52 protein-coding genes and 2 pseudogenes (1 of these 54 running past the window's edge) are annotated in these 57,671 nt (G+C 43.3%); 35 read left to right on the top strand and 19 right to left on the bottom strand.

The annotated features are described in order from the left end of the window. Together ACED60_RS13820 and ACED60_RS13815 are read left to right on the top strand one after the other, a co-directional pair. Positions 1–182, top strand: the 3' end of a protein-coding gene (locus ACED60_RS13820) for an ATP-binding protein (RefSeq protein WP_371727784.1). 2,164 nt of this gene lie to the left of the window's left edge; 182 of the gene's 2,346 nt are visible here — the last part of the coding sequence; its start codon lies beyond the left edge, outside the window; the stop codon is at positions 180–182. Position 183: 1 nt separating this feature from the next. Continuing rightward, positions 184–1,071: a mechanosensitive ion channel family protein gene (locus tag ACED60_RS13815; RefSeq protein ID WP_009846738.1), complete on the top strand. Its 888-nt coding sequence runs from the start codon at positions 184–186 to the stop codon at positions 1,069–1,071. A gap of 131 nt (positions 1,072–1,202) precedes the next feature. Here the strand turns inward: ACED60_RS13815 and ACED60_RS13810 are convergent, their stop codons facing one another. Both ACED60_RS13810 and ACED60_RS13805 read right to left on the bottom strand, forming a co-directional pair. Continuing rightward, the gene (locus ACED60_RS13810; protein WP_371727783.1) at positions 1,203–3,230 is read right to left on the bottom strand and encodes a cache domain-containing protein; all 2,028 of its coding nucleotides are present in this window, start codon (positions 3,228–3,230) and stop codon (positions 1,203–1,205) included. Then, positions 3,220–4,683 (bottom strand): sigma-54-dependent transcriptional regulator, encoded by a 1,464-nt coding sequence (locus tag ACED60_RS13805; protein ID WP_371695089.1) that lies wholly within the window; start codon positions 4,681–4,683, stop codon positions 3,220–3,222. Before ACED60_RS13805 ends, ACED60_RS13810 begins: the two co-directional genes overlap by 11 nt. Positions 4,684–4,986: 303 nt before the next feature. Here ACED60_RS13805 and ACED60_RS13800 point away from each other — a divergent pair, with 303 nt between their 5' ends. The 5 genes from ACED60_RS13800 to ACED60_RS13780 all read left to right on the top strand — a co-directional run bounded on the left by ACED60_RS13800 (position 4,987) and on the right by ACED60_RS13780 (position 9,878). After that, positions 4,987–5,793 (top strand): substrate-binding domain-containing protein, encoded by an 807-nt coding sequence (locus ACED60_RS13800; RefSeq protein WP_009846741.1) that lies wholly within the window; start codon positions 4,987–4,989, stop codon positions 5,791–5,793. A gap of 277 nt (positions 5,794–6,070) precedes the next feature. Beyond that, positions 6,071–6,769: an ABC transporter permease gene (locus tag ACED60_RS13795; RefSeq protein ID WP_009846742.1), complete on the top strand. Its 699-nt coding sequence runs from the start codon at positions 6,071–6,073 to the stop codon at positions 6,767–6,769. Positions 6,770–6,779: 10 nt separating this feature from the next. Next, on the top strand, positions 6,780–7,499 hold the full coding sequence (locus tag ACED60_RS13790; protein ID WP_009846743.1) for an energy-coupling factor ABC transporter ATP-binding protein: 720 nt from the start codon (positions 6,780–6,782) through the stop codon (positions 7,497–7,499). After that, positions 7,477–8,061: a molybdenum cofactor guanylyltransferase MobA gene (gene mobA, locus ACED60_RS13785; RefSeq protein ID WP_004733776.1), complete on the top strand. Its 585-nt coding sequence runs from the start codon at positions 7,477–7,479 to the stop codon at positions 8,059–8,061. The genes ACED60_RS13790 and mobA overlap by 23 nt, the downstream gene beginning before the upstream one ends. Then, positions 8,061–9,878: a bifunctional molybdopterin-guanine dinucleotide biosynthesis adaptor protein MobB/molybdopterin molybdotransferase MoeA gene (locus tag ACED60_RS13780; protein ID WP_371727782.1), complete on the top strand. Its 1,818-nt coding sequence runs from the start codon at positions 8,061–8,063 to the stop codon at positions 9,876–9,878. The genes mobA and ACED60_RS13780 overlap by 1 nt, the downstream gene beginning before the upstream one ends. 133 nt (positions 9,879–10,011) lie before the next feature. Here ACED60_RS13780 and ACED60_RS13775 read toward each other — a convergent pair whose 3' ends face one another. Continuing rightward, on the bottom strand, positions 10,012–12,159 hold the full coding sequence (locus tag ACED60_RS13775) for a diguanylate cyclase (RefSeq protein ID WP_371727780.1): 2,148 nt from the start codon (positions 12,157–12,159) through the stop codon (positions 10,012–10,014). 171 nt (positions 12,160–12,330) lie between these two features. On the opposite strand from ACED60_RS13775, the gene ACED60_RS13770 reads away from it, so the two are divergent. Then, entirely contained in the window at positions 12,331–12,597 is a 267-nt protein-coding gene (locus ACED60_RS13770; protein WP_371727778.1) for a DUF2960 family protein, read from the top strand. A gap of 179 nt (positions 12,598–12,776) precedes the next feature. On the opposite strand, the gene nagK is transcribed toward ACED60_RS13770, so the two are convergent. Both nagK and ACED60_RS13760 read right to left on the bottom strand, forming a co-directional pair. After that, a complete protein-coding gene (nagK, locus tag ACED60_RS13765; protein ID WP_012603950.1) occupies positions 12,777–13,685 on the bottom strand; it encodes an N-acetylglucosamine kinase in 909 nt (302 codons plus the stop codon). 163 nt (positions 13,686–13,848) lie between these two features. Next, a complete protein-coding gene (locus tag ACED60_RS13760) occupies positions 13,849–14,595 on the bottom strand; it encodes a tRNA-uridine aminocarboxypropyltransferase (protein ID WP_371727777.1) in 747 nt (248 codons plus the stop codon). Positions 14,596–14,663: 68 nt separating this feature from the next. Between ACED60_RS13760 and ACED60_RS13755 the strand changes: the two genes are divergently transcribed. Then, positions 14,664–15,467: a sterol desaturase family protein gene (locus tag ACED60_RS13755; protein WP_269336237.1), complete on the top strand. Its 804-nt coding sequence runs from the start codon at positions 14,664–14,666 to the stop codon at positions 15,465–15,467. 205 nt (positions 15,468–15,672) lie between these two features. Here the strand turns inward: ACED60_RS13755 and ACED60_RS13750 are convergent, their stop codons facing one another. After that, positions 15,673–17,718, bottom strand: coding sequence for a methyl-accepting chemotaxis protein (locus tag ACED60_RS13750; protein WP_371727776.1), 2,046 nt, complete (start codon positions 17,716–17,718; stop codon positions 15,673–15,675). 104 nt (positions 17,719–17,822) lie between these two features. Between ACED60_RS13750 and ACED60_RS13745 the strand changes: the two genes are divergently transcribed. Further along, entirely contained in the window at positions 17,823–18,308 is a 486-nt protein-coding gene (locus tag ACED60_RS13745) for a C40 family peptidase (protein WP_017103150.1), read from the top strand. A 91-nt stretch (positions 18,309–18,399) separates the two neighbouring features. Here ACED60_RS13745 and ACED60_RS13740 read toward each other — a convergent pair whose 3' ends face one another. Then, on the bottom strand, positions 18,400–18,744 hold the full coding sequence (locus tag ACED60_RS13740) for a DUF3802 family protein (protein ID WP_009846752.1): 345 nt from the start codon (positions 18,742–18,744) through the stop codon (positions 18,400–18,402). A 454-nt stretch (positions 18,745–19,198) separates the two neighbouring features. Between ACED60_RS13740 and ACED60_RS13735 the strand changes: the two genes are divergently transcribed. Both ACED60_RS13735 and ACED60_RS13730 read left to right on the top strand, forming a co-directional pair. Next, positions 19,199–20,065, top strand: a complete 867-nt coding sequence (locus tag ACED60_RS13735) for a fructosamine kinase family protein (protein ID WP_017100330.1) — start codon at positions 19,199–19,201, stop codon at positions 20,063–20,065. A gap of 115 nt (positions 20,066–20,180) precedes the next feature. After that, entirely contained in the window at positions 20,181–20,384 is a 204-nt protein-coding gene (locus tag ACED60_RS13730; protein WP_012603956.1) for a CPXCG motif-containing cysteine-rich protein, read from the top strand. A gap of 165 nt (positions 20,385–20,549) precedes the next feature. Here ACED60_RS13730 and ACED60_RS13725 read toward each other — a convergent pair whose 3' ends face one another. Further along, the gene (locus ACED60_RS13725; RefSeq protein ID WP_371709785.1) at positions 20,550–21,161 is read right to left on the bottom strand and encodes a riboflavin synthase subunit alpha; all 612 of its coding nucleotides are present in this window, start codon (positions 21,159–21,161) and stop codon (positions 20,550–20,552) included. Positions 21,162–21,601: 440 nt separating this feature from the next. On the opposite strand from ACED60_RS13725, the gene ACED60_RS13720 reads away from it, so the two are divergent. Next, positions 21,602–22,972: an MATE family efflux transporter gene (locus tag ACED60_RS13720; RefSeq protein WP_371727775.1), complete on the top strand. Its 1,371-nt coding sequence runs from the start codon at positions 21,602–21,604 to the stop codon at positions 22,970–22,972. A gap of 120 nt (positions 22,973–23,092) precedes the next feature. On the opposite strand, the gene ACED60_RS13715 is transcribed toward ACED60_RS13720, so the two are convergent. Continuing rightward, a complete protein-coding gene (locus tag ACED60_RS13715; protein WP_371727774.1) occupies positions 23,093–23,935 on the bottom strand; it encodes a DNA ligase in 843 nt (280 codons plus the stop codon). 311 nt (positions 23,936–24,246) lie between these two features. On the opposite strand from ACED60_RS13715, the gene ACED60_RS13710 reads away from it, so the two are divergent. From ACED60_RS13710 to ACED60_RS13610, 21 genes and pseudogenes are all read left to right on the top strand, one after another. Next, entirely contained in the window at positions 24,247–24,576 is a 330-nt protein-coding gene (locus ACED60_RS13710) for an STAS domain-containing protein (RefSeq protein ID WP_004733793.1), read from the top strand. Positions 24,577–24,638: 62 nt separating this feature from the next. Further along, positions 24,639–25,475 (top strand): OmpA family protein, encoded by an 837-nt coding sequence (locus ACED60_RS13705; RefSeq protein WP_017100333.1) that lies wholly within the window; start codon positions 24,639–24,641, stop codon positions 25,473–25,475. Next, entirely contained in the window at positions 25,472–27,571 is a 2,100-nt protein-coding gene (locus ACED60_RS13700) for an SLBB domain-containing protein (protein WP_135382557.1), read from the top strand. Before ACED60_RS13705 ends, ACED60_RS13700 begins: the two co-directional genes overlap by 4 nt. After that, complete coding sequence (locus ACED60_RS13695; RefSeq protein ID WP_012603963.1) at positions 27,571–28,260, top strand: tyrosine-protein kinase family protein; 690 nt, start codon at positions 27,571–27,573, stop codon at positions 28,258–28,260. Before ACED60_RS13700 ends, ACED60_RS13695 begins: the two co-directional genes overlap by 1 nt. A gap of 562 nt (positions 28,261–28,822) precedes the next feature. Beyond that, positions 28,823–29,815, top strand: a complete 993-nt coding sequence (locus tag ACED60_RS13690) for an ABC transporter substrate-binding protein (RefSeq protein WP_371727773.1) — start codon at positions 28,823–28,825, stop codon at positions 29,813–29,815. A 147-nt stretch (positions 29,816–29,962) separates the two neighbouring features. Next, on the top strand, positions 29,963–30,862 hold the full coding sequence (locus ACED60_RS13685) for an ABC transporter permease (RefSeq protein ID WP_371727772.1): 900 nt from the start codon (positions 29,963–29,965) through the stop codon (positions 30,860–30,862). Next, positions 30,855–32,087 carry a glycine betaine/L-proline ABC transporter ATP-binding protein gene (locus tag ACED60_RS13680; protein ID WP_009846762.1) on the top strand — a complete coding sequence of 411 codons (1,233 nt, stop codon included), beginning with the start codon at positions 30,855–30,857 and terminating at the stop codon, positions 32,085–32,087. Before ACED60_RS13685 ends, ACED60_RS13680 begins: the two co-directional genes overlap by 8 nt. A 404-nt stretch (positions 32,088–32,491) precedes the next feature. Then, a complete protein-coding gene (locus ACED60_RS13675; RefSeq protein ID WP_009846763.1) occupies positions 32,492–32,896 on the top strand; it encodes an Hpt domain-containing protein in 405 nt (134 codons plus the stop codon). Positions 32,897–33,118: 222 nt separating this feature from the next. Beyond that, a pseudogene (locus ACED60_RS13670) lies at positions 33,119–34,632 on the top strand (sigma-54-dependent transcriptional regulator). Continuing rightward, a complete protein-coding gene (locus ACED60_RS13665) occupies positions 34,613–35,719 on the top strand; it encodes a glycosyltransferase family 4 protein (RefSeq protein ID WP_371727770.1) in 1,107 nt (368 codons plus the stop codon). The pseudogene ACED60_RS13670 and the gene ACED60_RS13665 overlap by 20 nt, the downstream one beginning before the upstream one ends. 258 nt (positions 35,720–35,977) lie before the next feature. Next, positions 35,978–37,354 carry an O-antigen ligase family protein gene (locus ACED60_RS13660; RefSeq protein ID WP_371727802.1) on the top strand — a complete coding sequence of 459 codons (1,377 nt, stop codon included), beginning with the start codon at positions 35,978–35,980 and terminating at the stop codon, positions 37,352–37,354. 92 nt (positions 37,355–37,446) lie between these two features. Next, positions 37,447–38,232, top strand: a complete 786-nt coding sequence (locus tag ACED60_RS13655) for a DapH/DapD/GlmU-related protein (protein ID WP_371727769.1) — start codon at positions 37,447–37,449, stop codon at positions 38,230–38,232. Then, the gene (locus ACED60_RS13650) at positions 38,225–39,343 is read left to right on the top strand and encodes a glycosyltransferase (protein WP_371727768.1); all 1,119 of its coding nucleotides are present in this window, start codon (positions 38,225–38,227) and stop codon (positions 39,341–39,343) included. The genes ACED60_RS13655 and ACED60_RS13650 overlap by 8 nt, the downstream gene beginning before the upstream one ends. Next, positions 39,340–40,764, top strand: a complete 1,425-nt coding sequence (locus ACED60_RS13645; RefSeq protein ID WP_371727767.1) for a GumC family protein — start codon at positions 39,340–39,342, stop codon at positions 40,762–40,764. Before ACED60_RS13650 ends, ACED60_RS13645 begins: the two co-directional genes overlap by 4 nt. 371 nt (positions 40,765–41,135) lie before the next feature. Next, positions 41,136–42,236: a glycosyltransferase gene (locus ACED60_RS13640; protein WP_017100343.1), complete on the top strand. Its 1,101-nt coding sequence runs from the start codon at positions 41,136–41,138 to the stop codon at positions 42,234–42,236. Continuing rightward, positions 42,233–43,420, top strand: a complete 1,188-nt coding sequence (locus ACED60_RS13635) for a glycosyltransferase family 2 protein (RefSeq protein ID WP_017100344.1) — start codon at positions 42,233–42,235, stop codon at positions 43,418–43,420. Before ACED60_RS13640 ends, ACED60_RS13635 begins: the two co-directional genes overlap by 4 nt. Before the next feature lie 9 nt (positions 43,421–43,429). Continuing rightward, positions 43,430–44,089 (top strand): sugar transferase, encoded by a 660-nt coding sequence (locus ACED60_RS13630; protein WP_017100345.1) that lies wholly within the window; start codon positions 43,430–43,432, stop codon positions 44,087–44,089. A gap of 216 nt (positions 44,090–44,305) precedes the next feature. Beyond that, entirely contained in the window at positions 44,306–45,184 is an 879-nt protein-coding gene (locus ACED60_RS13625) for a LysR family transcriptional regulator (RefSeq protein WP_017097827.1), read from the top strand. A gap of 100 nt (positions 45,185–45,284) precedes the next feature. After that, positions 45,285–46,418: an efflux RND transporter periplasmic adaptor subunit gene (locus ACED60_RS13620; protein WP_371727766.1), complete on the top strand. Its 1,134-nt coding sequence runs from the start codon at positions 45,285–45,287 to the stop codon at positions 46,416–46,418. 10 nt (positions 46,419–46,428) lie between these two features. After that, positions 46,429–49,548 carry an efflux RND transporter permease subunit gene (locus tag ACED60_RS13615; protein ID WP_371727801.1) on the top strand — a complete coding sequence of 1,040 codons (3,120 nt, stop codon included), beginning with the start codon at positions 46,429–46,431 and terminating at the stop codon, positions 49,546–49,548. Between the two features lie 2 nt (positions 49,549–49,550). Continuing rightward, positions 49,551–51,059, top strand: a complete 1,509-nt coding sequence (locus tag ACED60_RS13610; protein WP_371727765.1) for an efflux transporter outer membrane subunit — start codon at positions 49,551–49,553, stop codon at positions 51,057–51,059. A gap of 149 nt (positions 51,060–51,208) precedes the next feature. On the opposite strand, the gene ACED60_RS13605 is transcribed toward ACED60_RS13610, so the two are convergent. From ACED60_RS13605 to ACED60_RS13560, 10 genes are all read right to left on the bottom strand, one after another. Further along, entirely contained in the window at positions 51,209–51,505 is a 297-nt protein-coding gene (locus ACED60_RS13605) for a hypothetical protein (protein WP_371727764.1), read from the bottom strand. A 92-nt stretch (positions 51,506–51,597) separates the two neighbouring features. Continuing rightward, entirely contained in the window at positions 51,598–51,846 is a 249-nt protein-coding gene (locus ACED60_RS13600; RefSeq protein WP_371727763.1) for a hypothetical protein, read from the bottom strand. 111 nt (positions 51,847–51,957) lie between these two features. Continuing rightward, positions 51,958–52,239 (bottom strand): hypothetical protein, encoded by a 282-nt coding sequence (locus ACED60_RS13595; protein WP_009846780.1) that lies wholly within the window; start codon positions 52,237–52,239, stop codon positions 51,958–51,960. A 60-nt stretch (positions 52,240–52,299) separates the two neighbouring features. Next, complete coding sequence (locus tag ACED60_RS13590; protein WP_371727762.1) at positions 52,300–52,632, bottom strand: hypothetical protein; 333 nt, start codon at positions 52,630–52,632, stop codon at positions 52,300–52,302. A 109-nt stretch (positions 52,633–52,741) separates the two neighbouring features. Then, positions 52,742–53,194, bottom strand: a complete 453-nt coding sequence (locus ACED60_RS13585) for a hypothetical protein (RefSeq protein ID WP_371727761.1) — start codon at positions 53,192–53,194, stop codon at positions 52,742–52,744. Between the two features lie 195 nt (positions 53,195–53,389). Next, positions 53,390–53,926 carry a GNAT family N-acetyltransferase gene (locus ACED60_RS13580; protein WP_371727800.1) on the bottom strand — a complete coding sequence of 179 codons (537 nt, stop codon included), beginning with the start codon at positions 53,924–53,926 and terminating at the stop codon, positions 53,390–53,392. A 207-nt stretch (positions 53,927–54,133) separates the two neighbouring features. Next, positions 54,134–54,631: a DUF2867 domain-containing protein gene (locus ACED60_RS13575; protein WP_041472808.1), complete on the bottom strand. Its 498-nt coding sequence runs from the start codon at positions 54,629–54,631 to the stop codon at positions 54,134–54,136. Positions 54,632–54,871: 240 nt separating this feature from the next. Further along, entirely contained in the window at positions 54,872–55,519 is a 648-nt protein-coding gene (locus ACED60_RS13570) for an HAD family hydrolase (protein ID WP_371727760.1), read from the bottom strand. 143 nt (positions 55,520–55,662) lie between these two features. Next, positions 55,663–56,001, bottom strand: a complete 339-nt coding sequence (locus ACED60_RS13565) for a hypothetical protein (protein WP_083994552.1) — start codon at positions 55,999–56,001, stop codon at positions 55,663–55,665. Positions 56,002–56,104: 103 nt separating this feature from the next. Next, on the bottom strand, positions 56,105–56,914 hold the full coding sequence (locus tag ACED60_RS13560) for a class I SAM-dependent methyltransferase (RefSeq protein ID WP_371727759.1): 810 nt from the start codon (positions 56,912–56,914) through the stop codon (positions 56,105–56,107). Between the two features lie 80 nt (positions 56,915–56,994). On the opposite strand from ACED60_RS13560, the pseudogene ACED60_RS13555 reads away from it, so the two are divergent. After that, positions 56,995–57,153 (top strand): annotated as a pseudogene (locus ACED60_RS13555) (IS110 family transposase); the annotation flags it as partial. Between the last annotated feature and the right edge of the window lie 518 nt (positions 57,154–57,671).

Here is a 57,671-nt window from a genome sequence, read left to right as displayed (position 1 = left end):
TCGCTTCTCCGGAAGTGTTGTCTGAATGTACACAGCTGAGCACGGCAGAGATAACGGGGATTCTACGTTACTTTGAAAGTCGTGGTTATATTGGTTGGCATGAAGAAAAGGCTCGAATTTCCGAGCACTGGTTCCGCCACATTACTAACGTTCTTGATCGTCAACATCTACTGGTGAAGTAAAATGAAGAAGTTATTTATCCTACTATTTGTTGGCTTGGCAAGTGCTGTCAGTTTCCCGACCTTTGCGACGGAAGAGTTAGCTAACGTAGAAAACATCTCTAAGATAGCGAGCTTGGTGCGATGGAGCGGCGTGTTCTTCTCCATGATCGTTATTGCCGCAATGTGGTTGTTGCTTAAGTTCATCAATTCGTTAGTGACCAGTTTTGGTAGTCAGTTCGTGCAATATCGAATGCTGCTACAAAAACTGCAATCGTTTACTCAGTTCTTTATCTACGTGAGCACCGGTCTTATCGTGTTCATGATGAGCTTTAGAATCAACGACCAAATTTTAGCTTTGATTGGTGGTACGCTCGCCGTGTCGGTCGGCTTTGCGCTAAAAGACTTGGCAGCATCATTTATCGCCGGCATCACTGTGATGATTGACAGACCCTTTCAGGTTGGTGACCGTGTCACGTTCGAAGGCAACTACGGCGACATCATCACCATTGGTTTACGTTCGGTACGAATGAGAACCCTGAACGATGACATCATTACTATTCCGAACAACAAGTTCTTAAATGAAGTGACCACCAGTGGTAACTATGGCGCATTGGACATGCAAGTGGTGATTCCGTTTTACGTCGGTATGAATGAAGACATCACCCTAGCCCGCGACCTGATTCAAGAAGCCGCGTCTTCAAGTCGTTACATACACTTACCAAAGCCTGTAACGGTTCTGGTTAAACAGACGATTACCGACAACTACCTAGCGATACAGTTGACGTGTAAGGCTTATGTGGTGGACACCGCGTATGAGAAATTGTTTGAAACCGACATTACCCTGCGTGTGATGAAAGAGTTTAAGAAGCACAACATCAACCCACCGAAGATTTCAGTGGCAGCGCATTAGGCTTTTCATATTTTAGACGCTTGTAATTGTTCGACATGGCTTGTAATTGTTTGAAATAACGGGCCATAAATAAAAACACCTCCGAACTTATCTTAAGTGCGGAGGTGTTTTTCTATTCGCGTTATGAACGATTAAAGGTTAGACACTAATAACTGGGGTGTGGCTTTTTGCTGAAGATAGATACTAAAGCGACTTCCTTTACCGACTTCGGATTCAACTCGTATTTCGCCGCCCGTTTGGCTCAAAATACTTTGAGAAACGGACAAACCTAAGCCTGTACCGTCTCTTTTGGTGGTATAGAAAGGCGAGAAAATACGTTTCAGTTGTTCTTCCTTAATACCACAGCCCTCATCTTCAACATGAACGATCGCACCATGAGATACACCGTTTTCCACCCAGTCTTCACTTGAGAGAGTCAATGTGCCCTGTCCGTCCATCGCGTGAATCGCGTTCATTTGCAGGTTAACTAGAATTTGCAGCAATTGGTTTCGGTTCACTTCGACTGAGGTTTTAGCATTCAACTGCGAGACATACACAATGCCTTTCTTTTTTGCGCCTGTTTTTACGAGCGTAATACTTTCATCGACAATTGGATTGATATGTTGCCAAGTGATTTCGTCTTGTACACCACCGTGTCGGCTGTATTGAAGTAAGCTTCGTGTGATGTTTCGGATTCGGTCGATCTGCTCCATAATGGCGTGGACTTCTTCGTCTACACGGGCCACTTCATCGCCGAGTTCAAACTTCATTAGTTCAACATTGCCAAGAATCACCGCCGTTGGGTTATTAATCTCATGGGCAATACCTGCGGTTAACTCACCTAATGCGGCTAATTTCTCGTTGACCACCAGCTTATCTCTAGCTTGGTTGAGAAGCTGGATGTGCAATTCGAGTTCTTCCGTTTTCTCTTTCAAACTGGCGGTACGAGAATGAACCTTACATTCGAGTTCAGACGCAGCTTGTTGAATCTCTTGATTACGCTCGTGGAGCAGATCTAACATTTTGTCGAACTGTTTCGCAAGCAACGTAAGTTCGTGTTGATCATCCAAACCCAACGTACCGATTCGCTTGTCTTGGCCCATTTGGACGAGCTTTACGACTTTATGGATGCGTTCAATTGGGTTGAAAAGATCGCGTGCACCACGGTGTACGATCAAACCTGAAGCTAACAGCAGCAGTATGATGGTGATGCTGATTTCACCAAGGTTAGTCAGATACGTCTCTACGAGTGGCCAGATTAGATAGCCGGTATAAAGCATGCCAATAACGTTATCAAACTGGTCGTGGATTGGTTGGTAAGCGGTGATGTACCAAGCGTCGTAGACATATGCTCGGTCTAACCACTTTTGCCCTTGATTCAATACTTTTGAATGAACCTCATGAGAAACGCGAGTACCAATTGCGCGCCCTGCACTGTCTTCACTGCTTAATGGCACATTAGTGCTGACACGTAGATCATCAAGGAATACGGTAACCGTGCCAATGCGGCGATTAAAACCATCACGTTGTGGATAGATCAAATTGCTGATCTGATCAACTAACTGTGTGCTGTTATTAAGGAGGATCCCGCCATCAAGAAAACCAATAACCTGATCATTCTTGTCTCGAATTGACACAACGGTCCGGCTAACTAAACCCCGAGTTTCAACGTTTTGATTATTGAGCATTGGGACTTCGGCTTGCTTTGCAAGGTTTTGGTCTAACTCGTTGAGTTCATTTTGGCTCAATACACTAAAGAACGATTCTTTGCGTGTCAGCTCGAGGTATTCACGCTTTTTCCCCATGCTCTCAACACTTCTCCAGCGTAAAAAGTCGAGCTCATAGCGAGATTTGTTTTCAGAAACCCAGCGAGTGAGCTCTTCCTTTGAAATATCACTCGTAAGTTTGATTCGGAAGTTGTAAGACTCAGCAAATGCTTGAACGTTATAGGCTTGTTGGTTCTGAATTAGATGGATACTGTTGTCAGCAACATCCAAACGCTCATCGACATCAATCAGAGCACCCTGCCACGTGTAATGTACTGACCAATACAGTGTTATAGCGACAAGCGCACATAAGGTAAGAATGATGGGAGCGGATGTTAGAAATAGCAGGCGATAACGCACCATGGTTTTGAACCGGAACGTCCACTTTGACCACCAATGACGTCTAATCGGCATATTCAGAGCCTTCTGTGTTCCAATCTTTATATTTACGCTCTAGCGTTTTCCGTGCAACGCCGAGGTCTCTTGCAGCTGCGGATTTATTACCATCATAAAAACTCACCAGTTGCTCGATGTGAGATTTTTCTACTTCTTTGAGTGTCCAAGTGTTGGGGTAACCTTCTGCAGCGTCTACGTTATTCAAGTTTGGTATTTCCGCTCCATGTGACACCGTCACTGAAATGCTGGTGGGCGCAGGATCGCCATTAATTTCGCGCCAATAGTGCGCTGGTGGCTTGTCTAAAAGAATGCATCTTTCGACTAGGTTCTTGAGTTCGCGAATATTTCCTGGCCATTCGTATTCATTCATCGCCAAAATGTCTTCATGCGCCCAGTTTGGGACCGGTACACTAAGTTCACTTGCTAAAAGACGAGTGAAATACGGAACAAGCTCAATTAAATCTGATGGACGTTCTCTCAATGGCACAACATCAATTTTAAGGACATTGAGTCGGTAGAATAGATCGCGACGGAAGTGCCCTTTTTCGACCTCTTGTTGAAGGTTTCGGTTAGTCGCCGCCACTACTCGTACGTCAACGGCAATTTCTTTCTCGCTACCGACTGGACGAATAGTGCGTTGCTCTAACACACGCAACAGCGCTGCTTGCATTGGTAGTGGCATTTCACCAATTTCGTCGAGGAACAAGGTGCCACCACTTGCGACTCTGAATAGACCTTCACGGTTTTTCTTCGCGCCGGTAAATGCGCCAGAGGTATGCCCGAATAGTTCACTTTCAAGAAGTTCTGGGGCGATTGCGCCACAGTTGATTGGCACAAATGGGCCTGTGCGTTTACTCGCTTCATGTACACCACGTGCAACTAGCTCTTTACCTGTACCTGACTCACCTTCTATAAGAACGGATGCTCGAGAGGGTGCAAATTGACTGATCAGCAATTTAAGCTGTTTGGTTTTATCTGAGTTACCGATTAACTCGGTCTTGATATGACGGCTAACATCACGCTTCAATGCGTATTGCATTCTTTGATCAAGGCGCTTATCCATACAACGTAGTACAGCTTGTATCATTTGTTCCAAATTGAAAGGTTTAAGAATGAAGTCTGAAGCGCCAAGCTTAAGCGCGGATATGGTCATCTCTAGATCAGCATAGCCAGTCATGAAAATAACATCAGCACGTTTGTCGTTGTCGTTAAAAGCCTCTTCCCACTCAATGCCAGAGCGTCCTGGCAGGTTGATATCAAGAACAATGAGATCAAAATGTTCGCTCGAACGCAGTATTTCAGCTTCTTCAACGGATCCTGCACTCGATACCTTGCCAAAGAACTTACCCAGAGCCTTCTTTAGAATAGCCTGCATCCCGACTTCATCGTCCACGACCAAGACGGAAAACGCTTGATATTGAGTCAATGTGTTTGGGTTGAGGTTCGATGCAGGTGAACTAGGTAAAGACATAATGATTAACCGATGGGGAAAGTTGGGACAGAGTGTACCAATTAACCTTTTGTGCGACAGGGACAATGTGCGACATTTTGTCCTAGCTCATATTTTAATGCATTTTGTTAGCCTAAATGACGCAGTTTTGTTCGATATAACAGCAATTTAATGAAATTTGATGCACTATTTATTGGCATTAAGCTTGCTTATTAGGTGTAGATTCCTAATTACAACAATTAGCGTCTTATGCACATGCCCTTCTTTGAGCCCTTTAAAAATAGAGGCATGTCATTCATTTATAACAGAATGGACATAATAATAATGAAAGCAATTCCCCTAACTATTGCAGCTCTATCTATCGTCAGTTACACGGCTAGCAGCGCGGAAGACACCACTCATATCAAATTGGCGACAACCACAAGTACCTACCACTCAGGCTTACTGGACTACTTATTGCCTGAGTTCGAAAAGGATTCTGGTATTAAGGTTGATGTTCTCGCTGCGGGTACGGGTAAATCACTTCGCATGGGTGAAAACGGTGATGTTGATTTGGTAATGACTCACGCACCAAAAGCTGAAGCGAACTTCGTTGAAAAAGGTTACGGCGTTTTACCTCGTAAGCTGATGTACAACGATTTTGTTATCGTTGGCCCACAAAGCGACCCTGCGAAGATTGAATCTCAAAAAGCAGTAGCTGATGTGTTCAAAGCAATCGCGAACAACAACGTGACGTTTGTTTCTCGTGGGGACGACTCTGGTACTCATAAGAAAGAGATGGGTATTTGGGCGCAAACTAAGATGGAGCCGAACTTTGGCGGCTATCGCAGCGTTGGTCAAGGAATGGGCCCAACTCTGAACATGGCGTCTGAAATGCAAGGCTACACCATGACAGACCGCGGTACTTGGTTAGCTTACCAAAACAAACTTGACCTTAAAGTGTTGTTCCAAGGCGACAAGAACCTATTTAACCCTTACCAAGTGATTCTTGTTAACCCAGAACGCTACCCAAGCATCAATTACCAAGCAGCGAAAGTATTCAGTGATTGGTTGGTTAACCCTAAAGGCCAGAAACTGATCAACGACTTTAAACTGCACGGCAAACAGCTATTTGTTGCAAACGCAGAATAGTTGGTTGCAAGCGCAGAATAGCTTGTTGTAAGAAATGAGTCTTGGGTTGTAAGTAAAGCGTAGCGTTGAAGGTTTAACCCTAACCAATTAGCGCTACGCTTAACTAAACAGTCAACGAGACCACCTAAATAATCACGTTTAAAAACCGTCTTGCTTTAAAGGCATTCACGCTTAGAAACAATCGCTGACCAATACAGGCTCAAATAGTTTGTGTCAGCTATGATTAACATCAGACACTACCGATAAAAGCCTATTATCGATTCAAACGAGATACTTCATGACCCTATGGCAAACAACGATTGATGCAATGAATCTACTGGTGAGTTTTGACCACGAATTGTGGCAAATCGTCGCGGTATCCTTCAGCGTATCTTTGTCCGCCATCTCATTAGTGATTGTTCCTGCAATCCTTATGGCTTTCTTACTGGCTTACACCGAATTCCCCGGTAAATGGGCTCTGCTTTCGGTGATCAACACCTTACAAGCGATACCGACCGTGGTAATTGGCTTGTTGATGTACATGATGCTCTCTCGTTCTGGTCCTTTAGGTGACTGGCAATTACTGTTCACGCAAAAGGCGATGATTCTAGGTCAGATGCTGATCTGTTTCCCTATCCTAGTTGCGATGATGCATGGCGCTCTGCAGGCCAGTGACCGCCGAGCAGTAGAAACAGCGCGCACTCTTGGCGTATCAACAACACGAGTCGCGTGTACCTTGATTTGGGAAACTCGTTTCCCTCTATTGGCTGCAACCATTGCTGCCTTCTCTCGTATCGTCACAGAAGTAGGTTGTTCAATGATGGTGGGTGGCAACATTATGGGGATGACAAGAAACATCCCAACAGCTATCGCCATGGAAAGCCACAAAGGCGCATTCGCTCAAGGCGTCGCCCTCGGTATGGTGTTATTAGCATTGGCATTAGCCCTTAACTTTTTCCTTTCCAGTGTGAGAGGAAAAGGCTATTTAAGAACTTAGGAACGCTGTCATGAGTATAAAAATAACAACGCAGCAAATTTCAATGCGCTACAAAGAGCGTGTTTTGTTCCACATTCCCGAATTGTCGATCGGCCCCAACGATGCCATTTATCTCAAAGGAGACAATGGCGTTGGCAAAACGACCCTACTTAAAATCTTATCAGGATTGATCAAGCCGAGCTCTGGCCGTATTCAGTCTCCGACACAAAGCTGGCAACATAGCCTGTTTCCTCGGTTAAAATTTAAAGACATCATCTATCTCCACCAAACCCCTTACCTTTTTGATGGCTCGGTGTACCAAAATGTCGCTTATGGCATTCGCTTTAATAAAGAGAGTCAAAAAGATAAGCGAGCTCAAATAATTAATGCATTAAGAATGGTAGGTTTAGAAACCTTGGCAGATGAGCACATTTCTGTGTTGTCTGGTGGTGAGCGCCAACGCGTGGCAATGGCCCGTGCTTGGATTCTTAAGCCTTCAATCTTGCTTATGGATGAACCAAGTGCTTCTTTAGACAAAGAATCTATTGAAAGATTGGTGATTATGGCCGAAGATCTTCTTCAGAGAGGCGCGAGTTTGGTCATCACTAGCCACCAAACTAACGCGTTAACCGATTTATGTAAGAAGCAGTGGTGGATCAAGGACAACACTTTGACTGAATCACCGCTTCTGCAAGTTATTAAAAAGAACAAAGCACAAGAGAATATTTATGCTGCTTCCAACGCAAACTAGTTGGGTTATTTTGGCTGGCGGACAAGCCAGCCGCATGGGCGGAAAAGATAAAGGACTCGTTGAGCTCAACGGTTCTCCGCTTATTCAATACGTTATTAACAAGCTGTCACAACAAGATGTCAGCATTACCATCAATGCCAACCGTAACTTAGACAGTTACCAAGCATTTGCACCGGTTGTTTCCGATTCTTTCCCTGACTACCCTGGCCCATTGGGTGGCATTCATGCTGGCCTTAAAAACGCGAGCACAGATTGGGTCGGCTTTGTCCCTTGCGACAGCCCACAAATCAGTGACGACCTTGTTGAGCGTTTTTGTTCTGCAGTAAAAGAAGACAGCGACATTCTTGTCGCGCATGATGGCGAATTTAAGCAACCTGTATTCACCCTATTCCACAAGCGTGTTCTGCCAAAGTTAGAAGCGTTTTTGGAACGTGGTGATCGTAAAATCATCTTGCTATACAAAGAGTGTGTCACCGAATACGTTGATTTCAGCGATTCTCCTAACTGCTTTGTTAATCTCAACACGCCAGAAGAACTCACCCAATTCGGAACGCTTCAATAATGAAAGATTCTAAACAACGCCCTAACCTTCCTTTATTGGGCTTTGCTGCTTATAGCGGTACAGGCAAAACGACCGTACTTGAAGCCCTACTTCCTCTGTTGACTGACGTGGGGTTAAAAGTTGGCGTGTTAAAACATGCTCACCACGATTTTGATGTCGATAAGCCGGGTAAAGACAGTTACCGCTTACGTAAAGCGGGCGCAAATCAAATGCTGATAGCTTCGCGTAACCGTCATGTGATGATGACTGAAACTCCAGAAGCGGAAGCCGATTTTGATTACCTGTTGACTCGCTTTGATACCAACACACTTGATCTGATTTTGGTTGAAGGCTGTAAGAACATTGCTTTCCCTAAAATCGAGCTTCACCGTGATGAAGTGGGTAAACCTTGGTTGTACCAAAACGATGACAACATCATTGCTATTGCTGCTGATAGCCACGTTGAATCTGACTTACCTCAAATGGCGATCAACGACTTAGAAGCGATTCGTGATTTCATCATCGATTACGCGCAGTCCTTTGACCTTTCCTCTACAACAGGCAAAGCAGCGTCATGCTCATCTTCAAAAGACGCAGCGCCCGCGGTGTGTTGTGATTCGTTCTCTCCTGCAGGTTTAACCGTTACTCAAGGTCAGCAAAAGATTGTTGATAGCATTGACGCGCTTGATCTCACAGAGAGTGTTGAATTACTGCAAGGCTACGGTCGTGTGTTAGCTGAAGATGTGATCTCGCCAATCAACGTCCCACAGAATACTAATTCTGCAATGGATGGCTACGCGATTCGTAGTGAAGATCTTGAATTGGATAGCTACAACATTGGTGCTGAAGTTATGGCTGGTCACAGCTACGACAAAACCGTTCAACAAGGTGAAGCTGTTAAGATCATGACGGGTGCACCAATGCCAGATGGCGTTGATGTTGTTGTGATGCGTGAGCAAGCCGTGCAAGATGGCGATAAAGTTAGCTTCCCAGATGCGAAAATCTCAGTTGGACAAAATGTCCGTATGGCCGGTGAAGATTTAGAAATTGGCCAACCTGTCTTTACGCGTGGCACACGCATCGAAGCACCAGAAATGGGTATGATGGCGTCGTTAGGTTTCGGTACCTGCCCTGTTCTGCGTAAAGTGAAGGTGGGTGTGTTCTCAACGGGTGATGAAGTTCAGGCACCGGGCGTTGAGCAAAAGCCAAACTCTATCTACGACTCGAACCGTTTCACGATCATCGGCATGCTTCAAAAGCTAGGTTGCGACATCGTTGATTACGGCATTATCGAAGATGACGAACAAAAGATGATGGATGTACTGCATTCAGCGTCGTTAGAGACCGATATGGTTCTGACGTCTGGTGGCGTGTCTGTTGGTGATGCTGACTACATCAAACTCGCGTTAGATAAGTTGGGTGAGATTAACTTCTGGCGTATCAACATGCGTCCAGGCCGCCCTCTTGCTTACGGCAAAATTGAAGACAAACCTTTCTTCGGTTTACCTGGCAACCCAGTAGCCGTGATGGTGTCGTTCATTAACTTTGTTGAGCCTGCGATCCGCAAGCTACAAGGTCAAACCAACTGGACACCTGTTAAAGCGAATGCGGTAGCGACAGAACAACTGCGCTCACGCCAAGGCCGTACTGAATTCAGTCGTGGTGTGTTTTCGATGAATGAATCAGGCGTGCTTGAAGTGAAAACGACGGGCAAGCAAGGTTCAGGTATTTTGCGTTCAATGAGCGAAGCAAACTGTCTAATCGAGATTTCACCAGCGGTAGACACTGTAAAAGCCGGTGAAACGGTGACGATCATTCCTTTGCAAGGCCGTGTGTAAATAAACAAGATTGTTAGCTTTAAGCGAACTTTAAGCTAGCAAATTCAGAGTAATACATACTCTAAATAGATGAAGCCCCTGATATTGGATATCAGGGGCTTTCTTTTTATGGGGGCTTGTATACAGAGTTGAATTAAACAAGCTCTACTTTAAGTAATCTGCAGTCGACCAAATTATAGTTGTTACGGCCATTTTCTTTGATTTGATAGAGCTGTTTGTCTGCAATATCACAAATCATTTTAAAGTTTCGATCCACATTGTCACTGGCTAAGTCGACGTTAACCCCACCAATAGAGAGTGTTAATTGTTCCGCATAGAGAGCTTTAGGGTTTGCTAATTTGACTTCATTTAGCATCTTTCGCAGAGTGACAACCTTATTTTCAATATCACCACTACTCTGTCCGAAGCAAATCGCCATGAACTCATCACCGCCATATCTGAAAAGGTAGTCATTCTTGGTTGTGAATGTTTTTTTAAGTAAGCGACTGATAATACGAAGCGCTTCGTCGCCCTCTAAATGCCCATGAAAATCGTTATAAGCTTTATACTCGTCAACATCGATCATAAGGACCGCTAGAGATTGTTTTTGGTAGTAAGCGTTATGTATTAAGACTGGCGTGATGTTATCTAATTGATATCTATTAGCTAGACCTGTTAGTGGGTCAGTAGTACTCAAGATTTCGAGTGTTTGATTCGCACTTTCTAGACGCTGTCGTTGCTTTTGATTTTCTAGCGACACGGCAATAAAGCTAGCTAAATGTTCTATAAGCTGACAGTGGTGTTCCTGATATTGGTTTGGTAGATGATGCTGAACTGACAGAAAGCCGATTAATTTTTCATTAAGAATGATTGGCGTTAGAATCATTGAGTTAGTATCAAGCTCGCCACGAAACGTAACGAAATTATCGTCTTGTGTGGTTTTACCGATATAGGGTTCTAGAGCCGCATCTGTCGCGCTATTAAAATGAACGGTAGCTCGCTTGCGAATCACATACGTACCAATGGTTTGGTTCTCTTGGCAAACTACTTTTAGGTTCGGTATTAATCCTTGAGTATCAACAAAATAGCGGTAGTCGAGTATGTCTGATTTATCGTCATACATAGCAATCCCAAACTCAGATGTTGGTAGAATCATATTTATCTTATGGAGTATCTCAGGCAGTACGCTTTCTAAATCTGCAGCGGTTGCTATGAATTGACCAATATCAGTGAGCGCACCCATATATTTTTGCATTTGAGTCAGAACGTCATTTTTCTTCTTACTCTGAATGGTACCTACCCCTTCTAGAATACGTTCGCTCTGTTCGCGCTCATAACTTCTCATGTGTTTTTCTAAAAGATCCACATGCTGAGTTTGAAGTGCCGCTAAACCAGACCAATCCTCTTCATCTCGAAAGAGCTTCGCCTTAGTTTGGGCATAGATAGCATAAGAACGGTAACTACTCTTTAGATCAAAATTCTGTTCGAGAAAAGCGCACCCTACTTTTGCTTGTTCTCGCTCTCCAATGCCTTCTAAGAATTGAAACCAGTAAACCAAATTTTCTTTTCGATTATGCTCATCTCTCGATTTTTTGAAGTGCTCTTCTGCCTGATAAAATGCATCTAATACATCACTATCATCGAAGCCTCCCCACAAGAGCATGGTTTGCCCTAGGTAACTATGACAAAGAGCTATCGTCCTGTGACTAGAAAGCGAGGTGCCTATTCTTTTCGCTTCCATAATGGCGCTAACCGCTTGCTCAAACTCATTTGTATGTGCACAGCTATAGGCTAGGTTTAAATGGCTGACAGCACAATCTAACAGGCGATTCGCATTTTGAGATGAAATAATGGCTTTACGAGCATATTGCTTCGCTTGTTCGTATTTTTCTAAGCTTAAGTGCAAGTCACTTAGATTACAGAATATAAGTGACTTAAAATTGTCATCAACTAGGTGTAAGTTTTCTAGTGTCTCTGAGTAACAAGCATACGCTGATTGATAATCACCACGAATGTTATGGGTAGACGCAAGTAACCCGATGACAAATACATATAGTTGAATTTCTTCAGGAGCAATGACGTTTAGGCAGGCTTTATAATGCTCAGCAGCGTCAGAAAGGTTATCGTGGCGATAGCTTGTGAAACCTTTAAGGAAAAGCGCGATTGAATCCGGGATCGGTTGATTATTAGCTTCGCATAGACTCGTTATTCTGTCTTCGACTTCTTTTAATCCTTTGATTCCAGGGTAGTTCTGGATTCGCGTTATAATTCCCATGATCTTTGGGTAAAGCGTATTGCTCATAAGTTCCGTTTAAGTCAGCCAGATTAAAAAATAACGAATATTATACCACAAAATGCTTATTACACATTCCATTCATGAGGCTAATAAGTGGTAATTTCCTATCATTATCTTGAGTGACGTACTGTTTTTATGTAGAGTGCGCGCAAAGTAATAATTATATTGGAGAGCACCATGGCTCGTACCATTCTGTACACTTATAAAGATGAAGACAAAGAGTTATTGTTTTCGAAACAAGAACACCGCACGATCCAAGAAGCTGTTGCAGCCGCTGAAGGTATCGACATCACTGAGTATCTAAAAACTGAGCAGCAGCTTGAGTTCATTTCTGATGCTAAAGCGGTTCGTAACTACCAAGACAACTATTTCCGTAAGCTAGGCTTTACTAAGCTTACGTTGAAGCAAAAAGACAACCTTGGCGTTGGCAAAAAGAAGAAGTAAGCCCTCTGGCTCTTTTTCTTGATATGTAGCTTCTAGCTTTTCGTTTGTAATTAGAGCTAAGAGCTGAAGAAACGAAAACACTGAACAATAAAAAATGCCGCAACCTCTTTCGAGATTGCGGCATTTTTATTTGTTCTTTTTAACTATCTAACCTTAGCTAGCTTAACGGTAAGTAACGATTACTTAATGTTAAGGAATGCAGCGCCACGAACGCCGCCTGAATCACCGTGTTTCGCTTTGATGATTTTCGGACACTTCGCTACAGACAATAGGTATTTAGGGATACGCTTTGGCATCTCTTCGTAGATAAGTTCGAAGTTTGAAAGTCCGCCACCCAGTGCAACTACGTGTGGGTCAAGACCCGTAAACAGGTTTGCAAAACAGATAGCCAATAGCTCCATAAAGCGATCTACGTGCTCAGCGGCTTTTGATTCGCCTTCGTTGTATGCTTGAATGATCTCGATCGCTTTCTTCTTCTCACCGAAGTAGTGCTCATAAATCAGTTCGAAGCCGCGACCCGATAAGTAACTGTCTAAACAACCTTTCTTGCCACAACCACAACCCAGTAGCGGTGCGTTGTCGCCAAGGTGGAACCATGCATCTAGAGGAAGGCGCATGTGACCTAATTCACCAGCAACGTGATTACGACCAGAGAACACTTTACCTTCGTAAACCAAACCGCCACCGAAGCCAGTACCTAGAATTAGGCCTGCTACTGATGGTTCGTCTTTAAGTTCATCATCCCACGCTTCTGAAAGCGCAAAACAGTTTGCATCATTTTCAATTTTCACACTACGACCAATAAGCGCTTCTAGGTCTTTGCGTAGTGGTTTCCCCGTTGAAGCTGGTACGTTAACAACCAGCATTGTGCCGTCGTCAGCATCTTCCATTCCAGGAAGACCAAGACCAATTTTGCCTTCGCAAGAAAATTCGTTGTCGTACTTCTTTACCAAACCGGCAATTGTATCAAGTAGCAGTTGATAATCTTCAGTGGGCGTTGGTACGCGTTCTGTCGCTACTCGCTCAAGTTTTTCATTGAACGCACCAAACTCAATCTTTGTGCCGCCAACATCGAAGCCGTAATACATGAAATCTCTCCAATTTTTCCCTAAATTCGGGCAAATAAATTTTTGTAAATAAACAACTAAAGAGCATTATCCATAACACTCCCCCTACAAACCGTGATAGATGACAAACTTATCCCGTGTTTGAGTTTGTTTGAACAACAAGTCAGCACAAAGCGGTTAAAGGTTAGAGTGACTTCTCACTTTTAGTATGATCTATGAAAGCATTCAGGCTCGGTTTGGTTGGATCTGACTTATAACGTGTCTTACTTAACATGTAACTTTCCCGAAATGTCTCAAACCATAGCTGTAAAGTCTTGGCACCCTGCTCTTCACCAGCCTGGTTCAAAACCAAGCTCGCCACTTCTGCTGTCGAAAGATGTTGTTCGTTGTCTGACTTTCGCATCATATATTGAGAAACTGACTCAGGCTCAATCGATAACACAGGTAAATCTTGCAGATATTCTGAGCGACGAAAAATTCGACGTGCCTCGCGCCAGCTACCATCAATAAAGATCAGCAATAGTGTTTTGTTTGGGTCACGCATTTGTGGCAGATCTTGAACCACGCGTGTTTTGTCGTCGGTATAGTCTTCAGGGAACACGATCACAGGTTGGTATTTGTCGTCTTTTAGAACATCCAACATCTCTTGATTGGGCTCTGTGCGATGCCATAGGTAAGCGTAACTGTCTTTCACTGTATCGAGAATCAATCGACCTGTATTACTTGGTTTCAATATTTCGTTATCTGACAAGATCAACATGGTCGCGACGTTCGTACTTACGTCTGGTTGATGTTCACAGATACAGCTGTCTTGTTTTATTTTACAGAACTCACATCGCACTACTTTACACCCGCGCGCATTAAATGGCTTAGTAGCAATGGATAAACGATGTTGATATAAACGGTGAAAAGCGTGGATTCTCATGGACAATAACGATAAATCTAGAAAAGTGGCACGATTGTACTTACAGTGTCCTTAGAATGATAGAAGGAATACCCATGCAAGACCCATCCCTGCTCCGCCTTGTTTGCTTTATCGTCGTTTTTGGATTGTGTGCGCTTTGGGAGTACCGCTTTCCCCGGAAAACACTGACTCAAAGCAAATGGTTTCGTTGGGGTAATAACTTTGCGTTGGTTGCTTTGAACAGCTTTCTATTAGCCACTCTAATTCCAATCGCAGCATTTCAAGCGGCGGTTATCGCACAAGAAAACCAATGGGGTCTGTTCAATACCCTGTCACTTCCTAAAGAACTCACCATTCTGTTCTGTGTCTTACTGTTAGATTGCGCTATTTACTTGCAGCACTTGGTGTTTCACCGTGTTTCATGGCTATGGAAGTTACACCGAGTTCATCATGCGGATCTAGATATTGATGTCACAACCGGAACTCGCTTTCATCCAATTGAGATGATTCTTTCAATGCTGATTAAAGTGAGTTTAGTGATCGCGCTTGGTGTACCTGTCATCGCTGTTGTCATTTTTGAAATTGTTCTTAACGCCAGTGCGATGTTTAACCACAGCAATGCGCGTCTGCCACTGTGGATTGATAAGCGATTGAGAAAAGTGATTGTGACACCAGACATGCACCGTGTTCATCACTCGATCATTGTTAAGGAAACGCACTCAAACTTTGGTTTTTTCTTATCGGTGTGGGACATTTGGTTCAAAACCTATCGCGCTCAACCTAAGCTTGGCCATGATAACGTTCAGATTGGCGTTCCAGAGATTCAAGATGGTAAAGAGCAACGGTTAGACTTAATGCTACGTCAGCCATTTGCACGATTCCCGACAACGAAAGACTAGGTTCGAACTCAGTTGAGTCTCAGTTTATATTGAGATCAAACCTATCTTAATAACAAACCCGTCTCCATAACAAACCAAGCTTAATACCAAAGCAAGTCGCCCTTAAATTCTTATGAGAACTTAAGGGCGTTTCTGTATCAATAGGAATTTAAGCGTAGCTAGTGCTTCAACTATTATGCTGTCAGGCTTAACTCAACACGCTCGTTTATTTCAACACGTATTTATGAAGCATAGCTTGTTGGTGTCCTGCTATCTCTCCGACTTGCTCTGAACTCTCGATCATGGATTCAAGCTGTAACTTAGTATTCTCGCCTTGTTCAGAAACACGAGTGATCGAATGTGTCACATCCACCGTTGCACGTGCTTGTTGCTCAGTCGCCACCATGATTTGCTCAACACGCCCTTTGATCTGGCTAACCGCGAATTCGATTTTCTCGAAGGCCTGCTTTACATCGCCACTGGTTTCCAGTGCATTCGCCATTTCGCTTCTCGATTCTGTTACAGAAGCGCGTGATCGGTCAGCGGCTGCCACCAATTCATTCATCATATTTCGTATATTAGTGGTTTGCTGAGAAGTATCGCTGGCAAGTTTTCTGACTTCATCGGCAACCACTGCAAAGCCTCGGCCTTGATCTCCTGCTCTCGCTGCTTCTATTGCTGCATTCAATGCGAGTAAGTTAGTGTTGTCAGCAATGCCACTGATCATGTCGACCATTTCGCGAATCTGTTTAACACGTCCGTCTAAGTCGGCCATCGATTCTTCATTCATGCTTAAAGAGTGTTCTAGTGCATGCAGTCGCTGCTGGTTAAGTCCAACAACTTGACTCCCTGTCACTGACTCATTTTCAGCAAGCTGGGCGTCATCATTTGAGGCGTTAGAAATACGTGCAATTTCACCAATAGATGCTTCAAGCTCTGTAATGGTGGTAATCATGTTCTGAAGTGATTCATTTTGCTCGTGTAAGCTTGAGTTAGTTTGCTCTGCGGCATCGTGACTGACTTCCGCTGTTTGATAAAGCGTTTCACAGTTTCGTGTTACCAAACGCACCGAATCAGCGGTTGAGTTGACAACAGAATTAAGTTTTGATGCGATAACTTGCAATTCCAATGGGCCAACTAATTGACTCTGTTTTGAAAAATCGTGTTCCGCGAGTAAGCTCATTTGTTGAGTAATGTTTCTGAGTCCTTTGTTCACCCAGCGACGTAACACCAACCATGAAATAGAAATGATGGCCGTTATCACTAATCCACTAATAAATAGTCCTTTGTCTATCGTCGCAATTGTCTGATTGACCACAAACTCGCTTTCATCAATTAAAATGGAAGCGGTGTTCGATAGTTGATTTAAGGTCCCTATCACGGTGTTGGCCAGATGGATGACTTTTGCTAAGTCGGCTTCTTGTTGCTCAACAAGTTCTAGCTTTTGCAGGATTTGTCTTAATACACCGTTATCTGCAAAGCCAGATTTAACCATCTCATAAGGCGCTGTTAAGCTTGCGAACTCTACGATGTCTGGATGCCATTCAGAAAAGTCATCATACGCGAGGTTAATGCCTGCAATTCGATTTCGAAGCTCTCTGTATTCGTCTTGCGCTTTTTCTAAGTCTGATTGCATCATCAACATTAGGAAGGTGTTCGCCATTGCAGAAGCACTCGCTGTGAATCGGTTAGCCGCATCGGAAGCCTCTGGGTTGTTCTGAACAAGGAAAGAACTGATACGGTTCATTTCAGGTCCGATGGAACTCACACCATAGCGAAACTCAGTGACTTGGCCATCGATGAGGTTTTGCTTATTCTGAATTTCAATTTGTGACGACAACACTTGGCTAGTCATCAATTGTAAGGTCGCCATGTTCTCGATTAAGTTTTGTTTTTGTTCAACGGAAATCGCGTCAGGAAAAGATTGGGATATGAAGAGGAGTTCTTCTAGCGTTTGGTTACTTTCGGCAACTAACACGTCGATCGAGTTGCCTGTTGTGCTAAGCGTATTTAGGTCGGTTGATTGGGTGCTATAAGTAAGAAGTTTTACCTGCTCCAACACGCTTTGTGTTAATTCGGCGTTGTTTAATGCAAGAGGTAATGCTTGTTCCGAAAGTGCTTCAAAATGGCCCCCGACCCGATCGACGCCTCGGAGACTGACCAAAGATAAAAAGATGACGAGTAAAAGAATGGAAATAAATACAGCGGTGACAGTTTGAATGAGCGAGAATGTATAACGTGAAGGTTTTATTGATAAATTTGTGTCGGGCATGTGAAATCCAGTTTGACTACGAAAAAAGATATCCTTAAGTTAGTTCGTATACTAGAAGTCCTTGATGACGTTTATATTTCAGTTTTTTGTCAGAAGAGTTACATATGAAATTCAGAAAAATGGCTGTAGTTACAATAACTTTAGCAACATTGGCTGCTTGTAGCTCTACGCCATCCCCTTCTCAGCTTAGTCAAACCGCACACAAGCCTCTGTCAAAGTTAGAGCAATCAACGACCAATGCGTATATGAGTGTGTATGAACAGTGGAAAGGTGTGCCATATCATTTCGGTGGGACTTCATTTAGAGGCGTAGATTGCTCTGCTTTCGTTCAAATCGCAGTGCAAACTGCGACCCAGCAAGCCTTACCGAGAACCACAAAAGCTCAAGTTAAAAAGGGAAAGGAAATAGCGTATGGACAGGCAATAAGTGGTGACTTGGTGTTTTTCAAAACATCGATGACGGTACGACACGTCGGTGTATATTTAGGAAACAATCAATTCCTACATGCTTCGACATCGAAAGGTGTCATTATATCGAGATTGGATAACCCTTATTGGGCCTCTAAGTTTTGGCATTTTAGGCGTTTATAGTGATTAAAAGATTAACTGATAACACAGTTGCTTTGAAGGTACTATTTAAACGCCTATCGCTGTTTAGCCTAGTAAATGTACTAGAAGCTAATTAGTCGTATTGAGCGACCGCAGTATCAAACAGATTCTTCACTAATGCGATGTATTCATCTAAGAATACAATTTGTTCGTTAGTCGCTTTTTTTGACCATACACCAGCTAACACTTCACCTAAATCAGCCACCACTGAATCCGCTTCTTTCAATAGTTGAAAACGAACGCTTGAATGTAACTCAGGGTTTTGCTCGAAAATAGCCATGATGTTTGTTGATATCATGTCAGTGATGATGTCTTCGACACTTTCATTTCCTGTATCACCATTACTATTAGTAAAGACATCTAGGTTAAATGATAAGTGTTCGATCAAAGCCAAATAGCCATCGGTTTCTACAACCACAATAAATCTCCGTTTAAGCTCAAGAGCAGATTAATATGTACCTACCTAATACTATGTATATGAGTCTGTTTGTCATCTCTTTATTACTAAAAACTGTATTAAAGTGATCCGAGTTAGCATTTAAGCTTAAATTTCAATCAAAACACCCTAACTTCACCAAACACACCTAAAATATAGTGAAAAATAATCTCAACCTATTTCTGCGATTCTATTGTATGAAAATCATCATGCCGTGAGATTAGTTCCAAACTATTTCCTTACATCGTTCTCAATTTTTGTTTTGATTTCAAAGGGCTTGAATCAGTTCGAGTTCACAAATCAGCCAATTGATTCTACATTAGTTGAAGAAGAGCCAAGAACATTGACGAGTGCGTCTATAAATTGCTCAGATTTATCCTAAACTATTGCTATTAAACAAACAGTATTTCTAACCTTCAGTCTTTGAGGATTTCCTATGTGGCAGGCCATTTCTCAACAACTTTCAGATACTCTTCTATTTAACTTCCAGATAACTGAACGAACAAAGGTTTCTGGTGGCGACATTAACGATTGCTATATGATTAGCGATGGTAACGAACGTTATTTTGTAAAAGTGAACCAGCGAGAATTTTTACCTAAGTTTGAAATTGAAGCTGAGAACTTACGCTTGTTAAGAGAAACTTCTACCGTTTATGTTCCTGAGTTGGTACTAATTGGTAAAACCAAAGAATGCTCGTTCATTATCCTTAATTACTTGCCGACCAAGCCGCTTGAAACAAGCAATAATAGCTATGACTTTGGCGTTCAACTTGCTCAATTGCATCAATGGGGTGAACAGAAAGAGTTTGGTTGTGACCAAGACAATTATATTGGTAGCACCCTTCAACCCAACCCTTGGCATAAGAAATGGGGGCGTTTTTTCTCTGAGCAACGCATTGGCTTCCAACTGCAATTGTTAAAAGAAAAAGGCATCGAATTCGGCGATATCGATGACATTGTTGATGTAGTGAATATGCGTCTTGCAGGCCACAACCCTCGCCCTTCTTTGCTTCATGGCGATCTTTGGAACGGTAATGTTGCTAACTCAGCCTTTGGGCCAATCTGTTACGATCCCGCTTGTTATTGGGGCGATCATGAATGTGATTTAGCGCTAACTGAACTGTTTGAAGGGTTTTCAAAAGAGTTTTATGAAGGTTACCAGAGCATCAATCCACTCGACGTTGGCTATACTGATCGGAAAGACATTTATAATTTGTACCATCTTCTCAACCACTGCAATCAATTTGGCGGCGAGTATTTAGCACAAACTGAGGCGTGTATTCAGAAGATACAGGCCGTTTAACACCAGTCACAGCTAGCTACTGCGATCGATATAAGTGCAACGTTCGATATCGCTATTTGTTACGCCCCATACAAGCTACTACGATTAGTGCAAGTTACAGTGAGGAGAATTCGCCATGCATAAATACACAGAGAAACATGTTTCTTGCCCCCATTGTGGTCATGCAATTAGCATAACGCTGGATGCTTCTAATGGGAGCCAAGATTTTTATGACGATTGCCCTGCATGTTGCAATGCTATTCATCTGGACATGCAGGTTGATGAATTGAGAGACAGAATCCATCTTTCAATTGATGCAGACGACGAACAAGTCTTCTAACACAATTACTCTCTTGTCGAGCTACACCTACACCTACACCTCGATTTTGAAGCTAGCCTAGAAAAACACAAAAATAAAAAAAGAGCACTTAATGTGCTCTTTTTTAATATCTTCGACTTTTACTTAGTCAACGCTTTTGGGGCAAGTGTTATTGATGAACCGCTACTACGACGTCTGGTTTGCTAGCACGCGCTCAACAGTATCAACAATCGCTTGTGTTTGAGGATCAAACTCAATATTTACTTGGTCGCCTACTTCGCGGCTGCCAAACAAAGTGCGATTTAGCGTTTCAGGAATCAAGTGTACAGAGAAACGGTTCTCTTCCACTTCACCTATCGTCAATGAACAACCATCAACGCCAATATAACCCTTGCTCAATACATACTTCATTGATTCCTGTGGCAACTCAAACCAAAGCGTGCGGTTGTTTTCAGTCTTGATCACATCCACTAAGTTCGCCATCAACGTAATGTGGCCAGACATACTATGCCCGCCAATTTCATCACCAAATTTTGCGGCTCGCTCAACATTCACTTTATCACCAACAGTCAGTTGGCCTAAGTTCGTCAATCGCAATGTGGCTTGCATCAAATCAAAAGCAATGTGGTTTCCTGAAATTTCCGTTACCGTTAAGCAACAACCGTTATGAGCTACTGAGGCACCAATCGCTAATCCCTCAACCATTTCGTTGCTTAGCTCAATGGTATGAGTCTGAAACAACTCTTTTTTGTTTATAGCAACCAGTGTTGCCATGCCTTGAACGATACCTGTAAACATAAGATTCCTATTTAGCATTCTAGGGCGTGTTGACCTATCGCGGTTAAATTTTGTTCGAGATAAAAGCGTTTTAATCGCGGCGAGGGGGAAGTAGCCTAGTATCCTAAGCAAATCTCCCTCAACAAAGAGTAAAACGCTTTTTGCGGGGGCGCCCAGCTCGAACCCTTCGGGCAGCGTTTGCTGGTCATTTTTACTACGTTATCGGCTTCTCATGTAGGCTAGCTACACATCAAAGCCTCTGCCTTGTATAAACACCCAGCAACTCGCTGCAAAAATCAGCTCGAAAGATCAACACGCCCTAATAACAGTTTTTCATAGCAGTTATTGTGACATTTCTTTATGATTCGTCCAGTGGAAGCTTAAGATCATTGTCTCTGATTCCTTCAGAATGTCCTTTCCTACACTATTATTCTAATTTTCCCTCTTATTTGGAGTTGTTTGTGCATCGTTACAAAGAAGAATCCTCGAATCTAATCAAACTTGCGACCCCAGTATTGATCGCATCTGTTGCACAAACTGGAATGGGTTTTGTCGATACCGTAATGGCCGGTGGTGTAAGTGCTATCGATATGGCGGCGGTTTCGATTGCAGCAAGTATCTGGCTACCATCAATCTTATTTGGTGTGGGTCTGTTGATGGCGTTGGTTCCTGTCGTTGCACAACTTCATGGTTCTGGTAGACAAGTAAAAATTCCATTTGAGATTCAACAAGGTGCGTTTTTAGCGCTTGTCATCTCCCTTCCAATCATTGGCGTACTTTTTCAGACACAACTGATATTGGAGTGGATGGACATAGAACAACTCATGGCAGAAAAAACCATCGGTTATATGAATGCGGTGATGTTTGCTGTCCCTGCATTTTTGTTGTTCCAAACATTGAGAAGCTTTACAGATGGTATGTCTTTAACTAAGCCTGCAATGGTGATTGGTTTTATTGGCTTGCTATTAAACATCCCGCTTAACTGGATGTTCGTATACGGAAAGCTTGGCGCTCCCGCTCTGGGTGGTGTTGGCTGTGGCGTTGCAACGGCTATCGTATATTGGGTGATGTTTGCTCTGCTGTTCGCTTACGTTTTAACATCAAAGCGTTTGGCTAAAATCAATATCTTCGGTACGTTCCACAAGCCTCAGCTCAAAGCACAAATTCGTTTGTTTAAACTAGGCTTTCCAGTTGCTGCTGCTATCTTCTTTGAGGTGACGCTATTTGCTGTTGTTTCTCTGTTGGTTGCCCCTCTTGGGTCTTTGGTTGTCGCCGCACACCAGGTTGCAATTAACTTCTCGTCACTGATATTTATGATACCAATGAGTATCGGTGCCGCCGTGAGTATTCGTGTTGGTCATAAGTTGGGTGAAAACAACACTGAAGGAGCGAAAATCGCGACACACGTGGGAATCATTGTTGGTTTAGTCACAGCCCTAATGACAGCTACATTGACGGTACTATTCAGAGAGCAAGTTTCGTTACTGTACACACAGAATACGGCGGTAATTACTGTTGCAATGCAATTACTATTGTTCGCTGCAGTTTATCAATGTACTGACGCAATCCAAGTTATCGCTGCAGGGGCTTTGCGTGGATACAAAGACATGCGTTCGATCTTCAACATTACTTTCGTTGCTTACTGGTTGCTTGGTCTTCCTATTGGCTACATTTTAGGAATGAAAGATTGGATTGTTGAGCCTATGGGCGCGCACGGTTTCTGGGTTGGGTTCATTGTTGGTCTAACGTCTGCAGCTATTATGCTAGGTATGCGTCTGCACTGGATGCACAAACAAGACGACGATGTGCAGTTAGAATTTAGCTCTCGCTGAGTTCTAACTCACTCAACCGGTATCCCTGATATTGAATACGAAAAAGAGCTCTGATATTCAGAGCTCTTTTTCGTTTACTGTGTGTGTATGACTATATTGTACTGAACAATCTGATTGGTATTAATACTCACTCTTTTCTCTAACGAAGCGCGCAAACTTGGGTTTTCCATTTTGAGTAAAGCCATTGTAGCGAAAGGTAATACGGCTGCCGATCTCAGGCGGCGCAAGTCTCATTTGATCGCTGAACCCGCTTCCAATATAAAACTCAACCCCTTCTTCCGTGTGAACCAAAATCGAACCCATCATCCCTTTGTACTTCCCTGTCCCGCCTTTGTAGCCAATAACTGTGGCTTCGGCATCGTGATGCCTTTTTAGTTTTAACAAGTCATTACTTCGACCTGCTTGATAACGACTGGTGATCTTTCTGAGCATCAAACCTTCGCCATTACGTTCATCGACATTGTCTAATTGATAAAACAGAGCTTCTTCATTTTGAATAGGTACATGTTCGATGTAGCTGATATGAGGTTCTCCAATCACACTTACCCAATGCAATATGTTGTAATAGCGCTTTTGATAATCGCCAGTAGCCCCTGGCATATCAAACAGCATCAAGTCTATTTGGCGCCACGCAGCATCACTAGGTGTGTGATCGAGGACGGTAGATTGGACTAAGTGGAACTTGCCTCTTCCTGCCCAGAGCTCCCCTTCAAGGTGTACCTTCGGTAAGTTTTTTGTAAACCACTTCGGTGAGTATATGCGATTACCGTTGCGTGTATAAAGATGCTGCCCGTCCCACAGCGCTCTAATCCCATCGAGTTTTTCACTCTTCCAGTATTTAGACACATCAATGCCTTGCTGGTATGTGTTTGCGAGCACCAGATGATCAGGCGGTAAATAGGATGAATGAGATGCAAGCGAACACGCCCATAGAGTGGCTATCGCCAATTTAGTTAATCTCATCATCTGCTCCGTATTGATATCTGTAGTGGTCAACAAATGCCTTTAATCCTAAGCGTTCTGACACGTAGGTAGACAACCTTTGCTAGAAGATGCGACCCACACATCAACCTTATTTAACTTTCAATTTCATTCATATAATTAATGACTTATGGGTCTCAAATGTTCACCCATTTTTAGTTCTCATATTGAGAAACCGACTTTCTCAATATGAGATAGAGATTAGCGCTCGAGTTAAGTTATTGAAAAATATAAACATAAAAGTTGGCACATTCAGTGCAATTGTTCATACATATTTAAAAGGAGATATCGCTATGGAACTACGTAAGATTGATTTGAATACAACCACACTAACTCTTTCTATCTTCGGTGATTTAGACGCAGCGGGAAGCCGTGATGCTCAGACTGATATTGACGATGTAATCTCAAATGACGGCCACCCTGAAATCGAAGTCGATTTTAGCCAAGTTGAGTTTTTAGATTCATCTGGTGTTGGCGCGATTGTTTACATGTTCAAACGCCTAACTGAACGCGAACGCAACATGCGACTTGAAAATGTGACTGGTCAGCCTCTTGAAATTATGAACTTGTTACGTATTGGCCACGCTATCCCAGTAAATTCAAAAAATCCTACAAATTCATGAAGATCCACTAAGCTAGAAGTAACAAAACATAATAATAAAAATTAAAAACATAGGACGTTGGCATGAAAATACTGAAAAGCTACATAGCCCTTTCTCTGTCTGCTTTAGTTCTAGGTGGCTGTACTAGCTACCCTGAACAAGGCACTGGCGGCTTGGCTGAAAGTTATGACTCTATTAATTACCAAAATTCCGACTTTTCTCCTGTCATGCCAGACGAACCTCTTGGTCCTGAACACGGATTACGTTTTGATTGGCAACTGGCCAAATTACATCTTGATGCCTTGATTCAAGAAGGCGCCCGCTGGTGCTTCCCCGCTGCTGTTGTGCAAGCGATAGAAAAGCAAAATCGTATCGCTCGCGAACTACAAGGTGGCCTGCTGCTAGATGCGGCTAACGACCTAGTCATTCAAAGAAAACGCTTAAACGAACTTGAAGTTCAATTGGACTACGTGACGTCACAAGCCCGTTGTGAACCACCAAAAAATGAAAACCAATTTAGAATGCAATTGTCGGTTATCGAGCAGTTGTACGACCTGCTTAATGTTGACAACCAATTCGCGGAAAACTCTACTGAAGTCAATCCCAAATACATGGGACGACTTGCCGAGGCAACGACGCTACTGAAAGAACATAAATCTCTAGACCTTGTTGTTACCGGCCATGCTGATGCCACGGGTACCGAAGAATATAACGATGACTTGGCACTTGGACGTGCTAAACAAGTCGAACGCTACCTAACGATTTTTGGCTTAGGTGCTCAGCGAATCAAAGCAGTGTCTGTTGGTGAAACGGTTCCTCTTTTTGAAGGCGAATCAGACGGTACGCGTTTAACCAACCGCAGAGTGAGTATCGAAGTTATCTCCCCTAAGAACGCTGAGAAAATGGGAGGTGGATTATGAAATTATTGATCGCTTTTATCATCACCCTATCGTTATGCCTTTCGAACCTCGTAAATGCTAACGAAGAGTTTTCAGACGCGGTTCAAGTCGGTGACCTTATCCAAGTTAACGTACCCGGTGAAAGTACGTTGAACAAAGGGTTCCAAGTGGATAAACGTGGCCGCATTACCCTTCCTGAAGTGGGCGCCGTATTTGTTGCGGGTTATAACAGTGAACAACTTAACAAAGTCGTTTTAGAGTCACTGGCTACCGCTTACAAAGATCTTTCAAACGCTTCTGTATATGTAAAAGAGCAGCAAATTATCATCTACGTGCAAGGTTATGTAGAACAACCCGGTGAATACACACTGGCGTTAGGCTCAAGTATCCAAATGGCACTTTACGCAGCAGGTGGATTACGTCCCGGCGCACAACTGGACAAATTGATACTTAAGCGAGGTGCGGACAAGAAAGAGTTTAACTACAAACGATTCCTTGATTCAGGTGATGAATCAACACTACCTACTCTGCAATCACTGGATTCATTATTCGTTCCAGCTTCCCCATTAGTCGGTAACATCGAGCAAGAGTTTGACGCAGCAAAGCTTGCAAACTCAGGTGACAGTGCTGACTCTCGCAATTCGATTAAAGTGTTTGGTGAGGTAAACGCGCCGGGTTCGTTCACTTACAAAGAGAACACCGACCTTGTCGACGTATTAATGCGTTCAGGCGGGGTAACTCGCTATGCCAGTGTTGAACAAATCCGTGTAATTTCAAATAATACGCCTACGCTGTTCAACCTTAAGCGTTATTTGGATTCTGGTGACGAAAGCCTACTTCCAATCTTACGCCCAGGTGCAACCATTTTTGTGCCGAAGCAAGAGGAAGAGATCAAATCCGGCGCAAACATGGTTTACGTTATGGGTGAAGTCGCTGCCCCTGGCGCTTTTGAAGGAAAGAGAGACGCGACCTTCATGGATATCCTTGCCAATGCTGGCGGCCCAACTCGATTTGCAGAGTCGCGTCAAATACGCGTAATCAAAGCGGATGGTCGAGTACTTAAATTCGATTTAGCGGCTTACACTGAAGGCTTGCCTAACTCTAACCCACCGAATATTAAAGCCGGTGACGCGATCTTTGTTCCTGAGAAAACCGACATGAACGAGAAATCTTGGTTAAAGATTGCACCAGACAGAGCAGTTAACGTGATCGGTGAGGTGAATCGACCTGGTCGTATAGAATGGTCAGATGAAATGAACTTCATGGGATTATTGGCACACGTCGGCGGCCCCACGCTACGCGCTGACACATCGAAAATTGAAGTCGTGACGGGTAGAAAGTTGGTTGTGTTTAATCTTGATGATTTCATCAGAAATGGTGCGCCACGAGATCTGATGCCACAAATTCGTGCAGGCTCTATCGTCCGTGTCCATGACTTACCACAAGATCCGTCAGACAATAAATCTCAATGGGTACGTCAAAGCTCTGATGCTTCGATCTACATCTTTGGACAAGTGAATGCACCGGGTCGTTACCGCTTCACCAAAGACATGCACTTTCTTGACATTTTGTCTGCAGCTGACGGGCCTACTAAGGATGCCGATATACACAACGTACGTGTAACGCACCGCGATAAAACCTACTCTAAAGTAAGCAAACTCAATTTATCGCTGTACTTCGAAACCGGTGACGAATCGTTACTGCCAAATGTAACCACAGGTGACACTATTTATATCCCAGAGAAAGGTAAAAACTGGTTAGATACACCGAAAGAAGAAACCGTTCGTGTACTTGGCGCGATTAACAACCCAGGACGTTATGTGTTCAATGACAACATGACCATTTTAGATATATTGGCAGAGGCGGCGGGCCCTACTGATAACGCTTACGTAGAGAAAATTACCATTGTGAATATGTCTTGTTGCCAAGGTCAAGCTCGTACCTTCGACCTTGTTGAATTCAGCAAAACAGCCAACATTTATAACCTACCAGTACTGCGCGCTGGTGACACTATCTACATCCCAGATCGCCGTGAGAGCTTTATGGAAAAAGCTCGTGTAGGTCTAGAAGACATATTACGTCTAACAACAATGATCGTCTTAATAGGAGCTTTATAATGACTATTTCAGCAATCCAAGCAGAAGTAGAACAACTGTATCTAGCTTCTGAACTTAACGGACAGAAATCGATTTGTGTGACTGCTTGTCACTCAGGTGACGGGGTAACCTCTGTTGCAACTGCATTAGCAGAACGTTTTCTCCTTGCTGGTCATTCTACGCTTTATGTTGACCTCAACTTATACAATCCTGCTTTTAAAGATTTGAACATGTTGGAAGACAATCAACAGGGACAGTTAATTGAACATGTCGAGTCTCATCGTACGTTTATCGGCGTCCCTGCTCCACAAATTGCATCAACGCAATTGGCTTATAAAGATCCGACAACGTTACAAAAAGTGGTGAACAAATGGTTAGACAAATACGACAGAGTCATCATTGATACCTCACCGCTTCTCAACATAAACAAAGGCAACATTCCGGCGCAATCTGTCGCGAGTGCTTGTGATAGTACATTGATGGTTGTCGCCTATGGTGAAACCTCTAGTCACCACCTAGAACAAGCGAAAAAGCTGCTTGATGCGCAGAGTATCAACCTTATGGGTTGTGTGATGAACATGAAACAAACACCTAGCTTTGCACAAGAGTTGGTAAGACAAATCAATCGCATGAAATTCCTTCCAACTAAACTTCGCGATAGCTTGGCCAATAAGCTTTACCAAAATGAGTTTTTAAACCTACCGATGTAACTTTTCTGTGCAACTATAGCTTTCTTGTGCAGCTGTATGGCTGTCATTAAACCCTGACAGCCACCGCTCCTATTGGACTTTACGCCCAAACACCCCAAAACCAAGTTGGGTGTTTTTGGCGAAATTATTGTTAAAAATACGATTTTAAAAACCAATCAACGCATTTCACACACTTCGATCGTGGTCTTACCACCTTTAAAACCCTTCAAAAATCAACCGCCCATGCCTAACTTTATCGGTAATGTGACACAGACGGTTAAAGTGCCATGTAAATCGCATCAAAGATGGAATTCGTACGATTATTCCCTAAGATTATAAATAAAGGTGGTTTTTGACGAATTTGTAATAGTTTGACAAAGTTATCCGATGGCTGTTGAAACACAGTGGATGAATTGGCAAATCACACTTCACTGACTTTGCACATTTATCTATTCAAACTTCACCCATCCCTCCTTCTGCTCAAATGGTTCAAATACACGAAAAGGATCACCATCGAGCAATTTAGATAATCAATTTACCTTGGTTACCTTAGTTGTATTATTAAAGAGAAAGGAAACTCAATATGAAATACAAGTTAAGCTCCGTATTTTTGTTAGTAGCAGCAGCCAGCGGTAATGCTAACGCTGGAGAATGTGGCAGCGTAACAATCGCAGATATGAACTGGAACTCTGCAACACTGATCGCTAATATCGACCAATTCATCCTAGAACATGGTTATGGGTGTGATGCCGAACTTATCCCTGGCGACACCATGCCAACAGGCACATCCATGATTGAAAAAGGCCAGCCTGATGTTGCACCTGAACTTTGGAGCAACAGCTTAAAAGACGCATTGGACAAGGGTGTCCAAGAAAAACGTCTTCGCTATGCAGGTAAAGCACTTGTGAATGGCGGTGAAGAAGGCTTTTGGGTTCCAGCTTACTTAGTTAAACAATACCCAGAGATGGCAACCATCGAAGGTGTACGTAAAAACGCTAGCTTATTTAAGCACCCTGAAGACCCAGATACATCAGCATTTTACAGTTGCCCAGCAGGCTGGAACTGTCAGATCAGTGCCGGAAACTTGTTTAACGCTCTTGAGCTGGAAGACAGTGGTTTCACGATTGTTGATCCAGGCTCGAGTGCCGGCTTATCTGGCTCTATCGCAAAAGCTTATGAGCGCGAAGAAGCTTGGTTTGGTTACTACTGGGCGCCAACTGCCGTTCTAGGCAAATACGACATGGTTAAAGTTGACTTTGGTAGTGGTGTTAATGAACAAGAGTTCTTAACTTGTACCACCAAAGAAGACTGTGATTCACCTAAAGCGACCATGTATCCGCCTTCACCCGTTCACACTATCACCACTGAGAGTTTTGCGTCACGTGCACCTGAAGCTTATGACTACTTCACTAAACGTGGCTTCACAAACGACAAAATGAACTCCCTACTTGCTTGGATGGAAGACAATCAAGCTGATGGTGAAGAAGCGAGCTTGCATTTTTTGAGTGAGTTCCCAGAAGTATGGCACCCATGGGTTTCTGAAGATGTGGCTAAGAAAGTTGAAGCCGAACTGTAAAAGCTTGGTTTAACAACAAGTAATTACGCTTCAACAATAGAACAGAAATAACGTCGCTATACTTGATGTTATTCATGATTCGGAGCCCTTTTCATAGGCGATTACCTCATCGTATGAACAAGTGGCTCCGAACTATAAGGATATAAAATGGCTGACACCAATTGGTTATCAACCTTCCCAGAGATGGAACGCGCTGATTTACGAACCATAAAAAAGACGCTAGATGGCGCATACCGTGAATTCTCTCGTGAATACGGTGAAATGATTGAATCTCTATTTGACCCTCTTCTTTCATTCCTGGTTTGGTTTGAAAAACTTCTTATCTCAACCCCTTGGATTATAGTCCTCGCTGTTTGTACAAGCCTTGTCTACGCCGCGAGTCGCTCTTGGAAACTGGCTTTAGGTTGTGTCGCTTCCCTGCTCCTTATTGGTTACTTTGGTATGTGGGAAGACACCATGCGTACGCTTAGTATCATCACTGTGTGTACCTTGGTTTCGATATTCTTAGGCATTCCGATTGGCATTGCGATGGCTCGCTCGAATCGAGCGCAATCTATCGTTACGCCGATGCTTGATATCATGCAAACCATGCCGGCATTCGTTTACTTGATCCCCGTGGTAATGCTACTCGGCATAGGTAAGATTCCAGGGCTGATCGCCGTGGTTATCTACGCGATTCCACCTGTAATTCGTTTAACCAACCTAGGCATACGCTTAGTCGACAAAGAAGTATTGGAAGCGGCTACCGCTTTTGGTGCGAGCAAAAAGCAACGCTTATGGGGTGTTCAACTACCGTTAGCAATGCCAACGATCATGGCGGGTATCAACCAAACCATCATGATGGCACTGTCTATGGTTGTGATCGCATCAATGATTGGTGTTAAAGGCCTAGGACAACCAGTTCTTAAATCCATTACCAACCAATACTTCACATTAGGCTTGATGAATGGTTTCGCCATTGTTGCCCTAGCAATCCTTTTTGACCGCGCTTCACAGGCGTACGCAAGAAGAACCAATGCGCACCTAGGAGGAATCAAGCATGACTAAACCATTGATTGAGATTAGTGGCCTATACAAAGTGTTTGGACCGAAACCGATGTCTGTTATGAACCGAGTTCAGAACGGCGAACACAAAGACCAGATTCTTGCTGACACGGGTCATACCGTTGGTTTGAAAGAGATTAACCTTGAGATTAACCGTGGCGAAATCTTCGTTATCATGGGGCTTTCTGGTTCAGGGAAGTCGACTTTGATTCGCCACTTCAACCGTTTGATAGATCCGACTCAAGGTAAAATCATGGTTGAAGGCATCGATGTGATGAGCCTCAATACCAAGCAATTAGAAGAGTTCCGTCGTCATAAAATGTCGATGGTATTCCAACGCTTTGGCTTAATGCCTCATCGCACCGTGGTAGAAAACGTTGCGTACGGGTTGGAAGTACAAGGTATCAAAAAAGAAGACCGTTTAGCGAAAGCCAATGAGTGGTTAGAAACGGTGGGGTTGAAAGGTTACGGCAAGCAGTACCCTGCCCAGCTTTCTGGCGGTCAACAACAACGTGTTGGTCTTTCTCGAGCTCTGTGTACTAATGCTGAAATCTTATTAATGGATGAAGCGTTTTCAGCGCTCGATCCTTTGATTCGAAGTGAAATGCAAGATCAACTCATTGAACTGCAAGAGAAGCTTCATAAGACGATTGTTTTCATCACCCACGATTTGGATGAAGCACTTCGTCTCGGCGACCGAATCGCAATTTTGAAAGATGGCGAGTTGGTACAACAAGGTACACCACATGAGATTCTGCTGAATCCAGCCGATGACTATGTAGAGGCATTCGTTAAAGACGTAAACCGTGCTCGTGCATTGACCGTTGAAACCGTTATGCAGCCCCCTCTCTATCGAATCACATCTGAAACGATTGAAGGTGCTTTGGCACAAATGAAGATGCTGAAAAATGACTACGCTTATCACGTAACGGATGAAGGCTATCAAGGTCTAGTCACACAAGAGAGCCTACAGGATGCAGTTGAAGATTCATCGGTGCATGACTTCAGTGAAGAGATATACGAAGAAGTTCCAGCCATTTTGCCTGATGCGGTGATTGAAGAAGTGCTACCAGACACTATGTCTTGTGACTATTCTCTTCCGGTTGTTGATGAGGACGGTAACCTAAAAGGTGAACTAGAGAGAAGCGCTGTTGCTGATATCTTCTCTGAAAGTAGCGAGGAAGAAGTAGAAACCGACCCAAAGCCAAAGATTGATAAAGCTTCGTAGTTCTACTTTTCGATATTTAAAGCACGGCTGTTTAAATTATCGCTATTTGGGTTATAGGGATGTGGGTTATAGCTACTTAGCTTAGCCCAAGCGAGTTAACCTGCTCTAAGACCACTGTTGTTAGTAACTGCAGTGGTCTTTTTTATGTGTATCGGCCTCGCTTTGTCCTGCACTCTCCCCTTTAAGCTTACTAGTACCCAGGCTAATAGGTGCCTAAGTTTATATTTCATAAGAGAAAACAAATTTAAATCAGTTCGTTAGGTTTGTCACAAGCATAGTGGCAATTCGGGCGAGAAGGCAATTAATTGCTTTGTTTATAAGGCAAGCAGTTGAAATTATTCTAGAAAATGACTAAAACTTAATAGTACTCACGGATATTACGCTCAACAAAAGGACTTAGTTTGATGAATTCCACTTTAGCGTCAGACACAGCTGCACATCTAAACTCACAAGAAGTTAGCGAGCTTGTTGATGAAAGCGTTCTAGAGCAAATGATTCGAGATACAAGTGCGGATATTATCCCGATCTTGATCGACCATTATGTCGAAGAATCACAAACACGCTTGGTCGCCATAAAAGAGGCTGTCGCTCAGCACGACGCTCAAACACTTGAGTTTGAGGTTCATACTCTTGGCAGCACCGCACTCTCATTAGGTAATCGCCCTTTGGGTGAGTTAGCTCGCGCTTTAGAGAAGCAGTGTCTAGAACAGAGTCACGATGCGGCATTTCTGCAAGTTGACGAATTACTAGAACTCGCAGAGCGTTCAATCAAAGCCTTGCTTGACAGGAAACAGGCAGGCTTCAGTTAACTTTGGATGTTCATATAAGTATCAGATAAAAACTCAACATAGTCGTTATTAATATAGTCGCCATAAAGGTGCGAACCAGTATGAGTAGCAATGCGGGAAATTATACACACCGCGCCTTAAAAGATTGCATGCGGTAGATAACAAATACACAAGACTCGTATTGATGGTTCCATATCACTATGTTATTGATTGGTTAGGATAAAGTTTCAAAAGGAATACACAATGCGCCCTAAGGTATTGTTAGTTGAAGACTCCACCTCACTCGCCGTACTCTACAAGCAGTACGTAAAAGACGAGCCCTACGATATCTTCCACGTCGAAACCGGCGCGGAAGCTAAGACCTTCATTGAAAGGCACTCTCCACAGCTTGTTATTCTTGACCTTAAGTTGCCCGACATGCCAGGGGAAGAAGTCTTAGATTGGATTAGTACGAACGAAATTCCAACCGCCGTCATTATCGCGACGGCACATGGCTCAGTAAACATTGCTGTAGACCTTATCCAGCGCGGTGCGGAAGACTTCTTAGAGAAGCCCATTCAAGCCGACCGACTAAAGACCTCTGTTCGCTTACATCTAAAAAGAGCTAAGCTAGAGAACCTTGTCGATGACATGCAAAGCAAGTTCGATCGTGACCGCTTTCATAATTTCATCGGCTCTTGCTTACCTATGCAAGCGGTTTACAAGATCATCGATTCGGTAGCACCAACTACCGCCAGCGTGTTTATTAACGGTGAAAGTGGTACGGGTAAAGAAGTCTGTGCGGAAGCGATTCACCAAGAGAGCCAACGCAACGGTAAGCCCTTCGTTGCTATTAACTGTGGTGCTATCCCTCGAGACCTAATGGAAAGTGAAATCTTCGGTCACGTTAAAGGTGCATTTACCGGTGCGACAACCGACCGTAAAGGTGCCGCACAATGCAAGCGCATGGCGGCACCCTATTTCTCGATGAGCTTTGTGAAATGGAACTGGAGATGCAGAAGAAGCTCCTACGATTTTTGCAAACCGGTACGTTTACCCCACTCGGTGGCAACCGCGAGATTAAAGTGGATGTCAGAATTATCTGTGCGACCAACCGCGATCCACTGGTTGAGGTAGAAGAAGGACGCTTTAGAGAAGACCTTTACTATCGTGTTCACGTTGTGCCTATCGAGATGCCACCGCTTCGTGAACGAGGAAGTGACATTGTCACCCTGTCTAATCACTTCTTGAAGCTGTACGCGAAGCAAGACAAGAAGAAGTTCAAATCAATAGACAAAGAAACGCAGAATCTACTTAAACGTTATGCGTGGCCGGGCAACGTACGTCAGTTGCAAAACATCATCCGTAACATCGTGGTGTTGAACAATGAAACGAGCGTGACCAAAGACATGTTACCGCCTCCGATTAATAAAGTAGACGCAGCTCAAGCCACGAAATCAGTGACACCTATTCGAGTAGCTGCGCCCCAAGCTGCTGTTGTGGAAGCACCAGAAGCTAAGTTGCCACCTATTACACCGGAAGAGTTGGAGCAATCCTCAGTTGTCCCCGCTAACAACGATCCGATGACGCCCGCATTTACAACAAGCGAAGGTGCTATTCGTCCAATGTGGCAAATAGAGCGCGAAGCTATTCAACATGCCATCAATCATTGCGATGGGAATGTGTTAAACGCTGCCGTGCTGTTAGAACTTAGCCCTTCTACTGTTTATCGTAAGAAACAGGCTTGGGAATCGGAAGATGAGTACAATCAAGCCTAGCCAAGGTGTACTCAACGTAAACCTTCACGAGATTTGGCTGTTGATCGACAGCCAAACTTTTGGAGGCATAGAAACGCATGTTTTAGAGTTAGCACAAGGCCTGATATCTGAAAGCGCTCAGTATTCAGAGGCTATTCGAATCGTTCTTTTGACTAAGTTTAATCCTGAAGCGATCATCGTTGAAAAGTTGAATGCGCTGAGCATCCCTTATAGTTACCTCTCCGATTTAGCCTCATACTCTGCAGATTCAAGCGGCAATAGCGCGACACAGCTTAAACGTGCAGCTCATTATTATGAGCCAAGACTTATCCATGCTCATGGTTACAAAGCCAGTTTGGTCAGCAAACTAATAAAGCTCCCACCTCGTTTAAACAACACCAAACAAATCACCACTTATCATGCCGGTGAAACCCCAACAGGCAAAGTATGGCTTTATGACTGGCTCGACCGTTACAGCAGCTTTCTTTCTGATCAGTCGCTCGTGGTCAGTGAGAAGATTAAAGCGAAAGTGCCGAGTAAAACCCATCAATTGAATAACTTCGTTAAAGTCCCAACTGGGTTAACAAACTCCCCTTCATCAAGCCCATTCCATGTTGGTTTTGTGGGCAGATTAAGCCATGAAAAAGCGCCTGATCGATTTGTCGCATTAGCCAAACAGTTTCCTGATGTTAGGTTTGAGCTTTTTGGTGACGGACCAGAAATGGACGCCTTAGCTAAATCGCAGCCTGATAATGTAACCTTTCATGGGCATCAGACCAATATGGACGACGTCTGGAGCCAAATCGATTTGTTAATCATCCCTTCCCGCTTTGAAGGCTTACCTATGGCGGCATTAGAAGCCATGATTCGCGGTATTCCCGTCCTCGCCACCTCAGTTGGTAACTTGCCTAAACTCATCGAGCACCAAGTTAACGGCTACCTCGCCAATTCAGAAGCTGAACTAGAACAGTTTTTATCTTTGTGGATATCATTGTCGATTGAACAACGTGACTTTCTCAGAAGTAACGCGATAAAAACCGTCAAAAACCAATATTCGCCACAAGCTGTTGTCCCGAAGTTGTTGAAAATCTACCAACTCGATCGTTAATCCTAGCCTTAGTAGATAACTGGTTATTTTAGCTTGATAATTTAGCCGTTCTAGTCAGTTTTATACTGATTCTCAAAATGACAAATCTCAACTTAAGATTATAGTCTTACTCAATAATCCATCATTAAATCAGTCGGTTAACTGAGATGCATAACTGGCACTCGCTTTGCAATCTTTAACATCAGGCGTCAATACGACTTTCAAATGTATAACGATAGAGAGCAGCCATGGATAGTTTACTCAGCAATAGAGATTACAATGCTCAGCCCTGAAGCCAATAGATTGCCAGTCATCATCACTATCAGCACCTTGTGTGTTGGGCTTGGTATTGTTTGGTACTTTGTTCCTCACCCTGCTGTCATTGTCGCGCTCGCTCTTGCGCCATTGGCCGGGTTATTCGTGTTAAACAAGACATTCTGGCTAGTTCTACTGTTCGTTGTCTTTTCATTTTTCCGAATTCACGAAGCCATACCTCAACTTTATTCGTTAAAAATACCGCTGATGCTTTCATTAGGTGCCCTGTCAGCTTTACTCTGGCATGCATTAATCAGTAAAGAGCTAAAAATCTTCTGGCACCCTTGTTTAAATTGGCTCGCCATATTTTGGGTATTGGTTTTCATTGGTATTATCTTCGCGTCTAACAGGCCTATAGCATTTGCAGAATTCAAAGGTGTTTATTGGAAAATAATCGTCATGACGCTTGCGATTACTTGGCTCGTGAATACCACGGAAAATCTCGCAAAAACCGCGATGACGATTATCTACGCTGGCGCTTTAGTCAGCTCTATTGCCGTGTACAACTCAGTAAATGGTATTGGGCTTGTTGAAGGCTCACGAGTGACTATTGGCCGCGATTTTGGATCTATGTTAGGTGACCCTAACGACTTAGCACTGGTACTGATGTTCCCACTTGCCTTTACGATAAGCCAAGCCACCACATCTGGCATTTCACGGTCCAAACGTTTAATCAGTGCCTTAGTCTGTCTGTTACTGCTTGCTGCCATTATTGCGACTCAAAGCCGTGGCGGATTACTGGGTTGTATTGCGGTGATTGGTATTTTTGCGTGGAAATTAGTGCGTTCTAAAGTCCTGTTAATCTCCGTAGGAACTATCGCGGCCATGGTGCTCTATTTAGTTGCTGGGATCTCAGACAGATCTTCTGGTGGTGCTGCTGAACAAGGTATCGATGAATCTGCAATGGGTCGAATATATGCCTGGGAAGCGGCAGTAAAAATGGCGGTTGAGAATCCACTGACAGGCGTAGGGCTGAACAACTTCTTCTCGAACTACTTCTTTTACAGTTCGCATTGGGACGGACTGAATCACGCCGTGCACAGTACGTGGTTTGGTGTGTTAGCAGAGACTGGCTTCATTGGTCTTATCATTTTTATCTGCCTTATCGTTTCTTTGATCAAAACCTCCCGATCCACACTCACCAGATTAAAAAACTCAACTACAGAAATCGCACCTGAACTAAATGCGGTCGCCTATGCGATCTATGCAGGTCTGATTGGAACAATCGTGTCGGGTACGTTTTTGACTCAAGGCTTCAATTGGCCGATTTATATCCTCGCAGCGCTCACAGTTTGCGTCTCTAACGTATCTCAAACTGCCTGTCAAAATGAGAAAACCTAAAACCCACACTTTAACTCGTTGAAAATATTATATTTATTAAATGGCACAGTATATGAAAGTACTTCTATATAACAAAATAGAGGATTTTCATTATGACGTCAGTATCTATACATCAATTCAAACATTGGCTTAAGTTTCATCCTAATTCTCGAATTAGAAATGTGTTTTTCATTTTGAAAGACATCAGAAGCGCAGAGCTACCTACCCCTCAAATACTTAATCGTTGCCTATATCAAGCGCACAAGCTAGTGGCGAATTTGGTTTCTGGCTTTACTCGATTCTTCTACTGGACACCGGCTTTCAAAGGTCGTGTCGCTCAGTGTGGTAAACGCCTCTACTTGTATGGTGGTCTGCCTTTCGTCAGCGGCCCGGTACAAATTACGATTGGCGACAACTGCCGTATCTCTGGCCACACGACATTCTCTGGTTGTACTCAACCACTTGAAGGCTTGGAACACCCATTATTGTCGATTGGCAACAACGTCGATATCGGTTGGCAGTCGACTATCGCTGTTGGCGGTAAAGTCGTTATCTCTGACAACGTACGAATCGCTGGCGGCGCCTTTCTATTTGGATACTCTGGTCACCCGCTAGATGCAAAACGTCGAGCGCAAGGTGAAGGTGATGACCCTCAGCAAATCGGCGACATCATTCTTGAACCTGACGTTTGGTTAGGAACCAATGTAACTGTAAAAGGCGGCGTAACTATCGGCGAAGGTGCAGTGATAGCCGCAGGAAGCGTGGTAACAAAGAATATCCCGGCCTTTGCAATCGCAGGTGGTAACCCAGCTCGAGTAGTCGGACAGATTAAATCCGTTGAAGTGACTGAATCCGATGTATTCGATTCATTAGAGACTCATGGAGGTGACCATGCGTGATTTAATCGTATTTGGTGAAGACTTTGGCGGCCTACCGTCATCAACTCAACATTTAGTGCGTCACCTTGCTAAGCAACACAAAGTCTTATGGGTCAACTCTATTGGCCTAAGACAACCGAAGCTGTCCGCTAAAGATGCAACACGAGCGTTCAACAAATTGTTTGGCAAAACCAAAGCCGTTACTCAAAATATGCTCGACTCTGAGGGACACGATAACATTACTATCGTTAACTTAAAGACAATCCCTGCGCCTGCTTCTCAATTTTCTAGAAAGTTGGCTCAGCAAATGATGTTGCACCAACTAAAAGCTGTGATTGCAGAGCTTAATCTTAACGCGCCTATCCTATGGACTTCTCTTCCGACTGCTGTTGATCTGTGCGGACACTTAGGCGAGTCAGCGGTTGTTTATTACTGTGGGGATGATTTTAGTGCACTTGCGGGCGTAGACCACAAGACGGTCGCAAAGCATGAATTAGAACTCATTGAAAAATCAGATTTGATCTTCGCTGCTAGTGAAAAGTTGATGGACAAATTCCCTAGCGAGAAAGCTCAGCTCTTACCACATGGTGTCGATGTCGGGCTATTTTCTACACCTGCACCAAGAGCAAAAGATTTACCAAGCAACCACCGCCCTATTGCTGGTTTTTATGGCAGCCTTTCTAAGTGGCTTGATTATGAAATGATTGATCATGTCGCGACAGCAATGCCGGAATGGGACTTTGTATTTATTGGCCCAAATGAGCTTGATACGATCATGCTGCCTGAGTTGAGTAACGTACATTACCTTGGCCCACGTCCGCACTATACGCTGCCAAGCTATTCTCAACACTGGGATGTGAGCTTGTTGCCGTTTGTTGATAACGAGCAGATCCGAGCTTGTAGCCCACTCAAACTAATGGAGTACCTTGCGGCCGGCACGCCAATTATCACAACTCAATTCCCAGCATTAAAGCCATATCAAGAACATGTCACCACAGTTGGTAGTGTAAACCAAATGATTTGGGCGCTTGATCATGCACGCCAGCTGAGCAATTCACCAATCTCTGTCGTCGAACAAGAGAGCTGGCAGAACCGTGGTAACTTCGTACATTGGATGTTGGAGCTTTTATGAATAATCTTAAGTTGCGCTTACTAGTCATCCTAAATGCCATGTGGCGCCAACGCTACGTTATTGTTCTCCCAATCTTTATTTTGCCCTTTGTTGGCTTCGGTGTGAGCAAGTTGGCCCCGACTAAATATGACGCGCATACCAGTATGTTGATTCAAGAAACAGCCAAGATGAATCCATTTTTGGAAGACATCGCCGTCTCTACCATGCTCAAAGATCGACTTAACGCATTGAGAACATTGCTTCACAGTCGACATGTTCTTTACTCGGTCGCTGATGAACTGCAATTAACTAGTCCAGATATGCCTGAGGTTGAGAAACAAGAGATCATTACTGACTTGTCTCAGCGTTTATCAGTTACTCAACTTGGAAAAGACTTTCTAAAGATAAGCTTAACGTCGAGCACTCCAAATGGAATGGAACAAACGCTTCGAGCGGTGAGTGAACATTTTATTGAACAGCTGCTCGCGCCGGAACGCTCGTCAATTGAGGACTCAAGTAATTTCTTGAAAATCCATATAGACAAACGTAGCGCGGAACTTGAAGAGGCAGAAGAAGCGCTAGCCGCATACATGAACGAAAACGTCCAATCGACGCCAGAAGTGCAAAGCCAAAGCTTGAATCGCTTAGCGTCACTCAAACAAACACTGGCGGAAAAAGAGGCGGAATTATCGGGTGTTGAAAAAAGTTTAGGGTCAATCGACCAACAACTTTCTAAAACAAATCCCGTGATAGGTCGAATCGAAGACCAGATCATCGACATTCGCAGTGAGCTGACTCTGCTGCAAGCCAAATACACAAATAAACACAGTGCCGTACAAGCTAAAGTCCGTGAATTAGACAGGCTTGAAAATGAGCGAAAAAGTTTGCTCGAGGTAACCCAGCCAACGATGAACAGCGACCAGCTTTGGGACATCGCAAGTAGCACGACACTAAACAAGCTTTCTGATACCCAACCTCTTCTGGTCACTCAATTACACAGCCTACAACTGGTTCGTGCTCGCTTTGAGTCTTTAACTGAAGAGACCAAAAGCCTTCGTACTATGATTTTCGAATTAGAACACAAGGCGAATAACTTCGGTGAAAATGCCAAAGAGATGTACCGCCTTAAACGTCAAGTTGAAATCAAGCGTCAACTATATGATGAACTGACAGAGCGTTATGAAATGGCTCAGCTAACGGGTTCGCTTGGTGTATTCGAGCAAAACAAACGTGTGAAGATTATCGATTTGCCTTTCACGCCTAGCATGAAATCTAACATGCCGACTTTTATCTTTATTCTGGCTGGATTTGTTGCGGGCATCGGATTGGGCATTGGTCTGGCGGTATTGTTCGAGCTGTTTGACTCTTCAATCAAGCGTAAAGACGAAATCGAAGAGATCTTAGGTGTCCCTGTGATAACGGTGATACCTAAAATGGGCTAGTCAGCCTCAAAAGCATTTTTAACTTGCTAGCCTCGTAGCTTCTTAGCTTCTTCTTATCTTTTTAGCTTCCTAACACTAAACGCCAACATTCGCTTGGCGTTTTTTTTGTCTAAAGCCTCAAGTTCTAACGCTACTTTCGATTAACCCAAGCCCTATGCTCCAAATAGCTATTCATTGATGTTTTGTTTTGATTCCCATTTTGAGAAACAAAAAACGCCCTATAGAACCATGATTTAAACGGTTGAAATATAAAGGTTATTTAATTGGCACAACTCCTGCAATCTCATTGTGTAGCTAAACGTTTTAAAGAAGTTACTTCAAGACAAATGTCAGAAAGGCGAAACAAGAATTATAAAGGCAGGGTCCAAATTATGAATACGCATTTAACGAAGCATGGTAAAAAGATCATACACGTTGTTCAACACCTCGCTCCCGGCGGATTAGAAACCCTAACGTTAGATTTGCTGCGCCTTGCTAAACCAACAGACCAAGTGTTGATTGTCAGTTTAGAGGGGACAAAAGAAGACTCGATCAACAACTGGCCGAAATTAAAGCAGTATCAAAATCAAATCGTCTTTTTGGACAAAGCACCAGGCGTACAATTCAGTATCATCATCAAATTGATGAAAGCATTTAACGGTATTCGACCCGATGTGGTTCATACCCACCATATTGGCCCCCTACTTTATGCTGGCTATGCGGCTCGCGTGACCGGAGTTCCAACTCGAATTCATACTGAACATGATGCTTGGCATTTGAACAACAACAAACGTCGTCGCTTACAAGCCCTTGCATTGAAAGCGGCTCAACCAACGTTAGTGGCCGATGCAACACGCGTTTACAATCAATTGCGTTGTGCGTTTTCATACAAAAACATCATCACGATTAAAAACGGCGTAGATTGTGAGAAGTTTAAACCGATGTCAAAAGCAGACGCGAGAGCAAAGCACAACCTACCAACCGACAAATACATCATTGGTTGTGCGGGGCGTTTAGAGCACGTGAAAGGTCAAGATCAGCTGATTAAGGCACTTGCTCTACTGCCATCAAACACCGTTGTCGCACTGGCTGGTGATGGTTCAAAACGCAATCAACTGGAACAACTCACTGACCGCTTGAATCTCAGCGACCGTGTGATCTTTCTCGGCCTAGTGGATGACATGACTACCTTTTACGGAGCGCTGGATACCTTCTGCCTACCTTCACGCCACGAAGGGCTTCCTCTTTCTACACTCGAAGCCCAAGCATGTAACATTCCAACCGTCGCGATGAACGTCGGTGCGGTTGATGAAACCTTATGTCCCATTAGCAGTTCCCTCGTCAAAAGTGGCAGCATTGCCGGATTAGCCAGTGCGCTATTAGAAAAACAAAATGAACGCTTTTTGTCACCTCGTCGTTACGTTCTCGACAACTTCGATATCATCAAAATGGTTTCGTCTTACAACGACATCTCAGAAGGAGTTTGCGCATGATCGACTGGTTGCTTGCAGGACTTTGCTTATTCTCTGGTGCGCTGATTGTCTACCATCACGCCGCCTATCCACTGTTACTACGTTGGTATGCGAAAAGTCACCCGGCGCGTCAGATTGAAGAGAGCCATCGTTGTTATAAAGACGAACAACAAGATTGCACACTACCCACCATCACCATTCTTGTACCGGCATTTAACGAAGAGCAATGGATCGCAGACAAGATCCGTAATCTTGCTTCACTCGATTACCCAAAAAAGAAGTTACAAGTGATTATTGCTTGTGATGGTTGTACTGATGACACGGTAAAAATCGCTCAAATGACGATTCAAGAAGCGATGTGCAGCGATATCTATTTCGAGATACATGACCACAAAACCAACCGAGGGAAAGTTGCGGTTATCAATGAAGAAGTGACAAGCATAAACAGCGACATCACGGCACTGAGTGATGTGTCAGCCCTTATTTCATTGGATGCGCTGCTTATTGCCGCCGCTCACTTTGAAAGTGACAAGGTTGGCGTGGTAAACGCAACGTATCAGCTTTGCCCAACAGGTAACGAAGGTGAAAATACCTATTGGCAGTATCAAACCGCCGTTAAAGAGTCAGAAGCTTCATTAGGTTCGAGCTTAGGTTCTCATGGCGCTTTCTACTTGTTTAGAACACACCTGTTCGAACTGCTTCCACTCAACACTATTAATGATGATTTCATCCTACCGATGCGAATCGTTAAACAAGGTTACATTGCAGAATACGAAACACAAATGGTCGCACTGGAACTAGAAGAATCAAATTTAGAAACAGATTTCAAAAGAAGACTTCGTATTTCAGCGGGTAACATGCAACAAGCGATTCGATTGTTTGGCTTGTTCAGCCCGAAGTTCAAAGGCATCGCGTTTGCGTTCTTCTCAGGAAAAGGACTTCGTCTACTCACTCCATATTTAATGATTGTGTGCTTGGTGTGCTCAATCTTGCTTAACAACTACTTGGTATTTGAAGTGTTGTTATGGGCTCAAGTTGCCGTTTATACCATTGGCGTACTTGGCTGCATCTTGCCAAAGCGTCTCGTAAATAAACCTATTTCATTAATCTCTTATTTGATAGTTGGACACTATGCCAACTTCATTGGTGGCATTCGTTACCTAGTCGGGCTAGAAAACTCACCTTGGACACGAGCGAATCATTAAGGACTTATTATGATGAACATTGAACAGCTATCTACTCAAAACTTATACCAATACAAAATCTCACGTGCTAAACGTACTTTCGATTTCGTGAGTTCACTGATTGCTTTGATTTTGCTAGCGCCAGTATTTCCATTGATTGCGATGGCTATTGTACTCACTTCTCGTGGCCCGATTTTCTACCGTCAACTGCGTGTTGGTAAATCGACACCGGAGAAAATGGAAATCTTTGAGATCATGAAATTCCGTAGTATGTACGAAGATGCAGAAACGCGTTCTGGTGCAGTTTGGGCTACGGCGAATGACCCTCGAATCACACCCGTTGGCCGATTTTTAAGAAAGACGCGTCTTGATGAGTTGCCACAACTGATCAATGTATTGAAAGGTGAGATGTCTCTAATTGGCCCACGTCCTGAACGCCCTACTTTTTACACCAAACTAGAGAACGAAATCCCCTACTTTGCTGACCGTACATACGGCGTAATGCCCGGTATTACTGGGCTAGCACAAGTAAATCAAGGTTATGATACCTGTATTGATGATGTACGTCGTAAAGTGGGCTTTGACCACAGTTATGCACTGAGTCTGTGCTCTATGAAATCTTGGATTGTGGCTGATCTCAGCATCATTTCTAAAACAATCATAGTAATGGTCGATGGACGAGGTCGTTAAACTGATATGGTGTGAGGCGAAAGAACAAGCTGTCTAGTCCAAGGTGAAAAATAGAGCAGTCTGTCCCATGCGAACACAAAGCCAGCTTTGATAATGATTTGTCAGCTGGCTTTTTACTGTCTTAAAACAAGCCAAACCCAAGAACGCTTCGATTTTAAAATCCAATTGGTATACGATGCCAACATACTGTTCTAAAAACGAATAAATGCCGTTGTTATGAAAATCGAAGATCTTAAGTTGTTCACCACCGTTGTCGAACTGGGTAGTTTTACTGCCGCCGCTAATGCTCTTGACCTTCCGCGAGCTAACGTTAGCCGTAGAATTAACGACCTTGAGAAGTCTCTCGGCATTCAACTGTTCTTTAGAACCACACGAAGCCTCTCCTTAACCAAATCTGGCGAGCTCTATTACAAAGAACTACTCAATGCATTAAGTGCGCTCGACAAAGCAAACCATGTCGCTTCCAACCTGTCAGAGGTTGCACACGGACAAATTAAGATTGGTCTATTGCCTGAAACCAGCGATATCATGCAGTCGACTCTGTTTAAATTCCAAGATATGTATCCTAAAGTTGAGCTTGATATTCGCAACATTAGTAACGGCTTTGTCGACATGTACCGTCAAGGGTTAGACCTCGCTATGCATGGTGGTACGTTGAGCGATGCAAACGTGGTTGCCCGTAAAGTGATGGTTCTTCAACGTATTTTTGTCGCAAGCCCTGAATTTATTGAGAAACAAGGCAAGCCTTCAAGCCTAAGAGAGCTCACTAATTACCCATTTGTTTGCTTCAGGTGGCCAAGTGGGGACATCGATAAAGAATGGGACATCAAAGATCACACCATCAAAGTAGAACCTTCGGTCGTCAGTGACAGCATTGGCTTTGTTAAAGGCGGTGTTATTCGACATAGAGGTATCGCGTTGTTACCAGAACTTTTAGTGCGACATCAACTCAAAGACGGTAGCTTGATTAACCTATTCCCCGACGACAATCTTCAAAAAGAAGAAGCATGGTTGCTCTACCCTCAGCGTAAAGCATTAAGCCATTCAGCACAGCTTTTGATTGATTTTCTATTACAAGAACTTCCGAAACTCTAACTATTGTAATGAATATTGTGACAGTGTTTCACGAGCAGGCTAGATTATCCTAACGAAATAGAAAGATAGAATCGCTTCATAAATTCAAGAGGAGCAATCCATGAAGCCTATCTTTCAACATTCATCTATTTTTCAACGTTCGTCTACTTTTAAACAGACACCTATATTCAAATATACAGTCATTGCACTAAGCTTAACCGCCCTGTTTGGCTGTAATGACTCTGAGGCGACTGCGCCTCAAAAACAAGCTCGACCAATTCAAGTGATTCAACTTGAGCCTCTTTCACATACGGCTGAAAAGTCTTTTACTGGCAAGATACAATCATCGGAAACGGCTGGCGTTGCGTTTCGTGTGCCTGGCACTATTCAAAATATGATGGTCTCTGTTGGTGATTCAGTAAAAAAAGGCCAACCCCTTGCGCAATTAGACCCTCATGACTATCAAGTCGCGTTAGAAGAGTTACAAGCACGAGCCCTTGAAGCTAAATCTGCACACAAATTGGCGACATCCGAACTTGTACGCGTAAAACAAGCCATCGCTGATAATGCGATTGCCGATGTTAACCTAGACCGTGCTATTAGCGGGTACGAGCGAAGTGAAGCAGCTGTTAAAGTCGTAGAACAGAATATACGCCGTGCGAAAGATTCGATTCGTTATACCCAATTGCTCGCCCCTTTCGATGGTGTGGTTGCGGCATCAAATTTTGACCAGTACGAACAAGTAATGCCGGGCATCTCGGTGTTCACAATCCACAATCCAGATAAACTTGAAGTTAAAATTCAAGTACCTGAAAATTTGATTCATGAGTTCAAACCAAATCAAAGTTCTGTCATAGATTGGTATGGTTCAGAGACTAAACTAATTGGTTATGCCGCTGAAATTTCGACGTCACCTCACCCAATCAAGCAGACCTATGCGGTTACTTACCATGTCGACTCCACTGACAAATCGGTATTACCTGGAAAAGCGGTCACATTGACGACTCAACTTGGAGAAGCGAGCAGTAATTTCTGTTTGCCCTATTCTGCGTTAGTCAATCAAACGAGTATCGAGCAAGTATTCACTGTTAAAAATGAACAAGCTCATGGCGTGACTGTGGATGTGATTTCTATGTCCAAAAACGCTGTGTGTGTTGAATCGACGCTCAACAATGGCGACTTCGTGGTCGTGAGTGGCGCGCAATACGTGGTGGAAGGACAATACTTCTCCTATATTCAAGTTAAAAGCCTGTAGGTGAACCATGATGAATCTAGCTGATTTTGCAATCAAACAACGCACCTTCATCCTGTTTTTCACTGCACTGAGTGTCATCGCAGGCCTGTTTTCTTATTTTGAGCTTGGAAAACTTGAAGACCCAAGCTTCACCATAAAAACGGCCGTCGTTGTAACGCTCTACCCTGGAGCTTCTGCGGAAGAAGTGGAACAACAAGTCACCGACACCGTCGAAACCAAACTCCAAGAAATGGCGACACTTAATCGGCTTCGATCTTTATCGCGCCCTGGCATGTCGATGGTATTTGTCGACCTAAAAGAGTCTCTTAATTCAAAAGCACTTCCTCAAGAGTGGGACTTATTACGCCGTAAAGTGTCTGATATGAAGTTATTGCTACCTTCAACTGCACAGATCAGTGTCGTACAAGACGAATTCTCTGAAGTCTACGGCATGCTTTTCTCTATCCACAGTAAAGATGCATCGCCAGCTGAACTAAGACGTTACGCAGAAGAGCTCCAACGCAGAATTAAAACCGTCGATGGTATTAAGAAGATTGAACTGCATGGTGTTCAACCACGCGTTGTTCATATCGATATCCCAGATGAAAGGTTGGCGCAATACGGGCTTTCTATCACACAAGTTTGGTCGCAGTTGAATACGCAAAACATGACGTTTGATGCGGGTAAGTTTTCACTAGGTACAGAGCGAATCCGAGTTCAACAGTCGAGCGAGTTTGCCTCGTTAGACGACATCAAAAACCTGATGATCAAAGGCGGCGTAAGTGAATTGGGAACCAGTTTAATTCGCTTAGGTGATATCGCTGACATCACAATGGGTTACCAAGAGCCAATGATGACAGAAAACCGCTACAACGGCGTACCTGCAGTCACATTAGCGATGAGCCCAGTCACCGGTGTTAACGTGGTATCACTTGGCGATGAAATCAATCAGATCGTCAACGATTTTCAAACAACCTTACCACTAGGTGTTGATATTGCGACAGTTGCTAACCAACCTGAAGAAGTTCAGAAATCGATCGACAACTTCGTAAGCAACTTATTAGAAAGTGTCGCGATTGTATTTATCGTCTTGTCGGTATTCATGGGATTAAAAAGCGCAACCATCGTCGGTTCGAGCCTCCTGCTGACTATCTTGTTGACGCTTATCTACATGAACATGACTTCGATTGACTTACACCGAGTTTCGCTAGGTACGTTCATTCTTGCCCTCGGCATGTTGGTAGATAACGCTATTGTCATCACCGACATGATGATTGTGAAAATCAACAAAGGCATCGACCGCACTAAAGCCGCGATTGACTCTGTTAAAGAGACAGCAACACCACTCTTTGGTGCGACAGTTATCGCTATCATGGGTGCGAGCCCTGTAATCTTTTCAAAAACCGATGCTGCTGAGTTCGCAAGCTCGGTATTCCTTATCATCGCGTCGTCATTGTTACTGTCTTGGCTAGTCGCGATGACGTTCACAGCCTTGATGTGTTGGTTCTTCATCAAGCCAACCAAGCAAGCTGATAACACCAAAGTCAGCTTATACCGTAAGAGTGTCAACTGGACTGTCGATAATCCGCTTAAAGCATTGAGCGCTTTGGTTCCGTTGATATTAGTGACTGCATTAGCTATCCCGAACATTGCCGTTAACTTTATTCCACAAGCCGACCGACCGATCCTATTTCTAGATTACTGGCTGCCGAACGGTGCCAAGGTAGAACAAACCTCAGAAGACATGAAGCGAATCGAACAATGGTTGTTGGAACAGCCGGAAGTCGAAAGTATTTCAACCTATGTTGGCGCAGGTGCTCCTCGCTTCTCCGTGACTATAGAGCCAGAACCGTTCGATCCGGCCTATGGTCAGATTTTGATTAACGCGACCGATTTTCCGTCACTAAGCCCATTGATCGCACGCGGTGATAAATGGTTAATGGAAGAGTTTCCGAACGCAGACCCTCGCTTTAGAAGCTTAAAATTGGCGACGGCGGATAAATTCAGCGTTGAAGCACGTTTCTCAGGCCCTGATGCCGAGATCTTACATGGCTTATCAGAGCAAGCAAAAGCAATCTTCGCAGAACACCCAGACACCAAGTACGTTCGTGACGACTGGCGACAGAAAAGTAAAGTATTTGAGCCTGTCATCAACCAAGAAAAGATGCGCACTGCAGGTATAAACCGTGCGGATATTGCGTTCGCGATGAAGCGAGCTTCAGAAGGCATGCCTTTGGGTCGTATGAACTTAAACGATGAACTGGTCACAATTCAACTGCGAGGCACAGAGAGTTCGATTCAGTCATTGGAAACGTTGCCCGTACGATCTCTGTTGGGCATCCACAGTGTTCCACTTGGCCAAGTTGTCGATGGATTTGAATTAAGCAGCGAAGAAACCATGATTTGGCGCCGTGACCGTGTAAAAACCATCACAGCACAAACAGGTGTCGGTCGTTACACCACACCAGCAGCGGTGAGGAACTCAATTAAAGATCAAATTGAAGCGATTCATTTGCCTGATGGTTATAGCCTTGAATGGGGTGGCGAATATTACGACGAGCACAAAGCCGTCAGCGATATTCTTAAACAGTTACCTAAAGCAATCTTGTTAATGATCATCATTTTGGTGGCGATGTTTAACGGATTCAAACAACCAGTAATCATCTTCACTACCCTACCGCTTGCAGCGACGGGTGCCACATTCAGCTTATTGCTATTGGATAAACCATTCGGATTTATGGCATTGATTGGCGCCGTAACCTTAACAGGTATGATCATCAAAAACGGCATTGTATTGATGGACCAAATAGAACTTGAACGTAAGAACGGGCGCTCACTATCTGATGCCATCAAAGAAGCAACCGTGAACCGTACAATGGCGATTTCAATGGGGGCACTTACTACGGCGCTTGGCATGATTCCGTTACTAAGCGACCTACTGTTTGACCAGATGGCGGCAACCATTATCGGTGGCTTAGCTGCAGCAACCGTGCTGTCTCTGTTTGTGATGCCTGCGCTGTACAAGCTTTTCTATCGAACTGAAGAAAAAAAGTCAGTAGCAGAAGCAATCAAAGACGCTGTGATTGTGCTTGATGCAACACCTCAGCCTTCAAACAGCGGCAATACAACTTCATTCAACAAGGAGCAATAAACATGCATCCATTAACTAAGTTTAAAGTCGCTCCTATAGCGCTCGCCTTGTTGCTGACAGGTTGCGCGGTTGGTCCAGATTACGAAGAAACTCAAACAACCATGGCAGAGACCTTCTTGTATAGCCAAGGTGATGTGAACCAAAACGGTGTGAGCCAAAACGAACAGCATAATCATTGGTGGACACAGTTCAATGATCCAACGCTCAATCAGTTAGTGACCGATGTTCAAAACCAGAACATCCCACTTAAACTGGCAGCCGAGCGAATCAACATGGCGAACTCATACAAAAGCGTGGTCGAATCATTCAAGGTTCCGACCATTAACGTCGGTGGTGGTTATTACAACTACCAACTGAGTGAGAACGACTCCCTACTTGGCCCGGTATTTGGTGCCTCTGATGCGGTTGAGTCAGCAACGGGCATGTCGTTACTTGAAGCCCAGCACGATGGTGGGTTCTTAGGTGCGAGCATCGCGTGGGAAATGGACTTGTTTGGACGTATCGAAAAACAATCAAACGTAGCGACGATTCGAGTTGAACAAGCCGAGATATTCCAATCAGGCTTGAACACCTTGATCACTGCCGATGTCATTCACAACTACCTGCAATATCGTGGCGCGCAAGAGCGAAAAATGATCGCACTAGAGAATATAGCCGACCAAAAGCAGACTTTAGAATTGGTCACCAAAGTGGTTCGCAGCGGCTACGGGTCTGAGTTAGATCTTGCTCAAGCCAAAGCCATGCTTGCGGCGACTGAATCTATTGTTCCTCAACTTGAAATAGCAGAGCAAGTTCACAAACAACGTATGGCGGTGTTGTTAGGGGAATCACTCACGAGCGTAAACCGACGTTTAGTCGGTGAATTCACCCTTCCGCGAATGAACGATGTAATTCCGACAGGCTTACCTTCTGACTTATTAGAACGACGCCCAGATATCCGAATCGCAGAACGCGAAATGGCAGCCATTAACGAAGAACTTGGTGCAAGCATTGCTAATCGCTATCCAAAGTTCTTCCTAACGGGTACGCCAGGTGTGACGGCTGGAAGCTTTGATGATCTGTTCAGTAGCGACTCATTCGGTTGGGCTGCATCTGCCGGTATCAGTTGGAATGTATTCGATGGTGGCCGAGGCGAAGCCATGGTGAAAATGAACGAAGCAAGGTTCCGTTCTGCAGCGCTTAACTACCAACACTCTGTCGACAGCGCCTTTGCAGAAGTCGATTCAAGCTTGTTTGCCTATGGCCGTAGCCAAGAGAACCAAAAGCGCATCGATGAAGCTACCCTTGCCGTTGATAACGCGGTGAGCAAGGCAAAGTCGCTATACAAAGCGGGGCTAGTCGATTACTTGTCGGTGTTAGACGCACAAAAACAACAAAAAGCGATGCAAGATCGCCAAGTAGCTGCCAAACTGCAAACCGCCAATACTACGATTGCAGTATATAAAGCCTTAGGTGGAGATTGGAAAGTGGCGAACGAAACGCAGAGTGTCGAATTAGCTCACATTAACTAGTCTTTCTGCTCTATGTTCTCTGCTGAATGCTCTGTGGTTCTGTGCTGAATAATGTAATAAGCGTAATAAAAAATACCGCCGTTGATTAAGGCGGTATTTTTATGAATTCGTTAACTGGCTAATGAGCTTACCAACAAGATAACCCGTGACTAGGAATTAGACGCTTCGTTGCTGTCTGTATCTACGGTTTTGATCAAAGGGCCAGCACACTCGACAAAATCACCGATATCGAAAGTCTCTGGCGCATCGGCTCCACCCGTCACCCCAAAACTACCAGTAACCGTTGGATCCTTCTCAGTCTTATCTACGTCTAAAATGATCTCTACTTTATAAGTGTGACCGTCAGGAAGGAGTTTGGCACACTCTTCGAGTGTCGAAGCGGTAGCGCCCATGCTAAGACCGAATAAACACACCGCAAGTACACTACTTGTCATTTTCAACATCATAAAACCTCTCGAAGACTATAGAAACATCATACCAATAATCTGCAAATCTTCACGATAAACGTTGAGAAGTGAGTTCATAGTAACAAGGCCAACTAGCCCCAACCATGGGGAGCGCTTTCGCTATCATTGTACTCTGCATGACAAACCGAGCACTTGAAGTAGCTAATTTTAGATTCTGATTTATGTGAACCCAACAACACACCGAATACAATATTTAGAATTCGCGACTTTAAGCTGTTCTTCTCTTGCTGTTTCAACTTCACTTCGGACGCGCTTAACCTGATGTGTGACGTTTCCTTATTGCAGTTTCCACATGGTAATACAGTGTCATTTTCTTGCATTTCCCTATTCCTTTAAGTGCGTATATAGACAGTTTCGTTATAACCTAAGTTCGCTGACTGAATTAGGTTCCAAACCGACATTAATAAATAAACGCTTAGACTCAAAGCAAACTAAAGAACCGTCACGCCTTCAACTTCAATCACTGAGTTAACATTCGCTCGCTCGATTATCTTGAGTAACGTTGTCTGGATTAACTCATTATCTCGAATTTCTGTTTCGCAAGAGAAACGCTCCTCTTGAACACCATCGCTCTCACCCAACATAAATTGAACCGAAACTTCCGTTGCGAGATCTTTTGTCGTTCCGTAATACGCTAGCGTGATTTTTGGGTATCCGTTGTCGCCTTTTTTAACCTGCTTTGCGATGCGTTTTTTAGCTTTATCTAAATTCATACAACTTCCTTTTAAGGCTGAAACTAAAAATGAACAAACGTCTGGCATATCGTAGTTTTACTATAAAGCATTACCACATCCACTACATGATTTTATGGATGCTAATCCTCTTTTTCTTACGTTAGTTTTTCCACAAAAAACACAAAACTTCAGTGAGTGGATATTGTAAATAGACATGAAAGTAACCAGCGGAATCCAGACCAATAATTCTGCCCCATTACCACCTGAGCAATAGATAAAACCAATCAAGAAGATACCAAAAACAACAGACTGCAAAGTCCACAATGTTTGTTTGTACTTCGCACCTTTGATAATAAAAAACGTAAAAAAGCCAATTGTGCTACTGATAAGCCCATAAACCGCAAACCCTATAAAGGCTTCTTGTTGATTCATAACTCTCCCTGTCAACATCACGTTTACGGTCCGAGCAACGCTACTGCCCAAAACCATATGACCTTAAACATTAGTCAAACTTTAAACGAAAAGTGCCAAGCCTCGTAAATCACTTTTGAGTTATCTGTTCGTTAGCAGCTTTCAAGGCCGTATTTAAACCGTCTGTATCCTTACAACCAATGTAAACATGCTGTCCATTGCTTAAACTTAACTTCAGCGCTGAACCTATCGATACATTATACAACCAACCATCGCTCAACATGCGGATGCCAATACCTTGATACCACTTGCTTTGATAAAACGATGTCTCCGTTATGTCTGACACTTCTACATTCTTACGCCAAAAACCAAAACCGAAATACCAGCTCAATACATTGCCTTTGACTTCAATTGTCATGGAGAAAAAGAGCAAAGCAATTAACCCGTTGATGGCGTGAGCGACGAATGTTCCGGGGTTATTATCAGACGTAATGACAATGAAAGCACTTATCGAAACAAGGATGAGCAGTAACCCCTTGTTGTATTCCTTACTATAAAACACAGTTATATCTCCTATAGACAACGAACAACCAATTACCTAGCCAACAGCTATCTTACTGTGGCCTTTCTAAATAATCGTGGCAAGTAATGAAAGCAGATTCCCCAAAACCAAGTAGCTTCACCTTGATACTACCGAATCAAAGTATCAAACCAGATAACCTTGTTCCGGATCTAAGCCTTGTTTGTAAAGCGTATCGAATCTACATTAGTCACTTGGCTATGCCTTGACCCATTCGGCTCGCAGGACAGCCAAAACTACGGTATCCCACCACCGCCCTTTGAAAAAACGATGCTCTCTAAAGTGCGCTTCTTTACGCATACCTAAAGACTTACAAAGCTTAATGGCAGGTAAATTCTTACTGATTGTCTCCGCATAAATGCGGTGTACACCCAATGTTGAAAAACCAAAATCAGCCAAAGTGAGAGCCGCTTCATTGCTTAACTTATGACCTTGATGCGATCTTGAAAACGCACACCCCATTGAAGCTTGCTGATTGTCTTCTAAACGCAAACAAACAGTACCAATGAACTGCCCTGTGCTCTTATATTCAACTGCGAGTTGATATGATTTCCTTGGTTCTTCAGACGCCTGGGCTATAAACAAGTTGGTTAACTCTTTATATTTAATAGGATCACAGTCACTTTCATCATAGAAACGCTGATATTTAGCATCTTGAGACATCGCTACGAAGGCATCTTCATCGCTAGGATTCATATCCCTAATAATCAGTCTCTTTGTCTCAATTTTAAACATCAAACGTTCCTTTTCATCTTTGTAAGCTAACGCCCAATAACGTAACCAAACACACTCAAATCTACCATCTAAATCACTAAAGCAAAGCCGAACTGCAACTGCAACTGCCAAGTGTTAACTGTCGGCTTAAATTACTAGCTATATTTCTTGATTTATAGCTTTCACCTGCTCAATTAGAGTATCGTATTCATACTCAATCCCTATTTGTTATGCCTGTTCTAACCCTTTCAGGGAGCTTGGTACTATTATTTTATGAAATGGCGTAACGAAGAACATATAGGTCTTACCAAACACATTGTTCACATGAACCACGGTATTTGCGTGAACAATTGCGGTTTCTCCTTCAGGCTCAATAAGAAAAGAAACTCGGACATTAAGATGTTTATCACAGTCTTCTAATACAACTTCATTCTCAGTTGAACTGACCAGTGTAAAAATGCCGACTCGTTCGCCTACTACGTATTCTGAACCTAATTTGTCTCGGGATACATCTTGTAGACCACCCAAATTTTTTAAACCGAGTTTCGATACAACCCAGTTTCTCGTAGACATCAGAAATGCAATCCAAGTCGGTGTTTGAGTTGCTATTTCAAGAAATACTTCAATAGCAGTTTGGTTGTTGTATTTTATTTTTTTCGAAAAGCTATCACAGAAATATGAGTTTTTAGAATACTCGCTCAATAGTGACTTCTTGGGTATAGACATAAACTCTCCTTGATGATGAAAAGTCGACAATGCGCCATAGCGAATAATATGGGCTCCCCCTCCTGAGGAACTGCCACACTTAAGTGGGATTACACCGGAGGTAACATGTCTGATGATTCTTACTTCAGCGGTATCACTCTAACTAAAAAACACTTTAGCCTTCATGCCGCAGAGCAACATGGCAAGGCAATACTGAGAAGTCAGTTACCCGGTCTTAATTACTAATCCCATACTCGTTTTTTATACGGGCAATTCCTCATATGTACTGATTACTTTAACTGCACCGCTTAGATCATTTTTACCATTAAAGCTATGCTTAACAGCAATGACGTCACAGCCACTAGATTTACCAGCACGAATACCCGCTGTGGAATCTTCAAACACAATTGTTTGGCCAGGTGAAGCCGCTAATCTACCAAGAGCTAAAGTATAGGCTTCAGGATCCGGTTTATGCTTAGTTACATGCTCCTGTGTGATAACAAGGTCAAAAGCATTCTCTAGCTGCAACGAGATTAAAATATTATCAACCATCCATGTTGCTGCTGAACTAACAACTCCACACTTTTTCCCTGCTAGTTTTAACTGTTCTATGTAAGCCTTAGCCCCAACATTTAGCTCAAGATCATCATTGAGCATCTGTTCGTAATAAGCTCGAAAGTGGCAATTAAACTCTTCTAAGTCAGGAGCAATATTTGCATTTTCAAAAAAGTGACCCGTTACAACCTGCCAACTTTCCCCCATAACATCTTTGTAAATGTTGTGGTCTACGTGTGCGCCATAATCTAAACAAGCTAATGCTAACGCTTTGCCCTTTAAAGGCTCTGAATTTACTAATGTTCCGTCCATATCGAACAGATAAACTTCGTAATCTTTCAATTCACTCTCCATGTTATATTTTTCAAGCTCGTATAAGCCTAGTTAACTAGTGAAAAATGCAACCAAACTAATATGACTACCTTACCCACAAAAGCCGACCATTACAAAAGTGCCGAGCGTTTTGGAATCCAGTTAAACAATCTATTAGGTGATGGCTACGATAGTAGGCAATAAAGTAGTGGCAACAAACTAGCGAGCAATAAGCTGTGCCCAACAGACGTACTCTCTAATTTTGTCACAATGGTTGATTTAGCAGACTCGTTTTCAATTAACGAACTAGCAGAAACGCCAGCCATGTTACTAGGGTCACTATATCCGACCTTATGACCGGAAAAAGACAAAAGTGAACCCAGAGCAAGAAGAATTAGCATTGAATAGAACGCATAATCACTAGAAAATGCTAGTTTCAAATAGCCTGTGAAATACTCGAAAGTAACCACAATTAGCAGTGCTAATAAATTTGATAGCACTATCAACCTTACGAATTTAAACATATTCCCTCTGATACCAATAGAACAGCTAACGTCCCAATAAACGGTGAGTGTACGTGTGCCATAATGAAGCGAAACGGAATCGGCACACGCTTATGAATCCGACTTAACTGCTTTGTGAACTGGCTTTTCTAGCGATCACTAAACCATGATTACTTGATCCCAAAAGGCTTGCTTCATCGCAATTTGTCAAATGATAATCTAACCATGTCTGATATTGAGATGGCGTAAAGTTATTAACACCGTTAGATATGTAACGTCCAAATCCATCTGTTGCTGCGTGTCCAATTACATTAAACCCATTTTTGTTTACAAGATTTTCAATTTCACTAGGCGTTGCGAAATACCCGACCTTGAAAAAACTATCGGCTTTAGCGTTTGATACCGTGCCATGTTTATTTAACTCTAAAAGTACCTCCGGAGTGACTAGCTCTGGAAATTGTTGGGCAAACATACCAGCGACAAAAAAACGTGAAATATAGGCTATGGCTAGTACACCATTTGGCTTTAAAATCCTTAGTGCTTCATTAACCGCAAGCTCTCTTTCATGCAGAGTTTTTAGGTGGTACAAGGGCCCAAGAATTACACAAACGTCTTGAGAATTACTTTCGATAAATGACACATCACAAGCATTACCCTCAAACACTTTTAACTCAATACCTTCAGATTTTACTTTAGTATTTAAAATCTTCACTTGGTCAGGCGCAAGTTCTACTGCTGTAACATCACAACCTAATTTTGCAAAATGTAAGGAATAGCGCCCCGTTGCTGCTCCTAACTCACATACTGATTTCCCTTTAAGTAAATAAGGTGTGAGTTTATGTATCGTAGTATCAAACTCTAACTGAGCAATATATTGCCGAGTTAGCCTTTCATCTTCGTTTGCACCCGTATATTGGGCTATCAATTCTTCCATTGATCAACATCTCCTTTGCCAGTTAGCACCCAATTAAGTAGCTGACAACGCTACCACTACACAGTCGACTTAAATTTGTTATTAGAACGATACTTAAAGGTATCGCCCTAACAAAAAACCACTTTAGTCTTCATGCCGAAGACCCAGATGGTAAAGTTATACTTCATAAGTAAGTAACCCTAACTAAACTATTGACTACAATAGCAAATATGCCACTCATGCGTATAGGCATTGAAGCGAGTAGTGAAAATAGCTAACTGGTCTATAAAATTGCATCGCTTGTTATAAGCGAACTAGCTTGACCGTATTACTTATTTTTATTGTTCAGCCCAGACTCTAGTGCTGCTGCCTTAGTTTTAGCTGACTCTTCATAAGCATTAAATACATCGCTATTTTTACGACCGCTAAAGTGCAGAAAACTATGAATAATAAGCATAAAGAAGGATATCAACACAACAAATATGGGCGCTAAACCGAACCCATCAATGTTCGTTGACAAAAGACCTAGAACAAAAAATACACTCGATATAAGTGCAACCGATTTACTGCGAGATGATGAGCCCATAAGTAACCCGCTTTACATAACTAAAGAAAGAATATTACTGAGAACCTTTTACGCATACTTTGAAATACTTAACAAATGCAATAGCTTATAACGAAAATTTAAAGCGTGAACAACGCAATACCGAAGCAGCCACATTCGTAAGCGCGTCATGAACCCCGCATTCTAATTAACCGGCACGAAGAATAAGATCAT

Source organism: Vibrio sp. 1F279, from assembly GCF_041439815.1.
Taxonomy (GTDB): domain Bacteria; phylum Pseudomonadota; class Gammaproteobacteria; order Enterobacterales; family Vibrionaceae; genus Vibrio; species Vibrio tasmaniensis_A.
This window is presented reverse-complemented; position numbering and strand designations above follow the sequence as displayed.

Bases quoted from the DNA above. Each gene is read 5' to 3' on its own strand.
- ACED60_RS13625 (WP_017097827.1), top strand. From the start codon at position 44,306: ATGAAAATCGAAGATCTTAAGTTGTTCACCACCGTTGTCGAACTGGGT.
- ACED60_RS13815 (WP_009846738.1), top strand. From the start codon at position 184: ATGAAGAAGTTATTTATCCTACTATTTGTTGGCTTGGCAAGTGCTGTC.
- ACED60_RS13615 (WP_371727801.1), top strand. From the start codon at position 46,429: ATGAATCTAGCTGATTTTGCAATCAAACAACGCACCTTCATCCTGTTT.
- ACED60_RS13680 (WP_009846762.1), top strand. From the start codon at position 30,855: ATGACTAAACCATTGATTGAGATTAGTGGCCTATACAAAGTGTTTGGA.
- ACED60_RS13735 (WP_017100330.1), top strand. From the start codon at position 19,199: ATGTGGCAGGCCATTTCTCAACAACTTTCAGATACTCTTCTATTTAAC.
- ACED60_RS13685 (WP_371727772.1), top strand. From the start codon at position 29,963: ATGGCTGACACCAATTGGTTATCAACCTTCCCAGAGATGGAACGCGCT.
- ACED60_RS13660 (WP_371727802.1), top strand. From the start codon at position 35,978: ATGCTCAGCCCTGAAGCCAATAGATTGCCAGTCATCATCACTATCAGC.
- ACED60_RS13695 (WP_012603963.1), top strand. From the start codon at position 27,571: ATGACTATTTCAGCAATCCAAGCAGAAGTAGAACAACTGTATCTAGCT.
- ACED60_RS13570 (WP_371727760.1), bottom strand. From the start codon at position 55,519: ATGGAGAGTGAATTGAAAGATTACGAAGTTTATCTGTTCGATATGGAC.
- ACED60_RS13690 (WP_371727773.1), top strand. From the start codon at position 28,823: ATGAAATACAAGTTAAGCTCCGTATTTTTGTTAGTAGCAGCAGCCAGC.
- ACED60_RS13610 (WP_371727765.1), top strand. From the start codon at position 49,551: ATGCATCCATTAACTAAGTTTAAAGTCGCTCCTATAGCGCTCGCCTTG.
- ACED60_RS13600 (WP_371727763.1), bottom strand. From the start codon at position 51,846: ATGCAAGAAAATGACACTGTATTACCATGTGGAAACTGCAATAAGGAA.
- ACED60_RS13810 (WP_371727783.1), bottom strand. From the start codon at position 3,230: ATGCCGATTAGACGTCATTGGTGGTCAAAGTGGACGTTCCGGTTCAAA.
- ACED60_RS13775 (WP_371727780.1), bottom strand. From the start codon at position 12,159: ATGAGCAATACGCTTTACCCAAAGATCATGGGAATTATAACGCGAATC.
- ACED60_RS13745 (WP_017103150.1), top strand. From the start codon at position 17,823: ATGAAATTCAGAAAAATGGCTGTAGTTACAATAACTTTAGCAACATTG.
- ACED60_RS13790 (WP_009846743.1), top strand. From the start codon at position 6,780: ATGAGTATAAAAATAACAACGCAGCAAATTTCAATGCGCTACAAAGAG.
- nagK (WP_012603950.1), bottom strand. From the start codon at position 13,685: ATGTATTACGGCTTCGATGTTGGCGGCACAAAGATTGAGTTTGGTGCG.
- ACED60_RS13565 (WP_083994552.1), bottom strand. From the start codon at position 56,001: ATGTTTAAATTCGTAAGGTTGATAGTGCTATCAAATTTATTAGCACTG.
- ACED60_RS13620 (WP_371727766.1), top strand. From the start codon at position 45,285: ATGAAGCCTATCTTTCAACATTCATCTATTTTTCAACGTTCGTCTACT.
- ACED60_RS13725 (WP_371709785.1), bottom strand. From the start codon at position 21,161: ATGTTTACAGGTATCGTTCAAGGCATGGCAACACTGGTTGCTATAAAC.
- mobA (WP_004733776.1), top strand. From the start codon at position 7,477: ATGCTGCTTCCAACGCAAACTAGTTGGGTTATTTTGGCTGGCGGACAA.
- ACED60_RS13675 (WP_009846763.1), top strand. From the start codon at position 32,492: ATGAATTCCACTTTAGCGTCAGACACAGCTGCACATCTAAACTCACAA.
- ACED60_RS13805 (WP_371695089.1), bottom strand. From the start codon at position 4,683: ATGTCTTTACCTAGTTCACCTGCATCGAACCTCAACCCAAACACATTG.
- ACED60_RS13560 (WP_371727759.1), bottom strand. From the start codon at position 56,914: ATGGAAGAATTGATAGCCCAATATACGGGTGCAAACGAAGATGAAAGG.
- ACED60_RS13770 (WP_371727778.1), top strand. From the start codon at position 12,331: ATGGCTCGTACCATTCTGTACACTTATAAAGATGAAGACAAAGAGTTA.
- ACED60_RS13715 (WP_371727774.1), bottom strand. From the start codon at position 23,935: ATGAGATTAACTAAATTGGCGATAGCCACTCTATGGGCGTGTTCGCTT.
- ACED60_RS13780 (WP_371727782.1), top strand. From the start codon at position 8,061: ATGAAAGATTCTAAACAACGCCCTAACCTTCCTTTATTGGGCTTTGCT.
- ACED60_RS13795 (WP_009846742.1), top strand. From the start codon at position 6,071: ATGACCCTATGGCAAACAACGATTGATGCAATGAATCTACTGGTGAGT.
- ACED60_RS13730 (WP_012603956.1), top strand. From the start codon at position 20,181: ATGCATAAATACACAGAGAAACATGTTTCTTGCCCCCATTGTGGTCAT.
- ACED60_RS13705 (WP_017100333.1), top strand. From the start codon at position 24,639: ATGAAAATACTGAAAAGCTACATAGCCCTTTCTCTGTCTGCTTTAGTT.
- ACED60_RS13575 (WP_041472808.1), bottom strand. From the start codon at position 54,631: ATGTCTATACCCAAGAAGTCACTATTGAGCGAGTATTCTAAAAACTCA.
- ACED60_RS13655 (WP_371727769.1), top strand. From the start codon at position 37,447: ATGACGTCAGTATCTATACATCAATTCAAACATTGGCTTAAGTTTCAT.
- ACED60_RS13590 (WP_371727762.1), bottom strand. From the start codon at position 52,632: ATGAATCAACAAGAAGCCTTTATAGGGTTTGCGGTTTATGGGCTTATC.
- ACED60_RS13800 (WP_009846741.1), top strand. From the start codon at position 4,987: ATGAAAGCAATTCCCCTAACTATTGCAGCTCTATCTATCGTCAGTTAC.
- ACED60_RS13750 (WP_371727776.1), bottom strand. From the start codon at position 17,718: ATGCCCGACACAAATTTATCAATAAAACCTTCACGTTATACATTCTCG.
- ACED60_RS13630 (WP_017100345.1), top strand. From the start codon at position 43,430: ATGATGAACATTGAACAGCTATCTACTCAAAACTTATACCAATACAAA.
- ACED60_RS13595 (WP_009846780.1), bottom strand. From the start codon at position 52,239: ATGAATTTAGATAAAGCTAAAAAACGCATCGCAAAGCAGGTTAAAAAA.
- ACED60_RS13605 (WP_371727764.1), bottom strand. From the start codon at position 51,505: ATGATGTTGAAAATGACAAGTAGTGTACTTGCGGTGTGTTTATTCGGT.
- ACED60_RS13635 (WP_017100344.1), top strand. From the start codon at position 42,233: ATGATCGACTGGTTGCTTGCAGGACTTTGCTTATTCTCTGGTGCGCTG.
- ACED60_RS13665 (WP_371727770.1), top strand. From the start codon at position 34,613: ATGAGTACAATCAAGCCTAGCCAAGGTGTACTCAACGTAAACCTTCAC.
- ACED60_RS13640 (WP_017100343.1), top strand. From the start codon at position 41,136: ATGAATACGCATTTAACGAAGCATGGTAAAAAGATCATACACGTTGTT.
- ACED60_RS13755 (WP_269336237.1), top strand. From the start codon at position 14,664: ATGCAAGACCCATCCCTGCTCCGCCTTGTTTGCTTTATCGTCGTTTTT.
- ACED60_RS13645 (WP_371727767.1), top strand. From the start codon at position 39,340: ATGAATAATCTTAAGTTGCGCTTACTAGTCATCCTAAATGCCATGTGG.
- ACED60_RS13710 (WP_004733793.1), top strand. From the start codon at position 24,247: ATGGAACTACGTAAGATTGATTTGAATACAACCACACTAACTCTTTCT.
- ACED60_RS13580 (WP_371727800.1), bottom strand. From the start codon at position 53,926: ATGTTTAAAATTGAGACAAAGAGACTGATTATTAGGGATATGAATCCT.
- ACED60_RS13650 (WP_371727768.1), top strand. From the start codon at position 38,225: ATGCGTGATTTAATCGTATTTGGTGAAGACTTTGGCGGCCTACCGTCA.
- ACED60_RS13700 (WP_135382557.1), top strand. From the start codon at position 25,472: ATGAAATTATTGATCGCTTTTATCATCACCCTATCGTTATGCCTTTCG.